Here is a 47745-nt window from a genome sequence, read left to right as displayed (position 1 = left end):
GGGTTACTGGGGGCCATGGGCGATCTCGACGCAAGGACATTGATCGAAGGCAGCAGCATCTTCGAAGAGTTCAAGGGTTCGCTGACAGAACAGTACGTGCTGCAGCAACTGATCTCCGATCTTGGGCTGCGTGCCTTTTACCATACGACAGAGTGTTCTTCGGGAGAAGTCGATTTTCTGGTCCAGAGAGGATCAAATGTGATTCCCATTGAGGTCAAGGCGGCCGAAAACCTGAAATCCTGGAGCCTGCGAGCGTATTGTGACAGGTACGCTCCGGCGTATGCAGTCCGGACTTCCCTGTCGAACTTCCGAAAGGAATCATGGCTGATGAATATACCGCTGTACGCGATTGCGTTGTTGGACTCCATCGAAGAGTTGTGATATGGGGTCAGCTGGTAAATAGGTAGGGGTGGTACATCGGGCTGCCAGCAGTGCAACTCTCTCTGGCAGCCAACAACGGACCATCTGGCAGGTCGGCCTCGACGAGGTGCTCTCCGCCAGTCGGCCCTGCAGCGACATCAGACGCGTGGTACAGTAGTCGTCCCAGGTTCACCTGCACGAGTGCCACGAATTCGACACGACCGGGTCAGCCTTTGGCCTGTTCGAACGGTGTGCCGGACGCAGGTCCGGCTTACCACTCGTGACCCGAATGAGCAGCTGACCCCAAAGGGAGCACGCTTTCCTGTTGTTCTTCTCAACATAGTTAAAGAGGCCTTCCATAACACCAAACGTGTTACACGATACGTGTTACACGATACGTGTTACACCAAACGTGTGATATGGAGACGCTGTTCATTCCAGCCCAAAGTGGTAAATTCACCGTCCTTACGCCGAAGTTCCGTCATTCCCGCCACCTTCCGTCATTCCCGCGAAGGCGGGAATCCATCCTTTCATGTTACCGATGTACCACCCTCGGCTAATTACCAGCTGACCCCAAAGAACGCAGGCGCGCCATGGCCTCCACCAGGTTGGGGTTGATACGGCTGGAGTAGACCAGCTCAGAGCGCTCCATCGTGGTGTCGCCCATAGCGCGGTAGCACAGGGACAGCCCGTAGTAGGCGAACGTGTTGGTGAAACCCTGCTTGACCACCGTTGTCAGCAGTTCCTTGGCGCGCGCGGTTTCGCCCCGTGCGAGTGCACAGAAGGCCTGCGCCGTGACGGCATAGGGTTCTCCTTTCGTGATGGCCAGCGCCTCAGCAGCCTTTGCCTCCGCGCCCGCCACGTCGTCCCCGACGTAGACCATGGCCAGCGCCAGCCACCCCTTGATGGCAGCCAGCGTAGGATATAGGCGCTCGGCCTGCCGCAGGCAGGTCAGTGCCTCGGGGCTCTTGAGGTTGAGCTCCAGCATGCCCTGGCTCCACCATGGGCGGTAGTCCTCGGGCGTCAGTGTGCGGGCCTGCACGAAGGCCGAGCGCGCCGCCTCGGTGACCGGGCCTGTGACGCCACCCGCGAGCGCCCGTGTATACGTGCTGCCCAGCAGGTTCCAGTACATGTCGTTGCCGGGGTCGCGCACCACGGCATCCGTGAGGCGCTCAACCTTCGTGGCTGTTTCCAGTCCTCCCAGGCCCAGGGCGTACAGTGAGGCGACGCCCCGCTGGAGGGGCGCGAGTGCCAGCAGAAGCGCGAGCCCGCCCGCGATCAGGCAGGGGATGCGCCTGCCCCCGAGGATGTTTGTCCAATCTGAGGGGCGTTTCTGGCGGACCATCGCGCGGCGGTCGTCGCGGCTGAGCAGGTCATACGTCACAGTGCGAGTCGACAGCAAGGCCAGGCAGAGGAAGAGGATGGCAGACGCCACGGCGTAGACGTAGTCGACGTCCATGCACATGTGGAGGAAGTATGCAAGGGTGCCTGCCCACAGGCCGGTGACGGCCATGTCCTCGCGCGAACCGAACACGCGGTCCAGGCCGTGCAGGCCGCGCCGGGCGATCCAGGCGAACAGGGGCACGGTCCCCAGCAGGCCGGTCTCGGCCAGGAAGCGGAAGAAGAACGAGTGTGGGTCGATGCGGCGAGACACGTCCGGCACCCACTCGAACGCGGTCCACACGTGAGGAAAGGTCCCCAGTCCTGTACCTGCCCAGGCGTGTTCGCGGAAGAGGCGCAGCGCCAGCACGATCAGGTGGACGCGCGTGTCGTTGGATTGGTCGGCGCCACCCGTGACAAATGTGCCCAGTGCTGCCCCCTTGTCTGCGTTGAGCACCGCCGTGGCCCAAGTCACGCGGTTGAGCATAGTGAACCCTGCCGCCGCAGCACCGATGATGAGCACGCGCAGGAGGACGCGCCCCCTCCAGCCGCGTGGAGCCAGCAGGACGAGCGCAATCAGGCCAATGATGCCCGTCAGGAATGCCCCGCGCGACGTCGTGAGGTACAGCACCATGAGCAGGAAGCCCGCGCAGGCGTCATACAGGAGGCGCCAGTCGCGACGCCGGTCGCCCGTGGCCATGCCGACACTCAGCAGAATGCACAGGACGAGGAACCCGGCAAAGGAGTTGTGATACTGCCACAGGCCCCACAGTTGGCCATTCACGACGAAGTGGTACTGCAGGTTGCCCGCCCACAGGGGTGTGAAGTAGAACAGGGGTGACATCGCTGCCATGTAGTACGCGAAGGAGACAGCCGCCATGCCCATCCCGAGGAACAGGATACCGTTCAGGAAGAACTGCAAGTCTCCGCGCTCCTGGACCAGGTTGAGGACCATAACCGCAAGCAGGAAGGCACTGCCTAGCTTGGCAGCCTCGACCTGTGCGCCATACCCGTACGGGGACAGCAGGGTCAGAACGATGACGGCAGCCACCAGCAGCAACGACGACCAGTCGACCGACAGTACCACTAGGCGATGGTCCGGCAGCCACCAGAAGCACCAGGCGGCGAAGACGACCAGCGTGGCAGCCGCGAACACCCAGTCGGCGGTATACAGCACGACGTCTCCGTACCTGGTTCCGAGGGCGAGGCCGACCAGCAGGAGCAGAGTGGACAGCATGAACAGTCGTTTTCTCATGCGTTCATTGTATGCGCCGCACGTGCCCCTGCAACTCTGGGCAGTACCACATGAAAAACGCTGGCACGCGGCCGGCGCTTGATCGTCCTGCAAACCTGTCAATAATTGTTCAGGGCTTGACGAATACCAGCGTCACGCGCTGCAGCTCCGCGTTCCATATGACGAATGCGCCCAACTGCTCGGCGATGAACCGGACCGGCAGTATTCTGTCATCCTTCACCTCCATTTCGTACGATGGAGGGAGATACTATTGATAGTCATATGGGTGAGAGGAATGGGTAGATCGTACGTCCATGAAAGCAATGAGAGATCCTCATGAGCTTGTATCTAAGATGGATCGCCCTTCCAAAGTTTGTGGTGGATCAGAAGCGGAAGAAGGTTCTTCCAGCTTGGGTTGTGAACGAAATGAAACGCTCATGGAAGGGCAACCCATTACAAACTCTCCTCATACGGGGAGGTTTCGTATGACCTATTGTATCGGAATTGATGTTTCAAAGCAATCGTTAGAGCTATGGGATGGAACACACGAGGAGGAAGTTCCCAACGAGCGGGGGTTGAAGACCCTGAAGAAGCTCCTCAAGAAGAGGTATGGTACCAACTGGAACGAGGGAGGGTTCATCTATGAACCTACAGGACCCTATTCCAACTATCTGCGTGCATTTGCTGCAGAGCATGAGGTCCGGGTGGTTGAAGTGAATCCAAAGAAGAGTGCGAACTTTGCAAAAGTGCTGGGGAACAGATCGAAGACAGATGCCATTGATGCCAAGATGCTGTACACATTCCATCTCCTCCTAAAAGAAAGTAAGTTCTCTATCCCTGAGATGGATGAGATAGCGGAACAGCTCGGAGCATACCTTGGGAGCTATGAGATCATCCAGAAGACAAGAACCATGCTTTCCAACCACGTGCATTCTCTGGAGTACAAAAGTGGTGTGACGAGGAAGCTGAAAGAATCACTCGAGAAGGAGCTCAAGCATCTTGGTACGATAGAGGAACAGCTCGAGAAAGAAATGGAAGCATATGCAAAGGATCATCAAGAGACACGAGAAGACCTCAACAATCTTCTTTCCATGAAAGGGATAGGTGTCGTCTCTGCAATGAATCTCCTGTACCTCTTCAGAAAGTATCCTGGTGCTAATAGAAATGAGATCACAGCACTTGCGGGACTGGATCCCATCCAGAGGCAATCAGGTTCTTCCCTCCAGGGTGGAAGAAAGATCAGCAGAGCAGGAGATCCAATGCTCAGAAAGGTTCTGTACCTGGCTTGTATGAACAGTATCCAACACAATGAGTGCATACGAACGTTCTACAAGCATCTCGTGAGCGATAACCACAAAAAGCCCAAAGTTGCATTGGTCGCTTGCATGAGAAAACTTCTTCTCATCGCTCACCACCTCTACGTGACAAAATCCAAGTACCGGACTCTTGAACATGATGCCAATCTATGTTTGTCCTCTTGACACGGATCGTAGTATCTTGGATGAGTCGATGCGCGGTCGTCTCGATTGCAGAGAAAGACGTATACTTATTGAGAAGATCGGCTCAAGTTCGTGACGGGTTGTGAAGCAGCCGATCATGGAAGATGGATTCACGCTGATGGATGCGCTTGAGGTCTGGGCGCCCCCGTGGAGGCTGATCGTGACTGTCACTGTGGTACCAACGATTGTGGTCGCCGGCGTGCTGATGCTTGGCGTCTCGGGGGAGTCTACTTTGACGGCATTCGCGATCGTGTCTGGCTTAGACCCACTATGACGCTCCTGGACCAGGAGGCTGGTCAACACAGAGATGTCCTTGATCGTGGCGGTGGCTCGCCGTTCCCAGGAGTCGTGAACATGTCCACATTGAGGCGAGGCACGTCAACTCTCCTGGTGTCGGTTCTCGTGATATGCCTGACACTGGCAACCCCCGGACACGTGTGTGCTATATTGTCCTCGTCCTTGGCAGGGGCCATCGACGTCGCGTCAGGCAACGTCACGATTCAGGGAAAGACAGATGCAGGGGCCCTGGTCGTGGTCAACGGGCGTCAGTCCAGGGCGAGTACGGCGGGGACCTTCTCTGCGTCGTTCCCCCTGGCTCAAACGGCGACGATCGCTGTAGTGGGCAAGAGTCGGCCCGGATTCTCGATGCTGCTGAACCTCCCTGTTATCCCGTCGTTTGCCAGGCATGTGCTCCCTGTTATGGCCTTCAGCTATGACGGGACCAGCCGGACACTGGGGCTGGCCGGCAAGCTGACACACAAGCCCGCAGGTGCCGTGAAAGGATATGTGACGGACGCCGAGATGCGCGGGTCAACCTCCTTCGCAGTGGGGAAAGACTATCGGTTCAGTACGACGCTCCGTCTGGGCACGGGGCTCAACACCCTCCACTCCTATGTCCGGTACCTGTTGCTCATGCGCTACACGCTGCCCGACTTCACCGTTACGGTCGGCCCTGTGCCGCGGACCATCATTAGTCTCCAGGTCGGCAGTCCCCGCATGACGGTGGGCGGCGTGGTCAAAGCCATTGATGCGCAGGGGACCAAGCCCCTCATCAGCAATGGTACAACGATGGTCCCCATCCGTGCCATCGTCGAGTCACTGGGCGGAAGTGTCGGCTGGAACGCAGCCGCTCGTTGTCTCGACATCCGGCTCGGCTCGCGCACGGTCACCACCTGGGTGGGCAAAACAACCGCAACGGTCAACGGTAGCAGCAAGACGATGAGTACGGCACCCACCATCATTGGTGGCCGTACCATGATTCCCCTGCGTTTCGTAGCCGAGAACCTGGGTTGTCTGGTTGGCTGGGACCAGCCCACCAAGGGTGTCACGGTCGTGTACGGTGGATAGAACGACTGATCGGTTGCCATGCAGTATCTGGCATCAGTGGAGCATGAGCTCTTTCGGGCAGGGAGCGCGGTGAAGACCGCGTGCCGTTAGGTTCACTCCGCGCCAGGATCTGAGATACCCATCAGTTGCACTGGCGATGAAGGAAGCGGTATTTACAGGGAATTGCCACCGCCGTCAGTCAGCTTCGGAGTACCCTGATTCAACAAAGCCCCTGAATCTATGGCATGCATGTTGCTGAGTTTACCCGAAGCATACTCGATGGCAACCGACACGTTGGCCAACCCCCATGCAGGGCCGCCTGTATCACTGATGGTCCAGCCGTCGAGAACGAAGTCGGTGAGCGGACCGCGGCTCGAAGAGGCATAGATAGCGTAATAGGCATTCGATACAGACCAACCAGTGGCGGTGATATGATTACCTCCAAACACTTGGAGGGCGCTCATTTGGCGACCCGAAGCCTCGATAGTCCAGCGATTGGCCGTGAAGTTTGTTGGGAACAGGGTTGAAGTAGCTGTTAGGTAAATTGCCCACGCGAGAAACGGCTGAGAGGTCGTCCCGTTGGCTCGGCTGTTGCAAACGACCATGTCGTTGAGGGTAATGTCATGACAGTTGAAGGCCTGAATGATGCCGTTCTGGCCGAGGACAAAGCCGTCAAAAATCAGGCCCTGCATCGCGATGTTTCCAGCTACGCCGTTGAAGCCAAAACCGAATTGGGGATTACGCCCGTGGCCTGCTCCCGACAGGATGACCGTTGCGCCTGCCGCCGGCCGGACCACGACGGGCCGCGTTCGGTTAATATTGATGACCGTGTAGCCAAGATGATACGTCCCTGCAGCCATTTCAATCACGTCAACGGATTCGTTAGCGAGAAGGGTCAAAAACGTTGATTTAGTATCACGTGTCATGAAGAAAGCGACGCCATTGATCACCAGCGGCAGCGGCGGGCTCGTCACTTTCAGGGTCAGCGTGACCCGCTGCAACGTCGAGTTCCATGTGACGACTGCCCCAAACTGCTGGGCGATGAAGCGGACGGGCACCATCATGCGACCGGGCGCCCGGACGTAGGGCACGAGGTCGGGGTTGCTGTCGATGGAGACACGCTTGCCGTTCACCACGGCATAACGGTTACCAATGGTCAGGACGATGGTTTTTGTGCCCAGGACGATGGTGACCCTGCGGGTCCTGGCGTTCCACTGGGTGGTGCCGCCCAGAGCATTGATGATGGGCGCGATGGGGGAAAACGTACGGCTACATTTGATCTGGGGGTCTGCGTCGATTTCGCCGTCTACATCGTCGACCTTGAGGATCTTCGAACCGATGGTCATGGCGATGACCCTGTTGACAACGGTCTCAGCGGCGGAGACCTTGGCATCAGTCGGTACCGTGATTTCAGTCAGACACAGCATCACGCAAAGAAAGATAACCGTGAGTCTGTTCACGATTCCTCCTGAAGACAGTAGATCATGTCCTACAGGCGGAGTGTATCACGACAAGTCAATGTTTATATGGAATGAATTCTACAGCCCGGACGCTTTGCTTCAACAGGGAAGCAGCGACACTCCCGCTTGGAATGATGCATCTACCACATCACCATTCTTCACAGAATCGTCAACATGCTCTCTCTGCTTGTAGACACGCGCTTTCTGCCAAGATTCAAGCCATCCATCAGCCACGGTGGCAATGAAGGCAGTGGTACTTATCGGGAGTTACCACCACCATCGGCCAGCATCGGGTCGCCATAATTGAGCAGAACCCCAGATGCCGTGGCGTGCATGTTGCTGACTTTGCCCGAAGCATGTTCAACGGCGACCGACACGTTGGGTTGCCCCCATGATGGGCCACCCGTATCGCTGATTGTCCAATCATCGAGAATGAAATCGGTGAGTGGGCCTCGGGCATTACTGGCATAAACCCCGTAGTAGGCGCCAGTCACTCCCCAGCCAGAGGCGGTAATATGGCTACCCCCCATCACCTGCAAGGCACCCATTTGGCGATTAGCCGAAACATCAACAGTCCAGCGATTTGCCACAATACGCATGGGACAAATGCTTTCATAGAAAGTAATGTATACTGCCCACGCGTGGTACGGCTGAGCGGTCGTCCCGTCACATCGGCTGTTGCGAACGACCATGTCGTTGAGGGTGATGTCGTGCGCCTTAAGAACTTGGATGATGCCGTGCTGGCCGAGGATGAAGCCGTCGAAAATCAGACCCTGCATCGTGATATTGCCCGCCACGCCGTCGAGGCCAAAAGTGAACTGACCATTAGGACTGGCGACGTCTCCTGACATGGTAACCGTCGCGCCTGCGACTGGCCGGACCACGACGGGTCGCGTTCGGTCAATGTTGATGATCATGTAGGCAAGATGATAGGTCCCCGCGGCCATTTCAACCACATCAACAGTCTCGTCAGCAAGGAGAGTCATGAAAGTTGAGGTCGAATCACTTGTCGTGAATGGAACAATGCGCTGGGTGGGCGTCGTCGGTGTAGGAGCGGGTGCAGGAGTAGAAACGCTTGTTTGCTCGGCGGTAAATGCGGTTGCGTGCGAGCTGAGTGAGGTTGTCCTGATGAGCGCTACGGCGCCTGCTGCATCCTGGTTGTCTGCAGACTGAAGCAGTTGCGTCATCAGAGTGGCGGTCGACTGTTCAAGGCTGATGGCAACTGCATCAGCATTCGAGATGCTGGTTACGGTGGCTGCTATCGTGTTTGCAGCAGAGACCTGGGCGTCAGTTGGCACAGTGATTCGCCATTTGACGAAGACCTTCTTCAGTGTGGCGATTATCGAGATCTCGTCTGCCACTACGGTGCCGAAGGTCGTCAGTGTCGGATAGTTGGCGAAGATGTCCTGGTAGGTGTCGCGCATGAGGTACTCTTGTTGCAGGCACGAAGTGAGAGCGGTGCCACTCGAAGTTGTAAGACGGCTGGCAGCTGAAGCGGTCGGAATACTGGTTGCGGTTAGACACAGCATCAGGCAGAGAAGTGTGACTGTGATCCTGTTCATACTACGTACTCCTGTGAAGCAAATTTAGAGGTCATGTCCTGCAACTTACAGGTCGAATCCTACAGTTTACACGTCATGTCGAGCAATGAAGCTTATACTTCTTACGCGCGTAACATATCACAGATATGTGAATCGCACAAGGATAGAAACATGAAGGTTATGTGAAGAAACATGAGTGCCTCTCTAGAAGCTGGTTTCCTGACCACACTCCCTCGCCACATTGCGCATCCGCGGGCATTTTACCTCTCAGGGAAGAGTGAATCGCCCTTCACTGTCTGCAGACGTGCCTGCAGACAGGTCCCTCTCCACTCCGCTGACATCGTGCGGCAGATGACGCCGCATCCCTCTTGCAAATCCTGGGGAAAGTTGTAAAAGGTTAGCACTTGAAGAGCCTCGGATCTTCCGGAGATTATTGTAGCGCAGAGAACAGCTGGAACGTATGGCCGCGCGGTGCCTTGGGCATATCCACGCGGAGCTGCTTTGACAAAGAAACAGCTTGGAGAGGGTTCCCACCATGGAAGACACACTCAGTCTCAAAGATGTTCTTGACATTCTTCGTCGTCGTTTCTGGATCGTCCTCTTGGTCGTCTTTGTGGCAGTGGTGCTGGCAGCCCTGCTGTCCTACGTGATCCTGCCGCCCGTCTACCAGGCCGACACCTCACTGATCGTCAACCAGCGCCAGAACGTGGCGCAGTCTACCGCTGGCGTCGACATTGGCCAGATCGAGACGAATCGTTCCCTCGCCGTCACGTACGCCAAGATTATCACCAGTCGTGCCATCCTGCAGGACACGATCGACACGCTCAGGTTGCCCGAGACGGTGAAACAGCTCACCAAGATGACCACCGTCCAGGTGGAGGGCCAGACCGAGATCATCGCGGTCAGCGTCAAGGACAAGGATGCCGCACGTGCTGCGCTCATCGCCAACACTGTGGCCAGCTCGTTCATCACCCAGCTGCCCACCCTGGTCAACCGGGTCGAGAACGTCAGCGTCATCGACCGGGCCGTGCCCGTGACCGACCAGGTCAGCCCGCGTCCTCTCCTCAACATTGCCGTGGCGTTCGTGGCTGCGCTCATCCTCGGCGTCCTGCTCGCCTTCCTTGTGGACTACTTCGACGATACGGTCAAGACACCCGACGACATCAAGAAGCTCTTTGGCCTCCGCGTGCTCGCGGTCGTTCCGGATATGAATGCAAAAGGGGCCCGCCATGGCCGTGCCTACTAAGACCGACAGCCACGGCTACGGCGGCTACAAGGGCTCACGCAGCCCGGTGGCCGAGGCGTTCCGTGTCCTGCGCACCAACCTGCAGTTTGCTGCCGTCGACAAGGATCTCAAGGTCATCCTGGTGACCAGCCCCTCCCCCAACGAAGGCAAGAGCACGATCGTGGAGTACCTTGCGCAAACCATCTCCCAGACAGGCAAAAAGGTCATGGTGCTGGACGGTGACCTCATCAGCCCGACCCTGCACCTCTACTTTGGCATCCCCAACCAGCGAGGGCTCTCCAACCTCATCGTGGGGGATGCGGACTTCACCGTGTTCACGCGCCTCAAGGAGTACCCCAACCTGTCGGTCATCACCACCGGACCCATCCCGCCCAACAGCTCCGAGCTCCTGGGCAGTGCCCGCATGAAGCACCTGATGGACCGCCTGCGGGAGGAGTACGACGTGGTCATCATGGACAGCCCGCCCATCCTTCCCGCCACCGACGCGGTCGTGGCCTCGTCGCTGGCCGACGGCGTCATCCTTGTCGTCCAGGCCGGCCGTACCCGTAGCGGTGAGGTGCACCATGCACAGGAGATGCTGGAGGCAGCGCACGCCAACCTGCTGGGGGTCGTGCTCAACCGTGCTCGCCGGGGCGTCAACGACTACTACGACACCCGTACCTACGGCGCCTACAGCACGGAACCCGCCAAGCCCGAGGAGGCGCCGGCCCAGTCATGAGCATCGTCGACATCCACTGTCATATCCTGCCGGGGCTGGACGACGGCTCACCGGACATGGCCACTAGCGTCGCCATGGCGCGTCTCGCTGTGGCAGCAGGCATCGGCACCATGATTGGTACGCCACACTGGATCGAGGACGAGCACGAGACGGACCCCGCCGTCGTACGCCAGACTGCCAGGGACCTGCAGGCGGAGCTGAACAGCCGGGCCATCCCCCTCACCGTCCTGCCGGGCAACGAGGTCCTCATCTGCCCCGACCTGCCCGACCGGGTGAAGAAGGGCGACGTCCTGACGCTCGCCGACCGGGGCACGCACCTCTTGCTCGAACTGCCCTGTGAGGACCTGCCCACCTACGTGGACGATGTCATCTTCGGGTTGCAGCTGCAGGGCATCACCCCTGTCCTTGCCCACGTCGAGCGCTACACATACGTCCGCAGTGACTGGCATGTCCTGGACCGCTGGGTCCAGCGTGGCTGTCTGGCTCAGGTGAATGCATCGAGCCTCGACCGCGGCAGAGGCGACGACCTCGTGCAAGACCTGATGGACCGTGGTTTGGTCGCCTGCACCGCGACGGATGCGCATGACGCGGTCAGTCGGCCGCCAGTGATTCTGCATCATTCGTTCTCTGACTTGAAACTGCATTAAGGAGTGCATCGCATGGAAGAATGGAAACCGCGTTCGGTAGGTGTCATTGGTCTTGGGTACGTCGGTCTGCCGCTTGCTGTTGGATTTGCCCAGGTGGGGTTGACCGTCCGTGGTGTGGAACAGAACGCCGAGAAGGTGACCCGTGTGAATGCCGGCGATTCCTATATCGATGACGTAACCTCGGCACGTCTGCAGGCGGTTGTTGCCAGTGGTGAGTTGACAGCATCGACTCAGTTCTCGGCGCTCAACGACTGCGACGCGGTGGTCGTATGCGTCCCCACGCCGCTGACCGTCAATAAGGCGCCCGACGTATCGTACATCGAGAACGTCTCCCGTGCACTGGTGCCATATCTTCACAAAGGAGAGCTCGTTGTACTCGAGAGTACGACCTATCCCGGGACGACTGATGAGGTCATGTTGCCCATCCTTGAGAGCAGCGGTCTCAAGGCAGGAGCGGATTTCTATCTTGCGTTTTCGCCCGAGCGGGTAGACCCTGGCAACGCTCACTATAACACGTTGAACACACCCAAGGTTGTCGGCGGACTGGACGCTGTTTCGACGGAACGTGCCTGTATGCTGTATGCGCTGGTCGTTCCCCAGGTCTACTCCGTCAGCTCGTGCCGGGCAGCCGAGATGACCAAGCTGCTTGAGAACACCTTCAGGCTCGTCAACGTTTCGCTTGTCAACGAACTGGCGGTCCTGTGCGAGAAGATGGGCATGGACATCTGGGAGGTCATCGAAGCTGCCACGACCAAGCCATACGGCTTCATGCCATTCTACCCGGGACCTGGCATCGGCGGGCACTGCATCCCTATTGATCCGTTTTACCTGTCGTGGAAAGCCAAGGAGTACGACATTGACCTGGAGTTTGTTGAGACGGCGGGTAAGGTCAACGATGCCATGCCTGGCTACGTCGTGGACAAAATAGCGTTTGCGCTCAACTCGGTCGGTCGAGCGATGCGTGGCGCGTGTGTGCTCGTACTTGGCGTGGCCTACAAGAAGGACATCAGCGACCTGCGCGAGTCTCCTGCGCTCAAAGTGCTGGAGAAGCTGCAGCGGTGGGGAGCCCACGTCAGTTACTTCGACAGCCATGTAACTGAAGCACGTGTGGCAGGAGTGACACTGAGGTCGCTCCCGCACCTGGACGCTGAGGTGGTGCACAGCGCTGACTGCGTGGTCATCCTGACCGATCACAGCTCGGTGGACTACGCCATGGTCGAGGACAATGCGCGGCTCATCGTCGACACGCGCAATGCTATCAAGCACAAAGGTCCCAAGGTCTTCAGGCTTGGGGACGGGACAGACAGACAATGAAGAGCCCAGTGCGATTCGCACTCGTAGCCTGCACGGCTACAGATGCACATGATGTGGCCCATCGAGTGCCACGCCGCATCTGGAATGAGTGGGGGATGATCCTGCTGAAGGAGGAACCATGAGGATTGCAGTCATCGGAACGGGATATGTCGGACTCACGACCGGTGTCTGTTTAGCGAACCGAGGACATGACGTTCTGTGTGTAGATACTGATGTAGAGAAGGTGACCGCGTTACAGAACGGTCGCTGTCCGATTCTCGAAGCCGGGCTTGAGGCACTCATGCATAGGAATCTCCAGCTTGGTCGACTTCGCTTCGATTCATCGTTGACGGCTCTTGAACGCTATTCGGACTTGGTTTTCGTAGCAGTTGGGACTCCGGAAGGTGACGGAGGAGAGCCCGATCTGACGTATGTTCGCCAGGCCTTGGGTCAAGTAGCATCGATGGCATCGCCAGGCTCGGTTGTCGTGATCAAGAGCACGGTACCTCCAACCGCGCTTGCTGTGCTTGAGGCTGAGATGCAAGGTACTGCAGAATCCAAGAAACTGGCCTTTGCCGTCAACCCAGAGTTCCTGCGCCAAGGCATGGCAGTTGCGGACACACTCCATCCAGAGCGTATTGTTATTGGAGTGGCGGATGCCAAGGCTCGCAGGCGTCTTCTGGAACTGTATGCGCCCTTTGCTGTGCCCGTGGTTGTGACCGATCCCGTGTCGGCAATGACCATCAAGTATGTTGCCAATTGCTTCTTGGCAACGAAGATCTCGTTTGTCAACGAGGTAGCCAATCTGTGTGAGCGGCTTGGGGCAGATGTGGATGCAGTAACACTAGGAATGGGTCTTGATAGCAGAATTGGGCCTAAGTTTCTACAGGCAGGCATCGGCTTCGGTGGTTCGTGCTTTCCCAAGGATACGGTTGGGCTTCTCCACGTGGCTCGCAGCGTCGGCTACGACTTCCAGGTTCTTGCATCTGCGCTTGCTGTCAATGAGCAGCAGTACAAGGTCGTGCTGGATTATCTGGTCGCGCGACTGGGGTCGCTGCAGGGAAAGGTGGTCGCAGTCTTGGGTCTTGCCTTCAAGGGTGGCACGGATGACACCCGTGAGACCAGGTCATTTCCCGTCGTTCGTGGCCTGTTGTCGGCTGGTGCAGAAGTCCGTTCGTTTGACACGTGCGTTGTGCGCACCCGGTTGCCTGGCGACATCGTGGCTACAGTGCAGGATTCGCTGGAAGCATGTGTTGCTGATGCCGATGCTGTTGTCATAGCCAACGACGCAACAGGCTGGACAAGTGTGAATTGGACATCGGTCGCCCATGCCATGAGGGGAACACTGATCGTCGATGGTCGCAATACGTTGGATGCAGACTTGGTTCTGGAAGCGAGACTGGAGTACTGGGGTGTTGGCCGAACTGGCGCTGGCAAGTCGTTTGCCAACGCTGTTCTGACAGCGGAGTCTGAATCATGAGTACAGACTTCGCTTTGGTTGGCTGCGGGCGTATCTCGCGCAAGCACTGCGAAGCGCTGACAAAGGTACAAGGGGCAAAACTCGTGGCTGTCTGCGACTTGATCCGTGACAGGGCAGAGTCGACGGGCATGCAGTGGGATGTCCCGTGGTACACATCGCACGAAACGATGCTGGGCGAGATTCATCCTGCCATCGTGAATGTTTGTACCGAAAGTGGCAACCATGCTAGTGTGGCTATTGACGTAATGAAGAGGTTTGGCTGCAGCGTCATCGTGGAAAAGCCCATGGCGTTACAGTTGTCGGACGCAGATGCAATGATTCAGACAGCCCGCGAAGCCAACGTCCGGCTGTTCACCGTGAAGCAGAACCGTTTCAACGGTCCGATTCAGTTGCTCAAACGCGCGCTGGATGAAGGCAGGTTCGGACGTGTCCTGATGATAACATCGCGGGTCCGGTGGCATCGGACACAAGAGTACTATGACCAGGCACCGTGGCGGGGCACATGGGCCCAGGACGGTGGATGCATCACCAATCAAGCCATCCACTATGTTGATCTCATGCAGTGGCTTGGCGGGCCGGTGTCCTCAGTCTACGCGGCATCGCGCCGTTTTCTTCATCGCATGGAGGCTGAGGACGCTGCGGTCGCGACATGGCAGTTTCAGTCTGGTGCTCTCGGTGCGTTCGAGGCGACGACCTGTGCCAATCCAAAGGACTTGGAGGGTTCCATCACGGTCCTGGGCGAGAAGGGAGAGGTCGAGATCGCAGGGTTCGCTGTCAACCAGGTGCGCACGTGGGCGTTTGCCGAGGAGCGTCCTGAAGATCTGCAGGTTCAGGATGCCAGTTATGTTCCAGACAACGTGTATGGATTTGGCCACGAAGCGTTGTTTCGGTCCATCCTGAACTCTCTGGCCACCGGCCAGCCGAACATGCTTGAGGGTGGTGAGGGTCGCAGAACCCTGGAGCTTGTCACGGCCATGTATGAGGCGATGGAGACCGGGATGCCAGTGAAGCTTGGTACATCATATCCACACAGTCGTCTCGGAGGTTCAAATGTCGATTAGTCCAGCCGCACGCATAGCACGCGATGTAGTCATGGGTGACAATGTGGTCATCGAGGCTGATGTCGCGGTAGGCGAGGGATGTGTTCTTGGGCACAATGTGGTCATCGAAGCCGATGTCACCGTTGGCGAGGGATGTGTGCTGGGGCACAATGTGGTCATCCGCGCTGGCAGTCGCTTGGGTTGCCATGTGATGGTGGGGGACAACACCGTTATCGGACGGCATCCCATGCACAGCGTCCGGTCTGCGCCGCCACCCGTGACGGACTACGGGGCATGCAGTATTGCGGACGACGTCCAGATTGGTTGTGGATGCGTCCTGTATGCGGGTGTCACTATTGGGCGCCAAGTCATGTTAGCCGACCTGGCGACCGTGCGCGAGGCGGTCACCATCGGTGAGCAGACGATTATCGGACGTGGCGTTGCCATCGAGAATCGCTGCACGATAGGAAAACGCTGCAAGCTGGAGACCAACGCATATATCACTGCGTATTCTGACCTGGAGGATGATGTCTTTGTTGCTCCCATGGTTGCGACGTCGAACGACAACTACATGGCACGGGGTAAAGAGCGCTTCAAGCATTTCAAAGGCGTGACGGTCAAGCGTGGCGGCCGCATCGGCGTCAATGCGACGATTCTACCTGGTCGGACGGTCGACGAGCAGGGCGTCGTGGCTGCTGGGTCTGTTGTGACGCACGACGTGCCTGCGCGGTATATCGTCGTAGGCAATCCAGCGCGTGTGTTCCGGGATGTTCCAGAGGATCAGCTGCTGGAGAACCAGGAGGAGAACAAATGAACGAAATGAAACAGCAGATCCCGATGCTCGATCTGCAGGCCGAATACCACGACATTAAGGACGAGATTAACGAGGCAGTCCACCGCGTTCTTGAGAGCGGTCACTTCATCTTGGGTGAGGAGGTCGAGGCCTTCGAGCATGAGATTGCCAGCTATCTGGGCGTCCGGCATGCCATAGGCGTCGCGTCTGGCTCCGATGCGCTGCTGCTTGCACTCATGGCATTGGGTGTTGGACCTGGGGACAAGGTCATCACGACCCCGTTCAGCTTCTTTGCCACGGCTAGCTGCATTGTGCGTCTCGGAGCGACGCCGGTGTTCTGTGATATCGACCCTCGCACCTTCGACCTTGACCCTGACAGCGTGCGCCGGTACCTTGAAGCGTTCTATACGCCGGCTGTCAAGGCCATCATCCCCGTGCACCTGTATGGCCAATGTTGTGACATGGATCCACTCCTTGATCTTGCACGGAGGTACAGTCTCAAGGTTGTAGAGGACTGTGCTCAGTCCTTCGGGTCCACCTACAAGGGACATCAATCGGGCAGCATGGGAGACATCGGGTGTTTCAGCTTCTTTCCCACCAAGAATCTTGGTGGCTACGGCGACGGCGGCATGGTGACCACCAACGATGACGACTCGGCTGAGCATGTGCGCATGCTCCGTGTTCACGGTGCCCGCCACAAGTACCACCATGAGGAACTTGGCATCAACAGCCGCTTGGACGCCATGCAGGCTGCTATCCTTCGCGTCAAGTTGAAGCACGTCGACGCGTGGACCGAGCGCAAACGCGCGCTGGCGGCCGCTTACGACAAGGAGCTGTCAGGCATTGAGTGGCTTCAGGTGCCGTACGTGATGCCGGAGTGCAGGCACACGTATCACCAGTACACGATCAAGGTACCTGCGGAACGACGGGCGGCGATCCAGGAGGCTCTGGCGCACGCCGGTATCGAGACCCAGGTGTACTACCCTGAACCACTGCACCAGCAGCCCTGCTTCGTCGGCCAACAGGAACTGCCAGGGGAACCCTTGAATGCTGACGCCGTCGTGCGGAGTGTGCTGAGCCTGCCAATATCCCCGGGTCTCAAGGATGGTGACCGAAGAGAGGTTGGCTTGGTGATCAAGAAATCTGGTGACGAGGCGGTCCGATGACCAATCGCGGCTATGGCATTGAGCACGATCAGTCATCTCACAGGTGATGGTGGCCGTCGGTGGGTGTGAGCAGGCTGTCTTGTTGGCGGCCGCTCTCGATGCATTCAGGCCGTGTTGGCAATAGCATGCCACGCGCGGTGGTGCCATGAGAGACTTGGTCGTGCGCGAACTGAAGCAGGCAGAATGGGACCGCTGGGATGATTGGCTGGCTCTGCAGCCGTGGGGCTCTCCGTTTTCCGCGGCTTGGTGGCTCGACGCAAACTGCAGAGCGTTTGGAGGTCATCCCTTGCTCCTTGGCGTTCTTGATGGGGAACAACTGGTCGGCGGCGTGGCTCTGCGAATCACCGATGTGGGCCCTGTACATGTGGTGCGTCCGTCCATGCTTTACAACCCTATCGTGATCGCCGTGGAAAGCCCACAGAGCAGACAGAAGGTTCTTGCCACACTTCTTGAAGACATGGCTCGTCGAAAGCTCATCGTGCGACCCCTTACCTGCACGACGGACATGGTGGATCTGCGCCAGGCCGTCTGGCATCACTGGAACCTGACCGCCAGCTGGACCGTGGTGACAGCGCTGAGAACATGGGTACTGGAGAAAGACGTGTCTCGAATGGAACTCCAGCAAATGAGGAAAGCCCAACGTGCGGAAGTCACGGCACACGTCGAGCCGCCTGACGCGGATGTCCTCTACAACCTCATGCAGGCAACCATCTTACGGCACGGACACGAGGGCAGTCAAACCAGAGTGCAGTTTCGTACCCTAGTAGAGGCCGCTGGCACCCATGGCATGCAGATCGTGGTACGTGATGTCGACGGTGTTCCCCTGAGTGCAGTTCTTGTCATGGCACAAGGAACACGTGCAGCCTATTCCGTATGGGTTGGTACCTCTGCAATCGGTCTGGCCAAAGGTGCAACCGTGGCGGGGTATGTTTTCATGCTAAAGGAACTGCAGGCCAGGGGGTATGAGTACCTCGATTGGTGTGGAGCCAGCCTGCCCGGCCTGTCGGATTTCAAACTCAGTTTTGGGGGTACTTTGACAACGCGTCTCACAATCTCGAGAGAACCCCTGTGGGTCAGGGCAACGGTCCCGGTGCACGTGCGTCTGTCACAGCTCAAGTCTGTCTTGAGGAGGCACTGAGGATGGATTGCCAAGGCGAGATACTGTGTCGGCAATACGGGGACCCGTGTGCTGCCGAGTATTCTCAGTCTGCCGATGTCACATTCACTGCCGTTGTCGGCGACAGATACCGTGCGCGATGTCCTGTATTTGGGTCCGCTCACTGGATCACGGTGAAGCAGTTATGAGAGACCTGTTCATGCAGGCTGTTGCCTATACAAGCATGTGGCTGGCACAGCGGGAAGTCTTTGCCTACCGTGACGAAGCGCTACAGAATTGGACGTTGCCCGGTGGTGTCGAAGAGGTACAGGCGACGGTGCTCGCCAAGCTACGGGTTGCTCTGGACTACGCTCGTTCCTCCAATGCCTACTACGCAGGAGTCTTTGCTTCTGTAGGCTTTGATCCGCTCACGATGAGGGGCCTGGAAGAAATCAGCGTCTTGCCCATCATGACAAAGGATGATATTCGCCGGCACCGCTCCGATTTTGAGGCTTGCGAATCCATGAATTCACATCGAGTGGAGGGCAAGACAGGTGGATCGACCGGACAGCCGCTGAAGTTCAGCATGTCACGAGATGACTACTTGCGGTCGGTCGGGATCGGGCTTGCGGGCTGGCACTTTTGCGGCTATGTGTTGGGTGACCGGGTCGGCGTCCTTGGCGGTGCCTCGATTGCCAAGCAAGATGCGGTTCCGTGGCACATCTCCCGTTCGGACCTCGCGCTGAACCGTCGGCAGTTTAGCGCGGCCGTCATGGATGACAATCGCATTGCGCAGTATTGGGACTACATTGCACGTTGGGAGCCAGCCTACCTTCGTGGCTATCCGTTTGCTCTTGCAGAGCTCTGTCGTCATCGCCCCAAGGGTTGCGCAGGCCATTACAGGCCGAGAGCTGTTCTCACGACGTCAGAGATGCTCACGGAGTCCGATCGACACATCATCGAAAAGGCGCTGGGAGCGCCCGTGTTTGACGGCTGGGGTCTCAACGATGGTGGGGCCAGCGCCTACGAGTGCAGGGAGCACATTGGGATGCATGTCGACACGACGCGCGCGTACGTGGAGACGGTCGATGACGCAGGACGGCCGGTCTGGGACATGCCCGGTCGTATCGTCGTGACGAGCCTGACGAACAAAGCGTTCCCATTCGTGCGCTACGACACCGGCGACATGGGAGTGTTGGCTTGGCGGGGCTGCAAGTGTGGACGTTCAGGATTGATGCTCACGCAGATACTAGGTCGCTGCGACGAGAGGCTCAACATCGGTGGCGTAAGGACAGAGGCGTGTGCGGGGAGTTGGCTGACAGACATAGATCGTGTGAGAAGGTGGCGCATCGTGCAGGACGGTCCGCTCCACATCACCATAACGCTTGATGTTGACGCAGGCTTTGACAAGAGGGCTTCGGAAGAGGCCGTGACCTTGTCATTCGTTTCCCGCTGTTCCACAGTGAGTATTGCTTTTGTATACGCGCCCCTTCCCCTGCCGACGGATGGCTCAAAATGGCGGTCTGTCGTCGTGCTTGACAGTGCTCGCCACCAGACCCGTGTCGTTGCAGAGAAGCACGCATGACAACGGATACTGCCTCAGTGTTCGCTGTGAACTGCCGAGATCTGCTCCTTGCGGGTAAGGCTCATCGATATACGGATGCACAGCTACATGCAAGTCACTTGGCAGGATTGGTCCTTCTTCTCGGTCTTGCCCGCGCGCTATGTCTCGTGTCTGCGTCCGCTACCTTAATCGAGGTGGAATAGTGAGAGGTCAGTTCATGCAGGCTGTCGCCTACGCAAGCACATTGCTGACACGGCGGGAAGTCTTTGCCTACCGTGACGAAGCGCTACAGAATTGGACGTTGCCCGGTGGTGTCGAAGAGGCACAGGCGACGGTGCTCGCCAAGCTACGGGTTGCTCTGGACTACGCTCGTTCCTCCAATGCCTACTACGCAGGAGTCTTTGCTTCTGTAGGCTTTGATCCGCTCACGATGAGGGGCCTGGAAGAAATCAGCGTCTTGCCCATCATGACAAAGGATGATATTCGCCGGCACCGCTCCGATTTTGAGGCTTGCGAATCCATGAATTCACATCGCGTGGAGATCACGACTGGTGGATCGACCGGACAGCCGCTGAAGTTCAGCATGTCACGAGATGACTACTTGCGGTCAGTCGGCATCCAAATGGCGGGCTGGCACTTGGCCGGCTATGTGTTGGGTGACCGCGTTGCCGTCTTTGGCGGCGCCTCGATTGCCGAGCGAGATGTGGTTCCATGGCGCGTTTCACCTTCGGACCTCGCGCTGAACCGTCGGCAGTTCAGCGCGGCCGACATGGACGATGATCGTGTAGGCCAGTACTGGGACTACATTGAGCGTTGGCGACCAGCGTATCTGCGCGGGTATCCAACTGCCATCGCCGAACTGTGCCGGCATCGCCCGGCAGCTCGCAGTCGACAATATAGGCCGCAGGCCGTCCTCACGACCTCAGAGATGCTCACGGAGTCCGATCGACACATCATCGAGACGACGCTGGGAGCGCCCGTGTTTGACGGCTGGGGTCTCAACGATGGCGGGGCCAGCGCCTACGAGTGCACGGAACACGTTGGGATGCATGTCGACATGACGCGCGCATATGTAGAAACGGTCGATGATGCAGGACGGTCGGTCTGGGACATGCCCGGCCGTGTCGTCGTAACGAGTCTGACGAACAAAGCGTTCCCATTCGTGCGCTACGACACCGGCGACATGGGAGTGTTGACCTGGCGAGACTGCAAGTGCGGACGAACAGGATTGATGCTTACTCAGATACTGGGCCGCTCCAACGATACACTGAAGTTGGGTGACGCAAGGATATCTCCCAGCTCCACCACGGTCCTATTTGGACGTCTGGAGCACTTGAGGCGATATCACATCGTGCAGGACGCCCCGCTGCATATTACCGTAACATTCGATACTGAGGAAAGCTTTGACAAGAGGGCTTCGGAAGAGGCCGTGACCCGATCATTTGTGTCCCGCTGTCCTGCAGTGAGTATCGCGTTTGTCTACGCAGCCCTTCCCCTGCCGACGGATGGCTCAAAATGGCGGTCCGTGGTCGTCCTCGACAGTGCTCGCCGCTAGGCTTTTGATCACGACTGAGGAGATCGCGTGAAAACAGCAACTGCCTCGGCGTTCCCTGCGAACCGTCAGCATCTACCACTCGACGGCAGGCTTAATCGACACGCGGATGCAGAACCACATACAAGCCGCCTGGCAGGAGTCGTCCTTCTTCTTCCCGGTCTTGCCTGTGCGGCCTGGGCTATTGCTCTTCCGCCTGGCAGCCGAGCGTTTCCGGTCCTCCTCTTATCCGTGTGGGGTGTTGTGGCCATTTGGGCATTGCCCATAGAAGACACTATGCCCGTCGTGCTTCTATGTCTGAGTGTATCGACGGCCGAGCTGCCCGGCATGCCTCTGGAGGAGATGGGCCCGCTCTTCGTTGTAGCTCTCTGGGTTGCGCGCAGTCTTCTGGGGGTGCTTCTGCGTCGTGGCCGAGGACGGGTGCCCCGCAATGCATCTGTTTCGGTGATTGCTGCAATTCTGGCGCTGCTTGCCTGCAATCTAGTAGTCATGGGATACCAAGGAATCGCTGTGGTGGTTTGGGTGAAGAACGCCCTGCCATGGTTGCTGTGTCTCGCAGCCTACCCCGTGTCGCGGATTCGTTGGACGCAGGTGCGTTTCGACCGTACAGTGGACATGCTGGCTTTCACTGGTAGCATGGTCAGTGTGGCCGATATAGTGCAGTTCATAAGGGCTGGCGGAATCGCAGGTTCCGCCGAGGTTGGAGGTGAGGCTTTTGTCTCCATGCTTCCCCTGCTGGCGATCGTGGCGATTCTTGCTAGCTGGGAGAGATCGCGTGTGACGGTCGGCAGTGCGGCTCGGAAACTTGGCCTCTTGGCCGGCTTCGCAGTGTGCCTAGTTAGAATCGCCATGAGTCTTCAGCGCGCGTGGCTCATCGGGGCAGTGGTTGGCTTGGGCGTATGGATATGGGCGGGCCGTAGCCAGCACTCTTCTGGTGTCCGGCGTTTGGCCTCGACCAGTACCTTGGTGCTGAGTGTCACCATCGCTCTGGCTCTTGTGGCGCCAGCCAGTAAGCTCTTTCAGGATGCCTACCGCGGTCTCGTTGCCCGGATCAGTGGGAGTTGGGTGGGCGGCGCATTCGACTACTCTATCGGCACTCGGCTGGTCGAGGTGACCGCAGCCATGCAGAGCCTTCGAGACTCGCCCTTGTTTGGGACTGGACTTGGGTCCGTCATTGACAAAATTGGGCGTAACGGACTGGATTACTCTATGGATTACATTCACATCGGACCAGTATTCGTGTTGACAAAACTCGGTATTGTGGGATTCGCAGTAGTTGGTTGGCTGATCGTACGCGTAGCGTCTGCGCTGCGACGGGCAAGGGTGCAGGTGGCGTACATCAGCGGGTTTCTCTGTGCAGAGCTCTGCGTTGTTGGCGTGCTCTTCGCGGTGACGAGGTACGTGTTCAAGCCGTCCAATGCGGCGCTGGTCTGGCTCCTGATCGGGATGGCTCTGTCGCTGCAGAATGACCTGCGGGACCGTGGCGTCAGTGGCACGGTGAACGCCCGGAATAGACGGTGAAAAGAAACGAACGGCGTCGCCATCGGGAATCCCCGCCGGATGGCGTTCCGAGAGCAGCAACAGCGGACGCCATGTCTGACGGCGCTGGCGGGGATCAGCCATAGCAGAGTCGATGGTGAGGTACAGTCTGGTCGGCACTAAGTCGGTAGCTTGGGACTCATCATTCACGGAAGGACGATACGGTAACGAAGAGACCAGTTTGCAGCTGGGAGCGCTGATGTCCAGATGGAAGGAAGCTGACGCGCCAGGGAGGAACGGTGCAGGATTGGATGCGGGGCAGGATGCCGGTACGAGATTCGTGACCGCCATACCAGGGAAGCGCATAACGCTGGTCTCGATGGGTCGCGGCCCGGGCGATCCGCGAGCCATGTACAAGGAGGCGCGTTTTCTGGCAAGCCTAGGGTATCAAGTCACTTACATATGCAACGCTGCATCTGGACCCATGGTCACCGACGACCATGTTCATGTGGACACGCTGAACATGCCGACATCTCGCTTGGCGCGACAGATGCATGGACCCAGCATCGTGCTGCGAGAGGCACTTCGTTCTCGGCCGGACGTTGTGCATGTTTTTGACCCGGCATTGATTGGGCCTGCGCTGCGTCTTGGGCGGCGCTATGGGGTGAAAGTGGTGCTGGACTTGGCCGAAGATAACGCGAAACAGATACTGCAGAAGAGCTACTTGGGTGCCATGGCAGTAAGAAAGCTGGGCTCACACATATACCGGAGGATGTCTCAAAGCTGGCTTCCTCAAGCCGACCTGGTGATTGCTGCCACTCCGTCGATAGCAGAATCGCTTCCAGCTGGATGTCAACATGTTATTGTCAGAAACTTCCCGGCGATTACTGAGATCGATTCTGTGCCACCTTTGGCATCTGCTGCCAGCAAGAGCAGCACTCCGGTGCTTCGCGTGGTCTACGTCGGAGGAATAAGCCCCATCAGAGGTATTCGGGAACTCATCCTGGCAACAGGTATGCTGCAGGGAGCGGTTGAGCTGCACTTGGCTGGGCCAGTGTACGATGATCGTTTCTTAGGCGAACTGGAGTCTATGACCGCCTGGCAGTACTGTCACTACCATGGCTGGCTGGACTGGCAAGGCTCAATTGCGCTGGTCAAGACGTGCGATGTGGGGGCTTGTGTCTTACAGGCCGCCCCCAACCACGTGGAGAGTCTCCCTGTAAAGGTCTTTGAGTATATGGCTTGCGGCCGAGGCAGTATCATCAGTTCATTCCCCTTATGGCGTCGCCTGTTTGTTGGGGCGGCACTATTCGTTGACCCGACGAATCCCACGTCCATTGCGCAGCTGATGGAGCAGTTGCTTGCAAAACCAGCATTGCTTCGCCGACTGTCTGAACGTGGCCGCTTGCTGGCTGAACAGAGCTATTCATGGGAATCTGAAGCCCAACGACTGGCTAGCGGATATGCTGGGCTATGGACTGTGACGCGGAGATGATGATTTCGGGTGCTAGGGAGGAGGAGTCGCGCACGGACATGACCCGCGCCAGGGCAGGCAGTTTTTGCGCTTTGATGCAGAAGGTGAGTCCGGCTGGCTGGCCACCGCCCGGGTGCCTTGGTGCGCACAGACTTCCGTGCCATGGTGCGTTGTCTACACCCTGTCGTTCCTGGGACTCATGAAGAACCCGGCCGTTGGCCGTCCCTTGGTGTTGGCGTGTGTTGCCGCGAACAACCCGGTGGAGAGGTGCAGAGAATCGCATTGAACGCAGAAAGGGCGCGGCACGAACTGGGATGGCTACCGGCGATGTCGCTGGAAGACGGACTGAGTCATACACTGGCGTGGGTCAGCAGGACGCCGTGAGTAGCAACTATGTCTGTGACAGTGCTGGTGGGCGTGGTGCTGATGCGTTTTCACTCAGCGACAAACCGCCCAGGAGCGCAAGATCGGGAAACCCTGCGACGGAGGTCATAACGGGTGTTTCAGCCGGAAGAGAGAAGCCATGGAACCGCTCAGATGCTATGTTGAGTCTGTCACTGAGACCTGGCACAAGCATTAGAGCAGGTTCCAACATGCAACTGTGCGACGGACTGCCAGTGGCAAAGGAAGGGAGCGCGATGGCATGAGAAAGGTCTTGGCACCACATACCGATGATGGTGAATTGGGTTGTGGGACGTCGATTGCGCGGTTCGTTGAGGAGGGGGCTGACGTGTTCTACGCAGCGTTCTCGACGGCTGACCAATCTTTGCCTGAGGGGGACACTGGCATACGCCACAAGTACCACCACGAGGAACTTGGCATCAACAGTCGGCTGGACGCCATGCAGGCTGGTATCCTTCGCGTCAAGCTGAGGCACGTCGACCAGTGGATGGAGCACAAACGCGCGCTGGCAGCCGCATACGACAAGGAGCTGTCAGCCATCGACAGGCTTCAGGTACCGTACATGATACAGGGGTGCAGGCACACCTATGACCAGTACACAATCAAGGTCCCTGCGGATTTGACGAGGCGGGCAGAGGCATGACCAACTTGACCGTGCGCGAACTGAAGCAGGCAGAATGGGACCGCTGGGATGATTGGCTGGCTCTGCAGCCGTGGGGCTCTCCGTTTTCCGCGGCTTGGTGGCTCGACGCAAACTGCAGAGCGTTTGGAGGTCATCCCTTGCTCCTTGGCGTTTTTGATGGGGAGCAACTGGTCGGCGGCGTGGCTCTGCGAATCACCGATGTGGGCCCTGTACATGTGGTGCGGACGTACGTGTTTTACAACCCTATCGTGATCGCCGTGGGAAGTGCGCAGAGCAGACAGAAGGTTCTTGCCACACTTCTTGAAGACATGGCTCGTCGAAGGCTCGTCGTGCCATCCCTTGCCTGCACCACGGACATGGTGGATCTGCGCCAGGCCGTCTGGCATCACTGGAACCTGATGGCTAGCTGGACGGTGGTGACAGCGCTGAGAACATGGACACTCGATGACGTATCTCGAGGCGAGCTCACAAAAATGAGGAAAGCCCAACGTGCGGAGGTTACGGCACGTGTCGAGCCGCCTGACGCCGATGTTCTCTACGATTTCGTGCAGGAATCGATGTCGCGGCGTGGAATAGAGGAGAGTTTATCCAGAGAGCAGCTTCGTATTCTGATAGAGGCCGCCGGTGCCCATGGCATGCAAGTGGTCGTTCGTGACGTCGATGGCACCCCCTCAAGCACACTCTTTCTCATGTTCCATGGGACACGGGCTGCCTATGGCATATGGGCCGGTACCTCTGCAATTGGCCTGACCAAAGGCGCAGCCGTGGCGATGTATGTTTTCATACTAAAGGAACTGCAGGCTAGGGGCTATGAGTACCTCGATTGGGGTGGAGCCAGCCTGCCCGGCGTGTCCGATTTCAAGCTTGAGTTTGGGGGTACTCTGACAACGCGCTTGGCAATCTCGAGAGAACCGTTGTGGTACAAGGCAGCGCGCCTGGTGCACGTGTGTCTGTTGTGGCTCAAGCGTGTCTTGAGGAGGCACTGAAGATGATTGCCAAGGTGAGATACTGTGTCGGCAACGTGGGGCACCCCCGTGCTGCCGAGTATGGCCTGCGAACTCTCCTTGAGATGGTCATTTCTCCACAGTGTATCGTCCAGAGTACACTCAAAGATCAGCCGCAGGATGATGAAGTTCTGGTGACGTATGGGACAGGGCCTGAGGGCGTCGACAGTGGTGTCCGCATCTTTGTGTCTGGCTTCTTCGATACCTGCTATGTGGCGCAGGCCGGCATCCAAACGCAGGTCTACTACCCTGAACCACTGCACAGGCAGCCCTGCTTCGTGGACAAGCAGGAACTGCCGGAGGAGGCGCTGAACGTCGACGCGGTCGTGCTGAGTGTGCTGAGCTTGCCGATGTCTCATTCACTACCATTGTCAGCAACAGATGCTGTGGGCGACATCCTGCGTTCTTGTTCGTCCGGAAGCAGCCACTAGGCAAGGAGTATTGGGCATGAGAGTTCTTGAACCAGAGATACCAAGGGTCGTCGAGTTCAAGCTCGACACCGCAGCAGCACGGCGTGTATGTGCGCAACAAAGCTCCACAGCGCCCTTTCCGGCGACGTCTCTATCGTCCGTTTTGAGCCAGCGTTTCTGTCCATGAGCCTGAATGAGGCGTTGGTGCAGCCGGTATGGTCTGTTGAGGGATTCGTGACAAACATCGCGCCATCGAATCATTCATCCCAATGCAGTTCGGCGAAAGTCGGCTTCGTAGCGGTGTCCTGCATCACGAGGCTACGCATCTATCGACGATGGTTCGTCCTGCACTCGGGTCGGGTGCCTGCGGATTTGACGAGGCGGGCAGAGGCATGACCAACTTGACCGTGCGCGAACTGAAGCAGGCAGAATGGGACCGCTGGGATGATTGGCTGGCTCTGCAGCCGTGGGGCTCTCCGTTTTCCGCGGCTTGGTGGCTCGACGCAAACTGCAGAGCGTTTGGAGGTCATCCCTTGCTCCTTGGCGTTTTTGATGGGGAGCAACTGGTCGGCGGCGTGGCTCTGCGAATCACCGATGTGGGCCCTGTACATGTGGTGCGTCCGTCCATGCTTTACAACCCTATCGTGATCGCCGTGGGAAGTGCGCAGAGCAGACAGAAGGTTCTTGCGACACTTCTTGAAGACATGGCTCGTCGAAGGCTCGTCGTGCCATCCCTTGCCTGCACCACGGACATGGTGGATCTGCGCCAGGCCGTCTGGCATCACTGGAACCTGATGGCTAGCTGGACCGTGGTGATCACGTTGAAAACATGGACACTCGATGACGTGTCACCAGCAGAACTCAACAAAATGAGGAAAGCTCAACGCGCGGAAGTCACGGCACACGTCGAGCCGCCTGACGCGGATGTCCTCTACAACCTCATGAAGGCATCAATGACGCGGCAGGGACAAGAGACGCCTCTAGGCAGGGAGCAGCTTCGTATTCTGATAGAGGCCACCGGCGCCCATGGTATGCAGACTGTCGTACGCGGTGTCGACGGTGTTCCCCTGAGCGCGGGCTTTGTCATGGCGCACGGAACCCGGATAGCCTATCACATCTGGAGTGGTACCTCTCCAATCGGCCTGACAAAAGGGGCGGCCGTGGCGATGTACGTTGGCAGGCTCGAACAACTGCAGGCCAGGGGCTATGAGTACCTCGATTGCTGTGGAGCCAGCCTGCCCGGCCTGTCGGATTTCAAACTCAGTTTTGGGGGTACTCTGACAACGCGCTTGGCAATCTCGAGAGAACCGTTGTGGTACAAGGCAGCGCGCCTGGTGCACGTGTGTCTGTTGTGGTTCAAGCGTGTCTTGAGGAGGCACTGAGGATGATTACCAGGGTGAGATACTATGTTGGCAACGTGGGGCACCCCCGTGCTGCCGAGTATGGCCTGCGAACTCTCCTTGAGATGGTCATTTCTCCACAGTGTATCGTCCAGAGTACACTCAAAGATCAGCTGCAGGATGATGAAGTTCTGGTGACGTACGGGACAACACCTGATGGCGTGGACAGTGGTGTCCACGTCTTCGTGTCTGGCTTCTTCGATACCTGCTATGGTGGTATCGATGCCATGCCCCAGCGCCCTGTCATTCGCATTGAGAACATCCCAGCACTGTACCGGGATGACCAAGGGTCAACGGGTGAGTTCTATAGTGTCCAAAGTAGTGCACAGGGCGCCCGGGTCGACTGTCATGTCGATGTCGTTGCGGGGGCCTTCTTCATGCTTTCTCGATACGAAGAGACCGTCGTGCGAACAGCCGACGTGTTTGACCGTTTTCCAGCCGAGTCAAGCGTCGCTTACCAGGAAGGGTTCCTGCAGGAGCCGGTCGTCAACCAATATGCTGAACAACTTCTCAAGATGTTGCGTATCGCAGGTTTCGCCGGGGAACGCCGAAAATGGTGGGGAACAGCCCCGTGGGCGATAGCACTGACTCACGACATCGATAAGCTCCATCGCTTCCCCATGAGTGTACTTGACATCGCCCGCTACATGCTAGGCAGAGTCCCGGAAGGGACGCCCAAGCTGGGCTCTCTTCTGCGCGACTACGTGCAGACCACAACTCACAGGAAAACCGATGAGTACGACTGTCTCCAGGAAATGGCGACATGGGAGGTCTCGACAGGCGTGAGTGCTTCTTACTACTTCCTGGGCGACAGTAATGGTCGGCATGGTGCGGACTACTCGATGGATGACCCGAAGGTCGTGACAGATGTGCAGGCAGTTGCAGCGATGGGGCACGAAATCGGATTTCACGCGGGGATGGGCACCTTCGAAGACGCCCGGCAATTCGGCAGCGAATTGTCGAGAGTAAGGTCAGTCGGCAGTCGCGTTGCAGGAGGGCGTCAGCACTACCTGCGATGGAAGACTCCGTTGACATGGCGTCTCTGGGAACAAGAGGGTCTCACCTATGATACGACGTTGGGCTACAGCAAGGTTGCAGGGTTCAGGTGCGGCACCTGTCTTCCCTTCAAGGCCTACGACATTGAGAACGACAGGGAAATGTCGCTCTGGGAATGGCCGCTGATGTTCATGGACGCAACCTACCGCCTGTCATGGAACGAGGGAACAGTCGTGCTGCAGCATCTAGTTCAACAGTGTTCTCAACATGGCGGAGTGCTGGTTCTGCTTTGGCACAGCGCAAATTGGAGTGAATTATATGCCTCTCCCATTCGACATCATTTCCAGGAGTTGATTGTTGGTGCTATGGCTCAAGGGGTCGCGGTAGACTCTATCGGTGGGCTGACACAAAGCGGATGCGTTGATAGCATCGTCAACATGGTGTCCAAGTGAAGCGAACTGCTTGTCAGGACGTCGCAACGGTGCCCCGCATGTTGCTGTGTGTTCAACCCTGTCTGCTCCCCGGTCTGCGCCTTTGGTGTGCCGTACTGCCTCTATTCGCATCGAATAAAGAGAACTCGCTGCAACTCGCAGCCATGCCCCGGGTGGTAGCGTCGCCCTGCGTCAGACATAATGAGCCGGCATCCCATTGGCGGTTGGCACAATGAACTGTATGGTGACCAGTGGGGCAGGTTTCATCGGCTCGCATATCATCGATGGTTTGGTAGCACGCGGCTGCGCAGTTACGGTGTTTGATAACCTGAGTTCGGGCAAACGTCAGAACCTCGGTGTAGGGGTTACAATCGCTGTCGGTAACGTGCGCGATCCAAGAGCCGTGGCTGCCGCGCTGACCCCATGCACTGACGCTGTCTTTCACTTGGCCGCCCAGATTGACGTACGTCGGGCGATCACAGTTCCCGCAACCGACATGCAGGTGAATGTCGGAGGCATCATGATTCGGGAGTCTGGGAGTAAGTCCCGCCGCTATATGCAGTGTCAATTGGGGTTGAGGTCATGAACATCCTTACGCTCAATCACTACGCCGGCTCGCCGTCGATGGGGATGGAATATCGGTCGTACGCTTTGTCGTGCGAGCTGAACGCACGCGGTCACCATTGTGCCATCGTGGCAGGGACATTCTCACACCTGCGGCAACGGAACCCGGATCAGGCGCCTTTCAACGTTCGCCGCACAAGTGTCGAAGGAATTGACTGGTACTGGATCCCGACGGGACGGTATCACAGCAATGGAGTCCGGCGTGTGGTGAGCATGCTGAGCTTCGCGACGAGGGCCTGGCTCTATGCACGACGCTTGGCAGAAGAACAGCAACCGGATGTTGTTATTGCCAGCTCGACCTATCCCCTCGACATCTACGCAGCGGCCCGGATCGCGCGGACTGCCGGAGCTTCGCTGGTCTTCGAGCTCCACGACATGTGGCCTCTAGCGCCGCAGTTGCTGGGAGGGTTGTCGGGGCGACACCCATTCATCAGGGTCATGCAGCATGCTGAGGATTACTACTGTCGACATGCGGACCTGATCATCTCCGTGCTACCTAACGCGATTGAGCATCTGGCGAGCCGAGGACTGACGTCTGATCGGTATGCCGTTGTGCCGAACGGCGTCGATGTGACGGCTGGCCGGGAGTCGCAGGCACCGCCGGAGAGTCATCTGGTTATGCTCCGGAACGCACGTGCTGCCGGACGTTTTGTGGTGCTGTACGCTGGATCAGTGGGTCTGTTCAATCGGCTCGATGCGCTTCTGCGTGCAGTCAATCTGGTCAATGACATCCCCGTACAACTAGTGATCATAGGGCAGGGATTTGAGACAGAGACCCTCAAGCTCTTGGCTTCCAATCTGGGTTTGAAGAATGTGTCGTTCCTTTCGCCGGTTCCAAGGTACCAGCTGCATGGATTGTTCGCGCTGGCGGACATTGCTTATGCTGGTGTCGGCGCAAGTCCCCTTTGCCGCTATGGCATCTCGCTCAACAAACTGTACGAGTACATGATGGCGGGTGTGTGCGTGTTGTTCGCAGGGGCGGCAGATGTCTTCAACGACCTGGTATCGGAGGCTGGAGCTGGGCTGTCGGTGGCCCACGCTTCCCCGGAAGACATCGCCGACGGTATCCGCAGACTGCATGCACTGTCGGGAGAGGAACGCACCGAGCTCGGTCGGCGCGGCGCTGCCTACTGTCAGAGTCACTTCGCCTACGGGGTCCTAGCAGAGCGCTACGAAGCGGCGCTCCTGTGGGCTTGTCAGCACAGGAGGGCCCAACGTTGAATGTGCTTGCCATTGGCTGTCTGTCTCTGATTCTGACTTGTATCGCCATGCCGCTGGTGAGATATGCTGCAGTGCGTTGTGGCTTTGTGGACCGGCCGGGTGGTCCCCTCAAGCCCCAGATCCGGGCGGTACCCTACGGTGGCGGTATAGCGGTTGTCATTGGAGTAAGTGCTGTGCTGTTGTGGGCGCGACTAGAGATGTCCATCGTCCCGGTCGTTGGAGCCCTAACAGTGTTTCTTCTCGGCATGGTTGATGATCTGCGCGGAGTGAGACCTCTTCAGCGGCTGATCGTTGAACTTGTAGCCGGCAGTACACTAGGCGCACTCTGGCCAACAGCTGCATCACATTGGGCATCCATGGTGGGCGCAGGCGTGTGCTGTGCAATCCTGGGGAGTGCAAGCATGAACGCCTACAACATGACAGACGGCAGCGATGGTCTGTCGGGCACAGTCGGCCTGTTCGCGGCAGGCGGCCTTCTGGTCGGGTGGTTGTTTGCTGGTGAAACCGTCCTTGCGAGCATCGCTGCCGCATCCTGTGGCAGTATCGTGGGTTTTCTCATCTTCAACTGGCCACCTGCGCGGGTGTACCTCGGTGACTCAGGTGCGTATTGGATGGGCTTCCTGCTGACGGCGTTGTGCATCCCTGCGCTGTCATCGTGGCATGCTGTCGTCGGCGTTATGTGTATCATGGCACTGCTGGAACTTGAGTTGCTTGCCTCCGTCCTGAGACGCATACGCGGGCATCAGGGACTGACGGGAGGCGACCGGGGGCACATCTATGATGTGATCCAACTACGGTTTGGGCAGTCTGCAACGCGGGTAGATGTCTTGTACGGCGTCATCGGTCTGGTTAGCTCGGGCATTGGTGTACTCGTATGGCGGGGCGCACCGGCTATACTGGGTCTTGCTTGGCTGGCAGTGTTGTCCGTTCTCGTTGTTCTCTTGTACCAGGGGTCAAGCTCCAGAAAGGGGGTTGTGAGATGAACGTTCCGTTGTCTTCTCAATGGATCGATGCAAGTGATGAGCAAGCAATATTGGAGGTCCTTAGGAGCGACCATCTGAGCCTGGGGCCACGGCTGCCCGAATTCGAGGAGGGATTGGCACATGTGGCGGAGGTCGCGCACGGCGTCGCCGTAAACAGTGGGACGTCGGCGCTGCATCTCATCGTGCGATCGTTGGGGCTAAAGGAGGGCGACGAGGTCGTCACGACGCCGTTCAGCTTCATCGCCTCCTCCAACTGCCTCCTGTTCGAGCGAGTGAAGCCGGTCTTCGTGGACATCCGGCCGGACACATACAACATCGATCCTACACGGATAGCTGCGGCGATCACCAAGCGGACCAAGGCTGTCTTGGCGGTGGACGCATTCGGCCAGCCAGCCGAATTGGATGCGATCGAGAGCATTGCCCGTCAGCACAACTTGCAGCTTATCGAGGACTCGTGTGAATCTCTCGGGTCCGAGTGGAAGGGTCGGCGCTGTGGTGGCTGGGGGGCTGCGGGGGCGTTCGCGTTCTACCCCAACAAACAGATCACGACGGGCGAGGGCGGGTGTGTCGTCACGCAGTCGGACGACATCGCCGCGCTGTGTCGCAGCATGCGCAACCAGGGGCGGGGCGAGACCGGCGAGTGGCTGGAGCACGAGCGCCTTGGGTACAACTACCGTATCTCAGACATCAGCTGCGCGCTGGGAACGTCACAACTGCGGCGGCTGGACAACATTATTGAGTTGAGGGGGGAGGCAGCCGGACGGTACAATGCCCTGCTGAAGGATGCGCCGGAAGTTATCACGCAGACGATCCTGCCAGACGTGACAAGGATGAGCTGGTTCGTATACGTGATCCGTCTTGCCGACCAGTTCACGCGGGCTGACCGCGACTGGCTCATCGGCTGGTTGGCGGACCATGGTATTCAGAGCCGGCCCTACTTCACGCCTATCCATCTGCAGCCGTTCTACGTGCGGAAGTTTGGGTACAAGCCGGGCGACTTCCCGATTACGGAACACGTTTCCGCACGGACCATCGCCCTGCCGTTCTTCACGATGATCAGGCCCGAGCAGCAGCAAGAGGTCGTGGCGAGTCTAAAAGATGGGCTGGCGACGCGGGCCAGGGAGGTGGCGCCATGATGCCTCCGATCATCAGCAGGACTCGGCGCTCAAACTGGATCGCAGCAATCGCGAAGCTACTCATCGATCTGGAATTGCTCAACCTTGCCACGGTCTTGGCGGTCTTGGTGCGGGTGGACTTTCGCGTGACACCGCAGCCATGGGTCTACACCCTGAGATTCCCAGGGCTGGTGGAGAACCTGGTGTTCGTCGCGGTGTCTGTGCTACTTCAGACGCCACGGGCGCTGTGGTCGTACGCCAGCCTGCGGGATGTGGAGCGTGTGGCCCTCGTCGTCGCCGTCACGAAGGTTCTGGCCCTGACACTGCTCATAGCTATGCGCGCAGAGGTGCAATGGTCGTGGGGTGCGTTTGCAGTGTCCGCCGTGCTGACCTTCTTGTTCATGGCTGCGGTGCGCTTGCTCGCGCGCTGGCGGTACGAGCATACCACACGGCAGGAGAGGGTCGACGTGCCGGTGCAGAGGACGCCGCCTGGGACACGCGTGCTGGTCGTCGGGGCGGGGGATGCAGGGGACAAGGTCCTGCGGGAGTTTGAGGCGCATCCTGGGCTGGGCAAGGTGGTTGGGCTGATCGACGACGATCCGGCCAAGCGGGGGTACACGATCCGCGGCGTGCGCGTGCGGGGTCCTGTCGCCACTATTGCCGACACGGTACGGCGGACAGGTGCTACCCAGGCAGTCATCGCTATCCCGTCACACGCTGCGGCTGTCACCCGCGCTGTACTGTCCAACCTGGCTGACACCGATGTGCAGGTACGGACTCTGCCGGGCATGTGGGAGCTTGTGGACGGATCCATTCACGTGGACGACCTGCGCCCGATCCGGCTGGAGGACCTGCTGTCGAGGGTTCCGATCTCCACCGACATGGGACCGGTTCGGGCATACGTGGAGGGCAAACGCATCCTGGTGACAGGCGCAGGCGGTTCCATCGGCTCCGAGATCGTCCGGCAGGTCGCTGAGCTCAACCCGTCACAGGTGATCATGCTGGGCAGGGGAGAGAACCGCATCTTCCGCATCGACCGTGAGTTGCGGGAGCACGAGGGCGTGACGTGTGCCGTGCCCGTCATCGGGGACATGCGCGACGAGGCCCGCATGACCTGGCTGTTCGACACGTACCGTCCCGACATCATCTTCCATGCTGCAGCGCACAAGCACGTGCCGCTGATGGAGCAGAACCCAGAGGAGGCTATCCTCAACAACGTCGGAGGGACACGCACCCTGCTGCGGCTGGCCGCGTCGCATGGGGCCGAGCGGTTTGTCAACATCTCCACCGACAAGGCAGTGAACCCAGTCAACTTCATGGGCGCCAGCAAGCGCGTCGTGGAACTCGTAGTCCAGGTGAACGACGGGCGCGAGCACCTGCGGGCGACCAGTGTCCGGTTCGGAAACGTGCTGGGCAGCAAGGGCAGTGTGACAGAGGTCTTCCAGAAGCAGCTGCAGGAGTCCCGCACCCTGCGGGTGACCGACCCCAATATGGAACGCTTCTTCATGCTCATCCCCGAGGCAGTGCAGCTGGTGCTGCAGGCCGGCGCGCTGGCACAGGGGAGGGACATCTTTGTCCTGCGCATGGGTGAGCCCATCCGGATCCTTGACCTGGCACGCAGTTACATCAAGCTGGCTGGGCTGGAGGTTGGGCGCGATGCCAGCATCGTCATCACCGGCAACCGCGGCAACGAGAAGATGACTGAGGAGCTGTGGTCGTCCACGGAGCATGTCGCGCCGACCAGCAACGATAGCATCATGCGTGTCGAGTGTCCCACGCTCCCCTCGCTAGCTGTGCTCCGCCAGGCCGTCGACGCCCTGCTGAACGCCACGCGCAGTCATGACACGAATGCCATGCGCGCCGCACTTCACGCCATCGATCCGTCCATCAATATCCCGTAAGCAAGGACCAAGGATTGGATTCCCGCCTTCGCGGGAATGACGGAGGACGGATTGGATTCCCGCCTTCGCGGGAATGACAGAACCCAGCCGGAATGACGGGATGTTACCTGTAACAAAGGGTAGCACCATATGAAAAGCGCCGGCACGCGGCCGGCGCTTTTTCGTGCTGCAAACCTGTCAGTGATGCTCAGGCCTTGACGAATACCAGCGTCACGCTATGCAGCGCCGAGTTCCACATGACGGACGCGCCCAACTTCTCGGCGATGAACCGGACCGGCAACATCGTGTGCCCAGGTGCCTGGATATAGGGTGCCACGTCGGGGTTGCTGTCGATGTGGAAACGCTTGCCGTTCCCCACGGCATACGCGTTGCCGATGTGCAGGACGAGGGTCTGTGTGCCCAGGACGATGGTGACCGTGTCGGTGCTGGCGTCCCACTTGATCGTGCCGCCCAAAGCCTCGATGATGGGCGCGAGGGGGACGAACGTGCGGCCCCACTTGATCTGGGGGCTCGTGTCCTTTTTGCCCTCGAGGCCGTTGATCTTGATGGTGTTCGAGCCGATGATCATGATGATGATTATCGTCTTGGAGCCGGGGACAGCATACACGTTGCCGGGGACAGTATACACGTCACCGGAGACAGTATACACGTCGTGCGGGGCACCCTCTGCCCTGACGACTGCCGGCGCGATGACCACCGTCAGTGCCAACATCAACATTGCCAGCACGGTGGCGACAATTCTGTTGAACTTCCTCATCATTCCTCCCTTGAGCGCTCCTTTGCGCCCATGTCGAAGAAGATAACCAGGTCCTCTCATTCCCAAAAAGTATATTGATTGAGAGGGTACTGTAAACGTAACATTTTCCAGATGCGCCCATTGGACTGTGAAGGTTCCGGATATGTTCATGACGTGTGAACAGTCATGGTGACATCGAGCTCGATGGCCTTTGCCAGCGTATTGTAGAGTATACTGTGCCCCAGTGCATATGAAAAAGCTCTCCTTGCAAAAGGCTGCCACAATCGGTACAATGCCAGTTGTTATGAGAGCCCATGGCACAGCTCAGTCCCGCTTTGGAGGAGGTTTCCAACTGTGAACGACGACATGCACCGGTACGACAAGCTCATCCTGGTCCTGGCACTGGTTCCGGCTGCGTTCGGTGCGCTGTTCCAGGGCGGCTACTTCACGTGGCAGGCCTACTTGATGATGCTGCTGGCCTTGCCCGCCGTCCTGCTCTTCGTGCTGACGCGGTCCCGTTACGGCTGGGCACGGGCGGGAGGCGCGGTGGACGTCACCATGCTGGCCTTCCTTGGCGTCTGTGCGCTGTCGCTGGTGGCGACGGTCTACTTCCAGGCCACGATGGTGGCATTCTTCAAGGTGCTGTTCTGTGCCATCCTCTTCTACATCGTCTTCAACGTGACGCGCCACACGGCTCAGCTCGACCTCGCAATCAGCACCCTCCTTGGACTGGGCGCCTTGTTGTCCTTCATCGGTCTCCTTGCCTATGCCGGCGCAAGCAGCCAGCTGACCGGCGCCTTCTGGACGTGGATCGGCACGCACGGCCTGACGCAGGGCACCAGTGTCAGCAGCACGCTGCAGTACCGCAACACCTTTGCCGCCTTCCTCATCCTGCCTATCTTCCTCGCGCTGGCCCGCGCGCTGGACGTCCGCCGCTGGTGGGCGCGCGTGCTCTATGGAGCCCTCGCTGGCTTCTTCGTCGTCATGCTGATCCTGAGTCAGTCACGTGGCGGCCTGCTGGCCTTTCTCATCACCCTCATCCTCTTCCCGGTCATGCTCCCAAGAGGGCAGCGTCTCAAGGGCATCTTTGCTGTGTTCCTCCTCGTTGCGGCTCTCGCCCTCACCTTCTGGCTCAAACGGGCTGTCTTTGTGCCCATGCTGCTCAGCATGACCCTGCGCATCAAGCAGCTCTTCGCGTTCGTGGGCGGAGTGCAGGACGCCAGCCTGTACGCGCGCGTGGTTATGATCCGCGATGCGTGGGCCATGCTGCTGCGCCGCCCGGTGCTGGGTACGGGGGCGGGCACCTACCAGTACGTGTACACGCAGTTCCGCAGTATCCCGTTCTACGCCAAGTTCCCCCACAGCATTGTGTTTGAGGAACTGGTGGACATGGGCATCCTGGGGGGAGTTGCGTTTCTTGCCCTCGTCGGCTCGCTCCTGTGGCGGGGTCTGCGCATCGCCAGGAGGGAACAGGGAGCGATCTTTGCCGGTCTGCTCGCAGGGGCGTTCGGGAATATCCTCCACGCCGCCGTGGACTTCGACTGGTCCCTCCTTGCCATGCCGGTACTCTTCTTCGTCACCTGTGGCCTGCTGGTGTCGCGGCAGCGCCGCGAGCCGGACGTCGCTCAACCGCACGTCGCGCTCGGCCACCGTCACTCCCCCCGTTCTGCGCGCCTCCTGACGGGCGCCGCCTTCGTCGTGGTCGTCTGGAGCGCCGTCTTCGTCATCCTGCTGTCGGCTGCCAATACAGCTTTGGCCCTGCGGGCGGAGTCCCAGGGTGACCTCCCTTCTGCCCAGTACCGATACCGCACCGCAGCGCGCCTGGCGCCGTTCGGCGCCGAGCAGAAAGCGGACTTGGCGGCGTTCCTGCAGGCGCACGGGCAGGAGACTGCGCAGGACCAGGGCGCGGTCGGGCGGGAGGTGCAGCAGCTGTACGAGGCAGCGACACGGCTCAACCCACGCATGTGGGCCTACCACGATGCACTGGCTCGGCTGTACCTGGAGCGGGGAGACGCGCGTGCAGGCGTCGAGGCGCAGTCTGCAGTCGACCGCAACCCTCTCCGTGCCGACGGATGGTTCGTCCTGGCGGTCGCTCGGGGCGCGGCTGCCGACCAGGCGGGCGCCGGCCAGGCGCTTGACCGCGCAGTGCAGCTCCAGGAGCAGGGAAGCAACTAGCTCCAGCGTCCTTTGCACCCTATTGCCTCACGGATAAACCTATTCGAACGAGGAATCGTTGCCTCACAGTCAACCGCATCTCCTCACCTCTCATCTGCTCACCCTCTTCCATTGTTCCTCCTCAGTCACCTGTGTTGGAGTAGGTTTACTCGTGAGACAACGATGCGATTTCGAGTAGAAAATAGATGAGGCAATACGCTGCTGATGATTGCTGTTCTCATCCTGACATTTGCCGGCTGCACATCGGGACCGATGCGATCTAGGAAAGGGAACGTCGAAGTGACACTGCCCGCGTGCCAAGAGGTCGTCGTCTTTGTCAAGCAGGCCGATGGCTCCATCCCCTTGACCCTGCGTTTTGAACAGTGAAGGACGGCATGGAACAATCGGACCGCTTCACCTATCGAACGGCTGCAGGGGAATACTCTGAAGAAGCGAGGTGTCTGCTGATGGAACAGGGACTTAGTCTGCGCGACGTGCTGGGTGTCCTGAGGCGCCGTGCATGGATTGTTCTCGTGGTTGTGTTTGTCGCAGTGGTGCTGGCAGCCCTGCTGTCCTACGTGATCCTGCCGCCTGTCTACCAGGCCAACACCTCGCTCATTGTGAACGAGCGCCAGAACGTGGCACAGGGCGCCGGTGGCGTCGACTATGGCCAGATCCAGACAAACCGCTCCCTCGCCGTCACGTACGCCAAGATCATCACCAGCCGTGTCGTCCTGCAGGACACCATCGACCAGCTCAAGCTGCCCGAGACGGTGAAACAGCTCACCGGCATGACCACCGTGCAGGTGCAGGGCGAGACCGAGATCATCGCGGTCAGCGTCAAGGACAAGGATGCTGCACGTGCTGCGCTCATCGCTAACACGGTGGCCAAGTCGTTCATCACCCATCTGCCCACCCTGGTCAACCGGGTCGAGAACGTCAGCGTCATCGACCGGGCCGTGCCCGTGACCGAGCAGGTCAGCCCGCGTCCCCTCCTCAACATTGCCGTGGCGTTCGTGGCTGCGTTCGTGATCGGCGCCCTGCTCGCTTTCCTCGTGGACTACTTCGACGATACGGTCAAGACGCCTGACGACGTCAAGAAGCTCTTCGGCCTCCGTGTGCTCGCGGTGGTTCCGGACATGAATGCAAAGGGGGCCCGCCATGGCCGCGCCTACTAAGACTGACAGCTACGGCTACGGGTACGGCGGCTACAAGGGCTCACGCAGCCCGGTGGCCGAGGCGTTCCGTGTCCTGCGCACCAACCTGCAGTTTGCCGCCGTCGACAAGGAGCTGAAGGTCATCCTGGTGACCAGCGCCTCCCCCGACGAGGGCAAGAGCACGGTCGTGCAGTACCTGGCCCAGACCATCTCCCAGACGGGCAAGAAGGTCATGGCGCTCGATACCGACCTCATCAACCCGACTCTGCACCGCCGCTTCGGCATCCCCAACGAGCGCGGGCTCTCCAATCTCATCGTGGGCGATGCGGACTTCACCGTGTTCACGCGCCTCAAGGAGTACCCCAACCTGTCGGTCATCACCACCGGCCCTATCCCGCCCAACAGCTCCGAGCTCCTGGGCAGTGCCCGCATGAAGCACCTGATGGACCGCCTGCGGGAGGAGTATGACGTGGTCATCATGGACACCCCGCCCATCCTCCCCGTCACCGACGCCGTCGTGGCCTCGTCCCTGGCCGACGGCGTCATTCTGGTCCTCCAGGCCGGTCACACCCGCAGCGGTGAGGTGCACCATGCACAGGAGGTGCTGGAAGAGGCGCATGCCAACCTGCTGGGCGTCGTCCTCAACCGTGCCCGTCACGGCGTCAACGACTACTACGACACCCGTACCTACGGCGCCTACAGCACGGAACCCGCCAAGCCCGAGGAGGCGCCGGCCCAGTCATGAGCGTCGTCGACATCCACTGCCACATCCTGCCGGGGCTGGACGACGGCTCGCCGGACATGGCCACCAGCGTCGCCATGGCGCGCCTCGCCGCTGCAGCGGGCATCAGTACCGTGATCGGCACGCCCCACTGGATCGAGGACGAGCATGAGACGGACCCCGCCCAGATACGACAAATTACCGCAGACCTGCAGGCCGAGCTCAACAGCCGGGCCATCCCCCTCACCGTCCTGCCGGGCAACGAGGCCTTCATCTGCCCTGACCTGCCGGATCGGGTGAAGCAGGGTGACGTCCTGACCCTTGCGGACCGGGGCACGCACCTCTTGCTCGAACTGCCCTGTGAGGACCTGCCCACCTATGTGGACGATGTCATCTTCAAATTGCAACTACAGGGCATTACGCCTGTTCTGGCACATGTCGAGCGCTACGCCTATGTCCGCAGTGACTGGCACATCCTGGACCGCTGGGTCCAGCGTGGCTGTCTTGCTCAGGTCAACGCGGCGAGCTTGGACCGTACCAAGGGCGACGACCTCGCGCAGGACCTGGTGGATCGTGGTTTGGTTGCCTGCACGGCGACGGATGCGCATGACGCGACACACCGTGTACCAAGGAGCATCTGCAACGAGTGGAGCGAGAGTCTGCTAGATGTGAAAGCGGGAGAGAAGACATGAAGGCAGTCATCCTTGCGGGTGGAATGGGCTCCCGGTTGAGTGAGGAAACGGCTCTTCGCCCGAAGCCAATGGTTGAAGTCGGCGGCAAGCCTATCCTGTGGCATATCATGAAGATATATGCGGCCCATGGCATTCAGGATTTTGTCATCTGTCTTGGATACAAGGGGTATGCTATCAAGGAATACTTCGCCAACTATGTCCTGCACATGTCCGATGTGACCATCGATCTCGAACACAACAAGCTGGAACTGCATGACTCGCGCGCCGAGGACTGGCGTGTGACTCTTGTCGACACGGGCGAGGAGACGATGACGGGCGGACGCATCAAGCGCATCCGGTCACACGTGGATGGTGAATCCTTCCTGTTGACCTACGGTGATGGCGTTGCCGACATCGACATCGCTGCACTGGTTGCTTTCCACAAGAGGGCCGGCACCTTGGCAACGCTGACCGCTGTCCGGCCCCAGGGACGCTTTGGCGCTCTCGACCTCGGAGACGACAACACGGTGACGAGTTTCAGCGAGAAGCCTCCTGGGGACGGTAACTACATCAACGGCGGCTTCTTTGTGCTCGAACCTGGCATCTTCGACTACATCCAAGACGATGCGACCATCTGGGAACGCTCGCCGCTTGAACACCTGGCAGCCGGTCATCAGTTGTCCGCATATGTGCACGACGGCTTCTGGCAGCCCATGGACACCCTGCGCGACAAGAACCTGCTGGAGAAACTGTGGTCTGAGGGACACGCGCCCTGGAAGGTCTGGAAATGACAGAGCCCGAAATGGATCAGCTGTTCGATGGCTACTACTCCGGCAGACGTGTCTTCGTCACGGGGCACACCGGGTTTAAGGGTTCCTGGCTGACGCAATGGTTGCTGCTGCTGGGGGCGGAGGTGAGCGGATACAGCATCAGCGTGCCAACACAGCCGTCGCTGTATGAGTCCCTTGGCCTATCGGGGCAGATCCAGGATGTGCGGGGCGACGTGCGAAGAAGTCAGGACATACAGACAGCAATGGACAAGGCAGCCCCCGAAGTGATCATTCATATGGCTGCACAGGCCTTGGTCTTGCGGTCATATGCGGATCCTCTGACGACCTTTGAGACAAACGTGATGGGTACAGCCAATGTGCTGGAGGCCGCACGGCATTGTCCTTCGGTGCGGTCGGTCGTCATTGTGACCACCGACAAGTGTTATGCCAACAACGAGTGGCAATACGGCTGCCGCGAAGCTGATGCGCTGGGGGGCCATGATCCATACAGTGCCAGCAAGGCAGCAGCCGAAATGGTGGTGGCTTCGTATCGGTCATCGTTTTTTGATGCAGGAGATACTGTAGGGAAGAGGACTGGCATAGCTTCAGTCCGATCTGGCAACGTCATTGGTGGGGGCGACTGGGCAGCCAACCGTCTGGTACCGGATTGCATGCGCGCGCTGACGGAGGGGAACCCGATTGTCGTACGCAATCCTGGTTCAGTGCGCCCGTGGCAACATGTCCTGGAACCTCTGGCGGGGTATCTGTGGCTGGGCGCCCTGCTGGCGCGAGATCCAGCAACGTACGGTGGAGCATGGAACTTTGGTCCGGACCCCGAGAGTGCCGTGTCCGTCGAGCAACTTGTCAGCATGGTGTGTCAGGCGTGGGGAGGTGCAGCGCGGTTTGAGACAGCCACTTCTGCACAGGCCTTGAGCGAAGCAGACATTCTGCGGCTGGATTGCACCAAGGCGCGCTCCCAGCTGGGCTGGCGCCCGGTGTACGATGTGAGCGAAGCCGTTCGGCAGACGGTCATGTGGTACCGTTCGACAATGGAAAACGCTGGGCAGGCGGTTCCTCTCACAGTGCGGAGCATTGGTGACTATGCCCGAGCTGCACGCGCCAGGGGTGTCTCGTGGGCCGCGATGGAAGGGGGAGGCAGGGAGTGACGATGGGCGTTCTGGACAACCTGCTGCCAAATCCCGCGCTTGATACGGACGCACACGCTGCCGAACTCCGTTCACGGATGCTTTCCTTGGCCGCAGACTATGCTCGTCTCGTCCACGCCCCGGCGCCATTCGTCCCTGGGGTGTCTCCCGTGCCGGTCTCTGGCAAGACCGTCGGCGTGCCCGAAGTGCAAGCGCTGGTCAGTGCATCGCTCGACTGCTGGCTGACGACAGGGCGCTTCAACGACGCGTTCGAGAGAGAGTTGGCCAGCTACCTGGGTGTCACGCACGTGCTGACCGTCAACTCAGGCTCGTCGGCGAACCTTCTTGCCATCGCTGCGCTCATGACGCCGGAACTGGGCGACCGGGCGCTCGCGGCAGGCGACGAGGTCATCACGGTCGCCGCTGGTTTCCCCACGACGGTCAACCCTATTCTGCAGAACGGTCTGGTTCCCGTCTTCGTTGACGTATCCTTGCCGACCTACAATGTCAACACCGAGCTGCTGGAGCAGGCTTTGTCCCCTCGTACACGGGTGGTTATGCTGGCCCATACGTTGGGCAACCCGTTCGACGTGGAGGCAGTCACTCGGTTTACACAGCAGCATGGACTGTGGCTTATTGAGGATTGCTGCGACGCACTCGGTTCCGAGTACAAGGGGCGACGCGTCGGTACCTTCGGCGACATTGGCACGCTCAGCTTCTACCCTGCCCACCATATCACCACGGGCGAGGGAGGAGCCGTCTTTACGAACAACGCGCTCCTGGCTCGTTCACTGGCATCACTGCGCGATTGGGGCCGTGACTGCTGGTGCAAGCCTGGCCACGACAACACGTGCGGCAAGAGGTACGATTCCGAGTGGCCTGGCCTTCCCCACGGATATGATCACAAGTACGTGTACACGCATCTGGGGTACAATCTCAAGATGACCGACATGCAGGCAGCAGTGGGCCTAGCTCAGATTGGACAGCTCGACGATTTCGCTGTGGCAAGACGGCGCAACTTCGCGTTCCTGCGCGAGGGTCTGTCCGGGCTGCAGGATGTGTTTCTCCTTCCCGAGCCGACACTTGGCAGTGTGCCTTCGTGGTTTGGCTTCCCGACTACGCTGCACGGTTCCGCAGCCGGCCACCGGCCTGAGCTGCTGCGTTTCCTCGAATCACGTCGCATTGACAGTCGCCTCCTGTTTGGCGGCAACCTGGTGCGCCAGCCCTATATGAAGGGGCGAACGTACCGTGTGGCAGGCTCGTTGGCGACCACGGACGCTATCCTTGAGGATACGTTCTGGCTGGGTGTGTATCCTGTGGTCACTCCGGAAATGCTGGGGTATGTCATTGAGTCCCTTACCGAATGGGGCGCGGGGTGTGCGTAGTGACCGTCACTGAGTTGCGTATTCCGGGGTGTCTGCTCATTGTCCCAGATCACTCTGAAGATGAGCGTGGCACCTTTGTCAAGACGTACCATGAACCGACATGGCAATCGCTCGGCTTGCGCACGGATTGGGTAGAAGAGTATTACTCCATTTCGCACCAGGGCGTCCTGCGTGGTTTGCACTGTCAGCTGCCTCCATCAGACCATGTGAAGGTCGTGTCCTGTCTGTCTGGTAGGGCCTTCGACGTGGTGGTCGAGCTGCGGAAAGGCTCGCCACTATATGGAAAAACCATCTCTCTCGTCCTGGACGCAGCACAGCCGTCGCTTGTCTACATACCGGCTGGTCTGGCTCACGGTTTCTATACCATGAGTCCCGAAGCCACTGTCGCGTACCGTGTCACTTCAGTGTATGACCCTGAGCACGACGCTGGCATCCTGTGGAGTTCTGTCGACATCGCATGGCCTGCGGCATCTCCCATCGTTTCCGCCCGCGATGCAGCCCTGCCTCCGCTGAGCCAGTTCAAGAGTGCCTTCGTCTATCGTCAGGAGGCATCGTGAGCGCAACTCGAGTGGCCCTAGTGACCGGAGCCACAGGATTTGTGGGCGGGCACCTGGCAGGGCGACTGCAGTCCGATGGCTGGGAGACGCACGCGATCGTGCGTCCGTCATCGGACGCAACAACTCTCCGCGACGTTCTCGGGAGTGGCAATGTGCACGTGCATGATGGCAGTACGGAGGGACTCGTCGACATTCTACGGAATGTCCACCCAGAAGTCGTCTTTCATCTCGCATCAGTTTTTGTTGCCGAACACCTTACCGATGATGTGGACCCCCTCATCCGGAGCAACGTTTTGTTTGGCGTCCAGCTTCTTGAGGCCATGACCGTTGCTGGAGTGTTGGACATCGTGAACACAGGCTCCTATTCGCAGCACTATGAGGGCAGAGAATACAGCCCTGTCTCCCTGTATGCTGCAACGAAGCAGGCTTTTCAGGACATCCTGCAGTTCTACAGTGAAGTCCGTGGTTTGCGCGCCGTGACGCTGGAGCTCCCTGACACATATGGTCCCGATGACAAGCGCTCGAAACTGCTCTCCCTGCTGGATCAGGTTGCTCGATCGGGTGAGACGCTACAGATGTCGCCAGGTGAGCAGCTTCTTGATCTGTTGCATGTGGATGATGTGGTCCATGGTTATGAGGTGGCTGCCGACGGCCTGTTGTCGGGACACTTGCGATCGCCGTCACAGTACCAGCTGTCTTCAGGGTCACTTGTGCCTCTGAAAGACGTCGTCGAGCTCTACCGTCAGGCGACCGGGTGCACAGTCAGCGTCGTGTGGGGTGGTAGGCCATACCGACTGCGTGAGGTCATGGAACCGGTCTCTCCTGTGCCTGTACTACCAGAGTGGCAAGCATGCATCAGTCTGAGGGATGGTCTTGCGGCACTCAACGCAGAATCCCAGGAGGATACCGATGGCAATCGTTGACGTGCTGGTCCCAACCTTCAACCGGTCGGCCATGTTGGGCCAGTGTTTGGAGTCCATACAAGCACAGACGTACACGGACATACGGGTCATTATCGGCGACAACTGCTCTGATGACGACACGAGGACAGTAGCACAGGACTTCTGCGACAGGGACAGTCGATTCAGCTACGTACGCAATGCAACGAACCTCGGCATGTATGGCAATATGAACGCTCTGTTCACCCGGGTTATGGCACCATATGTGCACTTCATGCACGACGATGATTGGCTGGAGCCCTGCTTCTACGAGCGAATGATCGCTGGGTTGGAGGAATCTCCAGAAGTGGGCTTGGCTTGGCCGAGAGTCATTCTGTCTCAGGGAGAAAACGAGACAGCATACAGATTGCCGGAAAGGTTCAACCATGATCAAGTGCTGCCTGCGGAGACTGCGTTCAAGGAGCTGGTGCACGGCAATTTCATCATCTTTCCCGCAGTAATTCTCCGTACATCGGTATTGCGTGAAATGGGTTCGTTTCCCGAATACATGGCCGCGGACTGGCTGATGTGGCTGCGCATAGCTCTCCATCATGATCTGAAGTTCATCGACAATCCGCTGTTTCACTACCGCTTGCATGAGGGGCAAGGATGCGCGGACATTCTTCGAATGGGGCAGAGCAACATCAATATGTTTGTATTTGCCTCGGGACTCGAGGACTTCTCTGGCAGGCAGACTGAGATCGCGGTGGCTGGGTTTGAGAGCGTCTGCAGCGATATGATGGGGATAGTAGTAAAGGGCCAGCCGCAGACGCCTCGCTCGATACGCGAACTGTGTTCATACTTCCTGAAACACGTGCCAGACCATCACGGTGAGATACGGAGAGTCGAGATGATCGCGCTGGCATACGCGGTGTATCCGCCTTGGCTCAAACTGCGCATGGGAGGTGGACTCCGGCATTGGCTTCGATATCTTGTCCTACCTTGGAGCAGGAGATAGTGCGGTTTATCGTGCCACATCGGCATGCGATATTGAGCTCACTTGGCCGGAAGAATGCAGCTCCTGTGAACCCAAGCCGTGGCGATGGTCTCGCACATGACCTGACGGACCGCGGCCTCATAGCCTGCTCAGCCACGGATGCGCATGATGCGGCACTTCGCGTGCCACGCAGTATCTCGAATGAGTGGAGTGAAAGTCTACTCGAGGAGGCACTGTAATGAAGGGTATTGTTCTTGCAGGTGGCACCGGTTCTCGTCTGTCTCCTCTGACGGCTGTAACTAATAAGCACCTCCTGCCCGTGGGCAACTATCCCATGATCTTTCACCCCATTGCACGCCTCAAGCAGGCGGGCATCAAGGATGTTCTTGTTGTCACTGGTCGTGATCACATGGGGGATGTCATGGAACTGCTGGGTAGTGGTCATGACTTCGGACTGGACTTAACGTACAAGGTGCAGGACCAGGCAGGCGGCATCGCCCAGGCTTTGGGACTGGCTCGTGGTTTCTGCTCTGGTGACAGCTGCTGCGTCATTTTGGGGGACAACATCTTTCAGGATGACCTCACACCATCCGTCGAAGCCTTCCAGCGCCAAGGACGGGGTGCCCGGGTCCTCCTCAAAGAGGTACAAGACCCCGGGCGTTTTGGTGTGGCTGAGTTGTCCCAGGACGGACATATCCTGAGTATCGAGGAGAAGCCGACCAACCCCAAGAGCAACCTGGCTGTTACTGGCATCTATATGTATGATGCTCAGGTCTTTGACATCATTCCGACCCTGGTCCCGTCTCATCGTGGTGAACTGGAGATCACCGACATCAACAACGCGTATATCCGCGCTGGTACCATGGCATACGATGTCCTGCAGGGCTGGTGGACGGATGCCGGCACATTCCCCTCGCTGCGCACAGCCAACGACTTGGCGCAGAACGTTGAGCTTGGTCTCGACGAGACAAGAGGGGGGCAGCATGACTAAGTTCACCTTTGAGCCGTTGGCTGTACCCGACTTGATCGTCATCAAGTCGACCGTGCACGGAGACGCGCGGGGGTTCTTTCTCGAGACCTACCGTGCAGACGAGTT

The 47745-nt window shown here is 58.8% G+C and carries 44 protein-coding genes; 39 read left to right on the top strand and 5 right to left on the bottom strand.

Annotation, left to right across the window (positions count from 1 at the left end; all coding sequences use genetic code 11):
- The coding region (locus tag SMC1_RS10900) for a DUF4143 domain-containing protein (RefSeq protein WP_207799384.1) at positions 1 to 381 on the top strand (381 nt) is incomplete at its 5' end.
- 535 nt (positions 382 to 916) lie between these two features.
- Here the strand turns inward: SMC1_RS10900 and SMC1_RS08910 are convergent.
- Both SMC1_RS08910 and SMC1_RS08905 read right to left on the bottom strand, forming a co-directional pair.
- Positions 917 to 2995: an O-antigen ligase family protein gene (locus SMC1_RS08910; RefSeq protein WP_119086427.1), complete on the bottom strand. Its 2079-nt coding sequence runs from the start codon at positions 2993 to 2995 to the stop codon at positions 917 to 919.
- 109 nt (positions 2996 to 3104) lie between these two features.
- The gene (locus SMC1_RS08905; RefSeq protein ID WP_165849390.1) at positions 3105 to 3215 is read right to left on the bottom strand and encodes a stalk domain-containing protein; all 111 of its coding nucleotides are present in this window, start codon (positions 3213 to 3215) and stop codon (positions 3105 to 3107) included.
- A gap of 244 nt (positions 3216 to 3459) precedes the next feature.
- Here SMC1_RS08905 and SMC1_RS08900 point away from each other — a divergent pair, with 244 nt between their 5' ends.
- From SMC1_RS08900 to SMC1_RS08895, 3 genes are all read left to right on the top strand, one after another.
- Complete coding sequence (locus tag SMC1_RS08900) at positions 3460 to 4455, top strand: IS110 family transposase (protein WP_165849389.1); 996 nt, start codon at positions 3460 to 3462, stop codon at positions 4453 to 4455.
- A gap of 115 nt (positions 4456 to 4570) precedes the next feature.
- Positions 4571 to 4747: a hypothetical protein gene (locus tag SMC1_RS10710; RefSeq protein WP_165849388.1), complete on the top strand. Its 177-nt coding sequence runs from the start codon at positions 4571 to 4573 to the stop codon at positions 4745 to 4747.
- 80 nt (positions 4748 to 4827) lie between these two features.
- On the top strand, positions 4828 to 5820 hold the full coding sequence (locus SMC1_RS08895; RefSeq protein WP_165849387.1) for a stalk domain-containing protein: 993 nt from the start codon (positions 4828 to 4830) through the stop codon (positions 5818 to 5820).
- A 152-nt stretch (positions 5821 to 5972) separates the two neighbouring features.
- On the opposite strand, the gene SMC1_RS08890 is transcribed toward SMC1_RS08895, so the two are convergent.
- Both SMC1_RS08890 and SMC1_RS08885 read right to left on the bottom strand, forming a co-directional pair.
- Entirely contained in the window at positions 5973 to 7259 is a 1287-nt protein-coding gene (locus SMC1_RS08890; RefSeq protein WP_119086423.1) for a stalk domain-containing protein, read from the bottom strand.
- Positions 7260 to 7516: 257 nt separating this feature from the next.
- The gene (locus SMC1_RS08885) at positions 7517 to 8821 is read right to left on the bottom strand and encodes a hypothetical protein (RefSeq protein ID WP_119086422.1); all 1305 of its coding nucleotides are present in this window, start codon (positions 8819 to 8821) and stop codon (positions 7517 to 7519) included.
- 514 nt (positions 8822 to 9335) lie between these two features.
- Here SMC1_RS08885 and SMC1_RS08880 point away from each other — a divergent pair.
- From SMC1_RS08880 to SMC1_RS08770, 23 genes are all read left to right on the top strand, one after another.
- On the top strand, positions 9336 to 10046 hold the full coding sequence (locus SMC1_RS08880; protein ID WP_119086421.1) for a YveK family protein: 711 nt from the start codon (positions 9336 to 9338) through the stop codon (positions 10044 to 10046).
- Positions 10030 to 10764, top strand: coding sequence for a CpsD/CapB family tyrosine-protein kinase (locus tag SMC1_RS08875; protein WP_165849386.1), 735 nt, complete (start codon positions 10030 to 10032; stop codon positions 10762 to 10764). The genes SMC1_RS08880 and SMC1_RS08875 overlap by 17 nt, the downstream gene beginning before the upstream one ends.
- Positions 10761 to 11411: a tyrosine-protein phosphatase gene (locus tag SMC1_RS08870; protein WP_119086419.1), complete on the top strand. Its 651-nt coding sequence runs from the start codon at positions 10761 to 10763 to the stop codon at positions 11409 to 11411. The genes SMC1_RS08875 and SMC1_RS08870 overlap by 4 nt, the downstream gene beginning before the upstream one ends.
- Before the next feature lie 12 nt (positions 11412 to 11423).
- Complete coding sequence (locus SMC1_RS08865; RefSeq protein WP_119086418.1) at positions 11424 to 12725, top strand: nucleotide sugar dehydrogenase; 1302 nt, start codon at positions 11424 to 11426, stop codon at positions 12723 to 12725.
- A 118-nt stretch (positions 12726 to 12843) separates the two neighbouring features.
- Positions 12844 to 14184: a UDP-glucose dehydrogenase family protein gene (locus tag SMC1_RS08860; protein WP_119086417.1), complete on the top strand. Its 1341-nt coding sequence runs from the start codon at positions 12844 to 12846 to the stop codon at positions 14182 to 14184.
- Positions 14181 to 15245 (top strand): Gfo/Idh/MocA family protein, encoded by a 1065-nt coding sequence (locus SMC1_RS08855; protein WP_119086416.1) that lies wholly within the window; start codon positions 14181 to 14183, stop codon positions 15243 to 15245. Before SMC1_RS08860 ends, SMC1_RS08855 begins: the two co-directional genes overlap by 4 nt.
- Positions 15235 to 16038, top strand: a complete 804-nt coding sequence (locus tag SMC1_RS08850) for an N-acetyltransferase (protein WP_119086415.1) — start codon at positions 15235 to 15237, stop codon at positions 16036 to 16038. The genes SMC1_RS08855 and SMC1_RS08850 overlap by 11 nt, the downstream gene beginning before the upstream one ends.
- Positions 16035 to 17183: a DegT/DnrJ/EryC1/StrS family aminotransferase gene (locus SMC1_RS08845; protein ID WP_119086414.1), complete on the top strand. Its 1149-nt coding sequence runs from the start codon at positions 16035 to 16037 to the stop codon at positions 17181 to 17183. Before SMC1_RS08850 ends, SMC1_RS08845 begins: the two co-directional genes overlap by 4 nt.
- Before the next feature lie 145 nt (positions 17184 to 17328).
- Positions 17329 to 18321: a GNAT family N-acetyltransferase gene (locus SMC1_RS08840; RefSeq protein ID WP_119086413.1), complete on the top strand. Its 993-nt coding sequence runs from the start codon at positions 17329 to 17331 to the stop codon at positions 18319 to 18321.
- 163 nt (positions 18322 to 18484) lie between these two features.
- A complete protein-coding gene (locus SMC1_RS08835; protein WP_119086412.1) occupies positions 18485 to 19864 on the top strand; it encodes a phenylacetate--CoA ligase family protein in 1380 nt (459 codons plus the stop codon).
- Between the two features lie 181 nt (positions 19865 to 20045).
- Positions 20046 to 21398 carry a phenylacetate--CoA ligase family protein gene (locus tag SMC1_RS08830; RefSeq protein ID WP_126855201.1) on the top strand — a complete coding sequence of 451 codons (1353 nt, stop codon included), beginning with the start codon at positions 20046 to 20048 and terminating at the stop codon, positions 21396 to 21398.
- A gap of 27 nt (positions 21399 to 21425) precedes the next feature.
- Complete coding sequence (locus SMC1_RS08825) at positions 21426 to 22916, top strand: O-antigen ligase family protein (RefSeq protein ID WP_126855200.1); 1491 nt, start codon at positions 21426 to 21428, stop codon at positions 22914 to 22916.
- 217 nt (positions 22917 to 23133) lie between these two features.
- The gene (locus tag SMC1_RS08820; RefSeq protein ID WP_165849385.1) at positions 23134 to 24369 is read left to right on the top strand and encodes a glycosyltransferase; all 1236 of its coding nucleotides are present in this window, start codon (positions 23134 to 23136) and stop codon (positions 24367 to 24369) included.
- A gap of 622 nt (positions 24370 to 24991) precedes the next feature.
- Positions 24992 to 25393 carry a DegT/DnrJ/EryC1/StrS family aminotransferase gene (locus SMC1_RS08815; RefSeq protein ID WP_119086408.1) on the top strand — a complete coding sequence of 134 codons (402 nt, stop codon included), beginning with the start codon at positions 24992 to 24994 and terminating at the stop codon, positions 25391 to 25393.
- Positions 25390 to 26379: a GNAT family N-acetyltransferase gene (locus tag SMC1_RS08810; RefSeq protein ID WP_119086407.1), complete on the top strand. Its 990-nt coding sequence runs from the start codon at positions 25390 to 25392 to the stop codon at positions 26377 to 26379. The genes SMC1_RS08815 and SMC1_RS08810 overlap by 4 nt, the downstream gene beginning before the upstream one ends.
- Before the next feature lie 2 nt (positions 26380 to 26381).
- On the top strand, positions 26382 to 26828 hold the full coding sequence (locus SMC1_RS08805; RefSeq protein WP_119086406.1) for a DegT/DnrJ/EryC1/StrS family aminotransferase: 447 nt from the start codon (positions 26382 to 26384) through the stop codon (positions 26826 to 26828).
- 371 nt (positions 26829 to 27199) lie between these two features.
- On the top strand, positions 27200 to 28189 hold the full coding sequence (locus SMC1_RS08800) for a GNAT family N-acetyltransferase (protein WP_126855199.1): 990 nt from the start codon (positions 27200 to 27202) through the stop codon (positions 28187 to 28189).
- Between the two features lie 2 nt (positions 28190 to 28191).
- Positions 28192 to 29655 carry a polysaccharide deacetylase family protein gene (locus SMC1_RS08795; protein ID WP_119086404.1) on the top strand — a complete coding sequence of 488 codons (1464 nt, stop codon included), beginning with the start codon at positions 28192 to 28194 and terminating at the stop codon, positions 29653 to 29655.
- 211 nt (positions 29656 to 29866) lie between these two features.
- Positions 29867 to 30220, top strand: coding sequence for an NAD-dependent epimerase/dehydratase family protein (locus SMC1_RS11310; protein ID WP_119086403.1), 354 nt, complete (start codon positions 29867 to 29869; stop codon positions 30218 to 30220).
- The gene (locus SMC1_RS08785) at positions 30217 to 31479 is read left to right on the top strand and encodes a glycosyltransferase family 4 protein (RefSeq protein ID WP_119086402.1); all 1263 of its coding nucleotides are present in this window, start codon (positions 30217 to 30219) and stop codon (positions 31477 to 31479) included. The genes SMC1_RS11310 and SMC1_RS08785 overlap by 4 nt, the downstream gene beginning before the upstream one ends.
- 2 nt (positions 31480 to 31481) lie before the next feature.
- Complete coding sequence (locus SMC1_RS08780; RefSeq protein ID WP_243626547.1) at positions 31482 to 32462, top strand: glycosyltransferase family 4 protein; 981 nt, start codon at positions 31482 to 31484, stop codon at positions 32460 to 32462.
- Positions 32459 to 33598 (top strand): DegT/DnrJ/EryC1/StrS family aminotransferase, encoded by a 1140-nt coding sequence (locus tag SMC1_RS08775; protein ID WP_119086400.1) that lies wholly within the window; start codon positions 32459 to 32461, stop codon positions 33596 to 33598. The genes SMC1_RS08780 and SMC1_RS08775 overlap by 4 nt, the downstream gene beginning before the upstream one ends.
- A complete protein-coding gene (locus SMC1_RS08770) occupies positions 33595 to 35478 on the top strand; it encodes a nucleoside-diphosphate sugar epimerase/dehydratase (protein ID WP_119086399.1) in 1884 nt (627 codons plus the stop codon). The genes SMC1_RS08775 and SMC1_RS08770 overlap by 4 nt, the downstream gene beginning before the upstream one ends.
- A gap of 187 nt (positions 35479 to 35665) precedes the next feature.
- Here SMC1_RS08770 and SMC1_RS08765 read toward each other — a convergent pair whose 3' ends face one another.
- Complete coding sequence (locus SMC1_RS08765) at positions 35666 to 36235, bottom strand: copper amine oxidase N-terminal domain-containing protein (RefSeq protein ID WP_165849382.1); 570 nt, start codon at positions 36233 to 36235, stop codon at positions 35666 to 35668.
- Between the two features lie 333 nt (positions 36236 to 36568).
- Here SMC1_RS08765 and SMC1_RS08760 point away from each other — a divergent pair, with 333 nt between their 5' ends.
- From SMC1_RS08760 to SMC1_RS08705, 12 genes are all read left to right on the top strand, one after another.
- On the top strand, positions 36569 to 38389 hold the full coding sequence (locus SMC1_RS08760; protein ID WP_119086397.1) for an O-antigen ligase family protein: 1821 nt from the start codon (positions 36569 to 36571) through the stop codon (positions 38387 to 38389).
- A gap of 204 nt (positions 38390 to 38593) precedes the next feature.
- On the top strand, positions 38594 to 38755 hold the full coding sequence (locus tag SMC1_RS10705) for a hypothetical protein (protein WP_165849381.1): 162 nt from the start codon (positions 38594 to 38596) through the stop codon (positions 38753 to 38755).
- 8 nt (positions 38756 to 38763) lie between these two features.
- Positions 38764 to 39546, top strand: a complete 783-nt coding sequence (locus tag SMC1_RS08755) for a YveK family protein (RefSeq protein WP_119086396.1) — start codon at positions 38764 to 38766, stop codon at positions 39544 to 39546.
- Positions 39530 to 40270: a CpsD/CapB family tyrosine-protein kinase gene (locus SMC1_RS08750; protein WP_119086395.1), complete on the top strand. Its 741-nt coding sequence runs from the start codon at positions 39530 to 39532 to the stop codon at positions 40268 to 40270. The genes SMC1_RS08755 and SMC1_RS08750 overlap by 17 nt, the downstream gene beginning before the upstream one ends.
- Positions 40267 to 40938, top strand: a complete 672-nt coding sequence (locus tag SMC1_RS08745) for a tyrosine-protein phosphatase (RefSeq protein WP_119086394.1) — start codon at positions 40267 to 40269, stop codon at positions 40936 to 40938. Before SMC1_RS08750 ends, SMC1_RS08745 begins: the two co-directional genes overlap by 4 nt.
- Entirely contained in the window at positions 40935 to 41708 is a 774-nt protein-coding gene (gene rfbF, locus SMC1_RS08740) for a glucose-1-phosphate cytidylyltransferase (protein ID WP_119086393.1), read from the top strand. Before SMC1_RS08745 ends, rfbF begins: the two co-directional genes overlap by 4 nt.
- Entirely contained in the window at positions 41705 to 42853 is a 1149-nt protein-coding gene (gene rfbG, locus SMC1_RS08735; RefSeq protein ID WP_207799383.1) for a CDP-glucose 4,6-dehydratase, read from the top strand. Before rfbF ends, rfbG begins: the two co-directional genes overlap by 4 nt.
- 11 nt (positions 42854 to 42864) lie before the next feature.
- Positions 42865 to 44217, top strand: coding sequence for a lipopolysaccharide biosynthesis protein RfbH (gene rfbH, locus SMC1_RS08730; protein WP_413814610.1), 1353 nt, complete (start codon positions 42865 to 42867; stop codon positions 44215 to 44217).
- On the top strand, positions 44217 to 44774 hold the full coding sequence (gene rfbC, locus SMC1_RS08725; protein WP_207799382.1) for a dTDP-4-dehydrorhamnose 3,5-epimerase: 558 nt from the start codon (positions 44217 to 44219) through the stop codon (positions 44772 to 44774). Before rfbH ends, rfbC begins: the two co-directional genes overlap by 1 nt.
- Positions 44771 to 45697, top strand: coding sequence for an NAD-dependent epimerase/dehydratase family protein (locus tag SMC1_RS08720; RefSeq protein ID WP_207799381.1), 927 nt, complete (start codon positions 44771 to 44773; stop codon positions 45695 to 45697). Before rfbC ends, SMC1_RS08720 begins: the two co-directional genes overlap by 4 nt.
- Positions 45684 to 46670, top strand: coding sequence for a glycosyltransferase family 2 protein (locus SMC1_RS08715; RefSeq protein WP_165849380.1), 987 nt, complete (start codon positions 45684 to 45686; stop codon positions 46668 to 46670). The genes SMC1_RS08720 and SMC1_RS08715 overlap by 14 nt, the downstream gene beginning before the upstream one ends.
- 217 nt (positions 46671 to 46887) lie before the next feature.
- Positions 46888 to 47640, top strand: coding sequence for a sugar phosphate nucleotidyltransferase (locus SMC1_RS08705; RefSeq protein ID WP_119086388.1), 753 nt, complete (start codon positions 46888 to 46890; stop codon positions 47638 to 47640).
- Positions 47641 to 47745: the final 105 nt, after the last annotated feature.

This window comes from Candidatus Cryosericum septentrionale, assembly GCF_003570995.1.
GTDB classification, from domain to species: Bacteria; Caldisericota; Caldisericia; order Cryosericales; family Cryosericaceae; genus Cryosericum; species Cryosericum septentrionale.
The sequence above is the reverse complement of the archived record's forward strand: the minus strand, read 5'-3'. Positions and strand labels throughout refer to the sequence as shown.

Bases quoted from the DNA above. Each gene is read 5' to 3' on its own strand.
- SMC1_RS08850 (WP_119086415.1), top strand. From the start codon at position 15,235: ATGTCGATTAGTCCAGCCGCACGCATAGCACGCGATGTAGTCATGGGT.
- SMC1_RS08900 (WP_165849389.1), top strand. From the start codon at position 3,460: ATGACCTATTGTATCGGAATTGATGTTTCAAAGCAATCGTTAGAGCTA.
- SMC1_RS08810 (WP_119086407.1), top strand. From the start codon at position 25,390: ATGACCAACTTGACCGTGCGCGAACTGAAGCAGGCAGAATGGGACCGC.
- SMC1_RS11310 (WP_119086403.1), top strand. From the start codon at position 29,867: ATGAACTGTATGGTGACCAGTGGGGCAGGTTTCATCGGCTCGCATATC.
- SMC1_RS08835 (WP_119086412.1), top strand. From the start codon at position 18,485: ATGAGAGACCTGTTCATGCAGGCTGTTGCCTATACAAGCATGTGGCTG.
- SMC1_RS08775 (WP_119086400.1), top strand. From the start codon at position 32,459: ATGAACGTTCCGTTGTCTTCTCAATGGATCGATGCAAGTGATGAGCAA.
- SMC1_RS10710 (WP_165849388.1), top strand. From the start codon at position 4,571: ATGGAAGATGGATTCACGCTGATGGATGCGCTTGAGGTCTGGGCGCCC.
- SMC1_RS08840 (WP_119086413.1), top strand. From the start codon at position 17,329: ATGAGAGACTTGGTCGTGCGCGAACTGAAGCAGGCAGAATGGGACCGC.
- SMC1_RS08705 (WP_119086388.1), top strand. From the start codon at position 46,888: ATGAAGGGTATTGTTCTTGCAGGTGGCACCGGTTCTCGTCTGTCTCCT.
- SMC1_RS08885 (WP_119086422.1), bottom strand. From the start codon at position 8,821: ATGAACAGGATCACAGTCACACTTCTCTGCCTGATGCTGTGTCTAACC.
- SMC1_RS08795 (WP_119086404.1), top strand. From the start codon at position 28,192: ATGATTACCAGGGTGAGATACTATGTTGGCAACGTGGGGCACCCCCGT.
- SMC1_RS08865 (WP_119086418.1), top strand. From the start codon at position 11,424: ATGGAAGAATGGAAACCGCGTTCGGTAGGTGTCATTGGTCTTGGGTAC.
- SMC1_RS08845 (WP_119086414.1), top strand. From the start codon at position 16,035: ATGAACGAAATGAAACAGCAGATCCCGATGCTCGATCTGCAGGCCGAA.
- SMC1_RS08715 (WP_165849380.1), top strand. From the start codon at position 45,684: ATGGCAATCGTTGACGTGCTGGTCCCAACCTTCAACCGGTCGGCCATG.
- SMC1_RS08860 (WP_119086417.1), top strand. From the start codon at position 12,844: ATGAGGATTGCAGTCATCGGAACGGGATATGTCGGACTCACGACCGGT.
- SMC1_RS08765 (WP_165849382.1), bottom strand. From the start codon at position 36,235: ATGAGGAAGTTCAACAGAATTGTCGCCACCGTGCTGGCAATGTTGATG.
- SMC1_RS08750 (WP_119086395.1), top strand. From the start codon at position 39,530: ATGGCCGCGCCTACTAAGACTGACAGCTACGGCTACGGGTACGGCGGC.
- rfbG (WP_207799383.1), top strand. From the start codon at position 41,705: ATGACAGAGCCCGAAATGGATCAGCTGTTCGATGGCTACTACTCCGGC.
- SMC1_RS08800 (WP_126855199.1), top strand. From the start codon at position 27,200: ATGACCAACTTGACCGTGCGCGAACTGAAGCAGGCAGAATGGGACCGC.
- SMC1_RS08815 (WP_119086408.1), top strand. From the start codon at position 24,992: ATGAGAAAGGTCTTGGCACCACATACCGATGATGGTGAATTGGGTTGT.
- rfbF (WP_119086393.1), top strand. From the start codon at position 40,935: ATGAAGGCAGTCATCCTTGCGGGTGGAATGGGCTCCCGGTTGAGTGAG.
- SMC1_RS08745 (WP_119086394.1), top strand. From the start codon at position 40,267: ATGAGCGTCGTCGACATCCACTGCCACATCCTGCCGGGGCTGGACGAC.
- SMC1_RS08870 (WP_119086419.1), top strand. From the start codon at position 10,761: ATGAGCATCGTCGACATCCACTGTCATATCCTGCCGGGGCTGGACGAC.
- SMC1_RS08785 (WP_119086402.1), top strand. From the start codon at position 30,217: ATGAACATCCTTACGCTCAATCACTACGCCGGCTCGCCGTCGATGGGG.
- SMC1_RS08880 (WP_119086421.1), top strand. From the start codon at position 9,336: ATGGAAGACACACTCAGTCTCAAAGATGTTCTTGACATTCTTCGTCGT.
- SMC1_RS10705 (WP_165849381.1), top strand. From the start codon at position 38,594: ATGATTGCTGTTCTCATCCTGACATTTGCCGGCTGCACATCGGGACCG.
- SMC1_RS08895 (WP_165849387.1), top strand. From the start codon at position 4,828: ATGTCCACATTGAGGCGAGGCACGTCAACTCTCCTGGTGTCGGTTCTC.
- SMC1_RS08820 (WP_165849385.1), top strand. From the start codon at position 23,134: ATGTCCAGATGGAAGGAAGCTGACGCGCCAGGGAGGAACGGTGCAGGA.
- SMC1_RS08770 (WP_119086399.1), top strand. From the start codon at position 33,595: ATGATGCCTCCGATCATCAGCAGGACTCGGCGCTCAAACTGGATCGCA.
- SMC1_RS08855 (WP_119086416.1), top strand. From the start codon at position 14,181: ATGAGTACAGACTTCGCTTTGGTTGGCTGCGGGCGTATCTCGCGCAAG.
- SMC1_RS08755 (WP_119086396.1), top strand. From the start codon at position 38,764: ATGGAACAATCGGACCGCTTCACCTATCGAACGGCTGCAGGGGAATAC.
- SMC1_RS08910 (WP_119086427.1), bottom strand. From the start codon at position 2,995: ATGAGAAAACGACTGTTCATGCTGTCCACTCTGCTCCTGCTGGTCGGC.
- SMC1_RS08875 (WP_165849386.1), top strand. From the start codon at position 10,030: ATGGCCGTGCCTACTAAGACCGACAGCCACGGCTACGGCGGCTACAAG.
- SMC1_RS08805 (WP_119086406.1), top strand. From the start codon at position 26,382: ATGATTGCCAAGGTGAGATACTGTGTCGGCAACGTGGGGCACCCCCGT.